This is a genomic window from Actinoplanes sp. NPDC051851, assembly GCF_040681165.1.
In the GTDB taxonomy this organism is placed as follows: Bacteria; Actinomycetota; Actinomycetes; order Mycobacteriales; family Micromonosporaceae; genus Actinoplanes.
This window is the reverse complement of sequence record NZ_JBFAYF010000035.1, coordinates 56,583-109,590: the sequence shown is the minus strand read 5'-3', so window position 1 is coordinate 109,590 and position 53,008 is coordinate 56,583. Positions and strand designations below refer to the sequence as shown.

Annotated in this window: 50 protein-coding genes (1 of these 50 running past the window's edge); 22 read left to right on the top strand and 28 right to left on the bottom strand. The window is 70.0% G+C overall.

Annotated elements, in window-relative coordinates:
• Positions 1-45: 45 nt before the first annotated feature.
• Together AB0M08_RS29370 and AB0M08_RS29365 are read right to left on the bottom strand one after the other, a co-directional pair.
• Positions 46-171 carry a hypothetical protein gene (locus AB0M08_RS29370; protein ID WP_364499979.1) on the bottom strand — a complete coding sequence of 42 codons (126 nt, stop codon included), beginning with the start codon at positions 169-171 and terminating at the stop codon, positions 46-48.
• Positions 172-222: 51 nt separating this feature from the next.
• Positions 223-405: a hypothetical protein gene (locus tag AB0M08_RS29365; RefSeq protein ID WP_364499976.1), complete on the bottom strand. Its 183-nt coding sequence runs from the start codon at positions 403-405 to the stop codon at positions 223-225.
• A 218-nt stretch (positions 406-623) separates the two neighbouring features.
• Here AB0M08_RS29365 and AB0M08_RS29360 point away from each other — a divergent pair, with 218 nt between their 5' ends.
• From AB0M08_RS29360 to AB0M08_RS29350, 3 genes are all read left to right on the top strand, one after another.
• Positions 624-1,844: a hypothetical protein gene (locus AB0M08_RS29360; protein WP_364499973.1), complete on the top strand. Its 1,221-nt coding sequence runs from the start codon at positions 624-626 to the stop codon at positions 1,842-1,844.
• A gap of 301 nt (positions 1,845-2,145) precedes the next feature.
• Positions 2,146-2,283, top strand: a complete 138-nt coding sequence (locus tag AB0M08_RS29355) for a hypothetical protein (protein ID WP_364499970.1) — start codon at positions 2,146-2,148, stop codon at positions 2,281-2,283.
• A 16-nt stretch (positions 2,284-2,299) separates the two neighbouring features.
• Positions 2,300-2,560 (top strand): hypothetical protein, encoded by a 261-nt coding sequence (locus AB0M08_RS29350; RefSeq protein ID WP_364499967.1) that lies wholly within the window; start codon positions 2,300-2,302, stop codon positions 2,558-2,560.
• A gap of 277 nt (positions 2,561-2,837) precedes the next feature.
• Here AB0M08_RS29350 and AB0M08_RS29345 read toward each other — a convergent pair whose 3' ends face one another.
• A complete protein-coding gene (locus tag AB0M08_RS29345) occupies positions 2,838-3,818 on the bottom strand; it encodes an aldo/keto reductase (RefSeq protein ID WP_364499964.1) in 981 nt (326 codons plus the stop codon).
• Positions 3,819-3,881: 63 nt separating this feature from the next.
• Here AB0M08_RS29345 and AB0M08_RS29340 point away from each other — a divergent pair, with 63 nt between their 5' ends.
• Positions 3,882-4,850: a winged helix-turn-helix domain-containing protein gene (locus AB0M08_RS29340; RefSeq protein ID WP_364499961.1), complete on the top strand. Its 969-nt coding sequence runs from the start codon at positions 3,882-3,884 to the stop codon at positions 4,848-4,850.
• Positions 4,851-4,979: 129 nt separating this feature from the next.
• On the opposite strand, the gene AB0M08_RS29335 is transcribed toward AB0M08_RS29340, so the two are convergent.
• Positions 4,980-6,515, bottom strand: coding sequence for a pectate lyase (locus AB0M08_RS29335; protein WP_364499958.1), 1,536 nt, complete (start codon positions 6,513-6,515; stop codon positions 4,980-4,982).
• Between the two features lie 352 nt (positions 6,516-6,867).
• Here AB0M08_RS29335 and AB0M08_RS29330 point away from each other — a divergent pair, with 352 nt between their 5' ends.
• Entirely contained in the window at positions 6,868-8,322 is a 1,455-nt protein-coding gene (locus AB0M08_RS29330) for a protein adenylyltransferase SelO family protein (protein ID WP_364499956.1), read from the top strand.
• Here AB0M08_RS29330 and AB0M08_RS29325 read toward each other — a convergent pair.
• Entirely contained in the window at positions 8,269-10,518 is a 2,250-nt protein-coding gene (locus AB0M08_RS29325) for a bifunctional diguanylate cyclase/phosphodiesterase (RefSeq protein WP_364499953.1), read from the bottom strand. The genes AB0M08_RS29330 and AB0M08_RS29325 overlap by 54 nt on opposite strands.
• A 138-nt stretch (positions 10,519-10,656) precedes the next feature.
• Here AB0M08_RS29325 and AB0M08_RS29320 point away from each other — a divergent pair, with 138 nt between their 5' ends.
• A complete protein-coding gene (locus AB0M08_RS29320; RefSeq protein WP_364499950.1) occupies positions 10,657-11,361 on the top strand; it encodes a hypothetical protein in 705 nt (234 codons plus the stop codon).
• A gap of 27 nt (positions 11,362-11,388) precedes the next feature.
• Positions 11,389-11,595 carry a hypothetical protein gene (locus tag AB0M08_RS29315; RefSeq protein WP_364499947.1) on the top strand — a complete coding sequence of 69 codons (207 nt, stop codon included), beginning with the start codon at positions 11,389-11,391 and terminating at the stop codon, positions 11,593-11,595.
• On the opposite strand, the gene AB0M08_RS29310 is transcribed toward AB0M08_RS29315, so the two are convergent.
• Complete coding sequence (locus AB0M08_RS29310) at positions 11,561-12,307, bottom strand: alpha/beta hydrolase (RefSeq protein WP_364499945.1); 747 nt, start codon at positions 12,305-12,307, stop codon at positions 11,561-11,563. The two genes, AB0M08_RS29315 and AB0M08_RS29310, sit on opposite strands and share 35 nt — an antisense overlap.
• A 460-nt stretch (positions 12,308-12,767) precedes the next feature.
• Entirely contained in the window at positions 12,768-12,962 is a 195-nt protein-coding gene (locus AB0M08_RS29305; protein ID WP_364499942.1) for a ferredoxin, read from the bottom strand.
• 137 nt (positions 12,963-13,099) lie between these two features.
• Between AB0M08_RS29305 and AB0M08_RS29300 the strand changes: the two genes are divergently transcribed.
• Together AB0M08_RS29300 and AB0M08_RS29295 are read left to right on the top strand one after the other, a co-directional pair.
• Complete coding sequence (locus tag AB0M08_RS29300; protein WP_364499939.1) at positions 13,100-14,299, top strand: cytochrome P450; 1,200 nt, start codon at positions 13,100-13,102, stop codon at positions 14,297-14,299.
• Positions 14,300-14,554: 255 nt separating this feature from the next.
• Positions 14,555-15,190, top strand: a complete 636-nt coding sequence (locus AB0M08_RS29295; protein ID WP_364499937.1) for a helix-turn-helix domain-containing protein — start codon at positions 14,555-14,557, stop codon at positions 15,188-15,190.
• Positions 15,191-15,563: 373 nt separating this feature from the next.
• On the opposite strand, the gene AB0M08_RS29290 is transcribed toward AB0M08_RS29295, so the two are convergent.
• Both AB0M08_RS29290 and AB0M08_RS29285 read right to left on the bottom strand, forming a co-directional pair.
• Complete coding sequence (locus tag AB0M08_RS29290) at positions 15,564-16,505, bottom strand: hypothetical protein (RefSeq protein ID WP_364499934.1); 942 nt, start codon at positions 16,503-16,505, stop codon at positions 15,564-15,566.
• 328 nt (positions 16,506-16,833) lie between these two features.
• Positions 16,834-17,886 carry an aldose epimerase family protein gene (locus AB0M08_RS29285; RefSeq protein WP_364499931.1) on the bottom strand — a complete coding sequence of 351 codons (1,053 nt, stop codon included), beginning with the start codon at positions 17,884-17,886 and terminating at the stop codon, positions 16,834-16,836.
• Between AB0M08_RS29285 and AB0M08_RS29280 the strand changes: the two genes are divergently transcribed.
• Positions 17,885-18,049, top strand: coding sequence for a hypothetical protein (locus AB0M08_RS29280; protein WP_364499928.1), 165 nt, complete (start codon positions 17,885-17,887; stop codon positions 18,047-18,049). The genes AB0M08_RS29285 and AB0M08_RS29280 overlap by 2 nt on opposite strands.
• Positions 18,050-18,078: 29 nt before the next feature.
• Here AB0M08_RS29280 and AB0M08_RS29275 read toward each other — a convergent pair whose 3' ends face one another.
• The gene (locus AB0M08_RS29275; RefSeq protein WP_364499926.1) at positions 18,079-22,113 is read right to left on the bottom strand and encodes a hypothetical protein; all 4,035 of its coding nucleotides are present in this window, start codon (positions 22,111-22,113) and stop codon (positions 18,079-18,081) included.
• Positions 22,114-23,065: 952 nt separating this feature from the next.
• Here AB0M08_RS29275 and AB0M08_RS29270 point away from each other — a divergent pair.
• On the top strand, positions 23,066-23,575 hold the full coding sequence (locus tag AB0M08_RS29270) for an Lrp/AsnC family transcriptional regulator (protein WP_364499923.1): 510 nt from the start codon (positions 23,066-23,068) through the stop codon (positions 23,573-23,575).
• On the opposite strand, the gene AB0M08_RS29265 is transcribed toward AB0M08_RS29270, so the two are convergent.
• Genes AB0M08_RS29265 through AB0M08_RS29230 form a run of 8 tightly spaced genes read right to left on the bottom strand, consistent with a single transcriptional unit; the run spans position 23,558 to position 30,281 of the window.
• Positions 23,558-24,043, bottom strand: a complete 486-nt coding sequence (locus AB0M08_RS29265; RefSeq protein WP_364499920.1) for an Lrp/AsnC family transcriptional regulator — start codon at positions 24,041-24,043, stop codon at positions 23,558-23,560. The two genes, AB0M08_RS29270 and AB0M08_RS29265, sit on opposite strands and share 18 nt — an antisense overlap.
• Before the next feature lie 55 nt (positions 24,044-24,098).
• A complete protein-coding gene (locus AB0M08_RS29260) occupies positions 24,099-24,833 on the bottom strand; it encodes a 3-keto-5-aminohexanoate cleavage protein (protein WP_364499917.1) in 735 nt (244 codons plus the stop codon).
• Positions 24,830-25,507, bottom strand: coding sequence for an RraA family protein (locus AB0M08_RS29255; RefSeq protein WP_364499914.1), 678 nt, complete (start codon positions 25,505-25,507; stop codon positions 24,830-24,832). Before AB0M08_RS29255 ends, AB0M08_RS29260 begins: the two co-directional genes overlap by 4 nt.
• The gene (locus AB0M08_RS29250) at positions 25,504-26,349 is read right to left on the bottom strand and encodes a carbon-nitrogen hydrolase family protein (RefSeq protein ID WP_364499911.1); all 846 of its coding nucleotides are present in this window, start codon (positions 26,347-26,349) and stop codon (positions 25,504-25,506) included. Before AB0M08_RS29250 ends, AB0M08_RS29255 begins: the two co-directional genes overlap by 4 nt.
• Positions 26,346-27,452, bottom strand: coding sequence for an ABC transporter ATP-binding protein (locus tag AB0M08_RS29245; RefSeq protein WP_364499908.1), 1,107 nt, complete (start codon positions 27,450-27,452; stop codon positions 26,346-26,348). Before AB0M08_RS29245 ends, AB0M08_RS29250 begins: the two co-directional genes overlap by 4 nt.
• Before the next feature lie 33 nt (positions 27,453-27,485).
• The gene (locus AB0M08_RS29240) at positions 27,486-28,580 is read right to left on the bottom strand and encodes a spermidine/putrescine ABC transporter substrate-binding protein (protein ID WP_364499905.1); all 1,095 of its coding nucleotides are present in this window, start codon (positions 28,578-28,580) and stop codon (positions 27,486-27,488) included.
• 25 nt (positions 28,581-28,605) lie between these two features.
• Complete coding sequence (locus AB0M08_RS29235) at positions 28,606-29,376, bottom strand: ABC transporter permease (RefSeq protein ID WP_364499902.1); 771 nt, start codon at positions 29,374-29,376, stop codon at positions 28,606-28,608.
• A complete protein-coding gene (locus tag AB0M08_RS29230; RefSeq protein ID WP_364499899.1) occupies positions 29,376-30,281 on the bottom strand; it encodes an ABC transporter permease in 906 nt (301 codons plus the stop codon). Before AB0M08_RS29230 ends, AB0M08_RS29235 begins: the two co-directional genes overlap by 1 nt.
• Positions 30,282-30,692: 411 nt before the next feature.
• Between AB0M08_RS29230 and AB0M08_RS29225 the strand changes: the two genes are divergently transcribed.
• The 3 genes from AB0M08_RS29225 to AB0M08_RS29215 all read left to right on the top strand — a co-directional run bounded on the left by AB0M08_RS29225 (position 30,693) and on the right by AB0M08_RS29215 (position 34,635).
• Positions 30,693-32,255, top strand: a complete 1,563-nt coding sequence (locus AB0M08_RS29225) for a methyl-accepting chemotaxis protein (protein ID WP_364499897.1) — start codon at positions 30,693-30,695, stop codon at positions 32,253-32,255.
• A gap of 114 nt (positions 32,256-32,369) precedes the next feature.
• Positions 32,370-33,347: a zinc-binding dehydrogenase gene (locus AB0M08_RS29220; RefSeq protein WP_364499894.1), complete on the top strand. Its 978-nt coding sequence runs from the start codon at positions 32,370-32,372 to the stop codon at positions 33,345-33,347.
• 115 nt (positions 33,348-33,462) lie between these two features.
• Positions 33,463-34,635, top strand: coding sequence for an NAD(P)/FAD-dependent oxidoreductase (locus tag AB0M08_RS29215; protein WP_364499892.1), 1,173 nt, complete (start codon positions 33,463-33,465; stop codon positions 34,633-34,635).
• Here AB0M08_RS29215 and AB0M08_RS29210 read toward each other — a convergent pair whose 3' ends face one another.
• From AB0M08_RS29210 to AB0M08_RS29195, 4 genes are all read right to left on the bottom strand, one after another.
• The gene (locus tag AB0M08_RS29210) at positions 34,636-35,322 is read right to left on the bottom strand and encodes a (2Fe-2S)-binding protein (protein WP_364499889.1); all 687 of its coding nucleotides are present in this window, start codon (positions 35,320-35,322) and stop codon (positions 34,636-34,638) included.
• A 7-nt stretch (positions 35,323-35,329) separates the two neighbouring features.
• Complete coding sequence (locus AB0M08_RS29205; RefSeq protein WP_364499886.1) at positions 35,330-36,028, bottom strand: creatininase family protein; 699 nt, start codon at positions 36,026-36,028, stop codon at positions 35,330-35,332.
• Positions 36,025-36,354, bottom strand: a complete 330-nt coding sequence (locus tag AB0M08_RS29200) for a PadR family transcriptional regulator (RefSeq protein ID WP_364499884.1) — start codon at positions 36,352-36,354, stop codon at positions 36,025-36,027. Before AB0M08_RS29200 ends, AB0M08_RS29205 begins: the two co-directional genes overlap by 4 nt.
• 61 nt (positions 36,355-36,415) lie before the next feature.
• A complete protein-coding gene (locus tag AB0M08_RS29195; protein WP_364499881.1) occupies positions 36,416-37,201 on the bottom strand; it encodes a metallophosphoesterase family protein in 786 nt (261 codons plus the stop codon).
• A gap of 130 nt (positions 37,202-37,331) precedes the next feature.
• On the opposite strand from AB0M08_RS29195, the gene AB0M08_RS29190 reads away from it, so the two are divergent.
• Together AB0M08_RS29190 and AB0M08_RS29185 are read left to right on the top strand one after the other, a co-directional pair.
• Positions 37,332-38,903, top strand: coding sequence for a serine/threonine-protein kinase (locus AB0M08_RS29190; RefSeq protein WP_364499879.1), 1,572 nt, complete (start codon positions 37,332-37,334; stop codon positions 38,901-38,903).
• 134 nt (positions 38,904-39,037) lie between these two features.
• Positions 39,038-39,706: a hypothetical protein gene (locus AB0M08_RS29185; RefSeq protein ID WP_364499876.1), complete on the top strand. Its 669-nt coding sequence runs from the start codon at positions 39,038-39,040 to the stop codon at positions 39,704-39,706.
• Between the two features lie 136 nt (positions 39,707-39,842).
• Here AB0M08_RS29185 and AB0M08_RS29180 read toward each other — a convergent pair whose 3' ends face one another.
• Positions 39,843-40,766 carry a superoxide dismutase gene (locus tag AB0M08_RS29180; RefSeq protein WP_364499873.1) on the bottom strand — a complete coding sequence of 308 codons (924 nt, stop codon included), beginning with the start codon at positions 40,764-40,766 and terminating at the stop codon, positions 39,843-39,845.
• Between the two features lie 169 nt (positions 40,767-40,935).
• Between AB0M08_RS29180 and AB0M08_RS29175 the strand changes: the two genes are divergently transcribed.
• Positions 40,936-41,286, top strand: a complete 351-nt coding sequence (locus AB0M08_RS29175; protein WP_364499870.1) for a DUF1304 domain-containing protein — start codon at positions 40,936-40,938, stop codon at positions 41,284-41,286.
• Between the two features lie 24 nt (positions 41,287-41,310).
• Here AB0M08_RS29175 and AB0M08_RS29170 read toward each other — a convergent pair whose 3' ends face one another.
• Positions 41,311-42,105: an SDR family oxidoreductase gene (locus AB0M08_RS29170; protein WP_364499868.1), complete on the bottom strand. Its 795-nt coding sequence runs from the start codon at positions 42,103-42,105 to the stop codon at positions 41,311-41,313.
• Between the two features lie 117 nt (positions 42,106-42,222).
• Between AB0M08_RS29170 and AB0M08_RS29165 the strand changes: the two genes are divergently transcribed.
• Genes AB0M08_RS29165 through AB0M08_RS29155 form a run of 3 tightly spaced genes read left to right on the top strand, consistent with a single transcriptional unit; the run spans position 42,223 to position 45,145 of the window.
• Positions 42,223-44,061: a GGDEF domain-containing protein gene (locus tag AB0M08_RS29165; RefSeq protein ID WP_364499865.1), complete on the top strand. Its 1,839-nt coding sequence runs from the start codon at positions 42,223-42,225 to the stop codon at positions 44,059-44,061.
• A 7-nt stretch (positions 44,062-44,068) separates the two neighbouring features.
• Positions 44,069-44,509: an RDD family protein gene (locus tag AB0M08_RS29160; RefSeq protein ID WP_364499863.1), complete on the top strand. Its 441-nt coding sequence runs from the start codon at positions 44,069-44,071 to the stop codon at positions 44,507-44,509.
• A gap of 36 nt (positions 44,510-44,545) precedes the next feature.
• The gene (locus tag AB0M08_RS29155) at positions 44,546-45,145 is read left to right on the top strand and encodes a hypothetical protein (protein WP_364499861.1); all 600 of its coding nucleotides are present in this window, start codon (positions 44,546-44,548) and stop codon (positions 45,143-45,145) included.
• Between the two features lie 37 nt (positions 45,146-45,182).
• Here the strand turns inward: AB0M08_RS29155 and AB0M08_RS29150 are convergent, their stop codons facing one another.
• Together AB0M08_RS29150 and AB0M08_RS29145 are read right to left on the bottom strand one after the other, a co-directional pair.
• Entirely contained in the window at positions 45,183-45,326 is a 144-nt protein-coding gene (locus AB0M08_RS29150) for a hypothetical protein (protein ID WP_364499859.1), read from the bottom strand.
• Positions 45,327-45,681: 355 nt separating this feature from the next.
• Positions 45,682-47,928, bottom strand: coding sequence for an EAL domain-containing protein (locus AB0M08_RS29145; protein ID WP_364499856.1), 2,247 nt, complete (start codon positions 47,926-47,928; stop codon positions 45,682-45,684).
• A 102-nt stretch (positions 47,929-48,030) separates the two neighbouring features.
• Here AB0M08_RS29145 and AB0M08_RS29140 point away from each other — a divergent pair, with 102 nt between their 5' ends.
• Both AB0M08_RS29140 and AB0M08_RS29135 read left to right on the top strand, forming a co-directional pair.
• Positions 48,031-49,932, top strand: coding sequence for a KUP/HAK/KT family potassium transporter (locus tag AB0M08_RS29140; RefSeq protein WP_364499853.1), 1,902 nt, complete (start codon positions 48,031-48,033; stop codon positions 49,930-49,932).
• 50 nt (positions 49,933-49,982) lie between these two features.
• A complete protein-coding gene (locus AB0M08_RS29135) occupies positions 49,983-50,750 on the top strand; it encodes a hypothetical protein (RefSeq protein ID WP_364499850.1) in 768 nt (255 codons plus the stop codon).
• Between the two features lie 74 nt (positions 50,751-50,824).
• Here AB0M08_RS29135 and AB0M08_RS29130 read toward each other — a convergent pair whose 3' ends face one another.
• Both AB0M08_RS29130 and AB0M08_RS29125 read right to left on the bottom strand, forming a co-directional pair.
• Positions 50,825-52,186, bottom strand: coding sequence for an MBL fold metallo-hydrolase (locus AB0M08_RS29130; RefSeq protein ID WP_364499848.1), 1,362 nt, complete (start codon positions 52,184-52,186; stop codon positions 50,825-50,827).
• Positions 52,187-52,216: 30 nt separating this feature from the next.
• Positions 52,217-53,008, bottom strand: the 3' portion of a protein-coding gene (locus AB0M08_RS29125; protein ID WP_364499845.1) for an oxygenase MpaB family protein. Its footprint extends 363 nt past the window's final position; 792 of the gene's 1,155 nt are visible here — the last part of the coding sequence; the start codon falls outside the window, past its right edge; the stop codon is at positions 52,217-52,219.

Here is a 53,008-nt window from a genome sequence, read left to right as displayed (position 1 = left end):
AGCGACACGCGGCCACACCACATCCATCCGCGAGGGACAAAACGGTCACGCCGAAACGGACGGCGAGAGATCAAAACCCCCTGACGGATCGAGGTTGACGCCCTTCTCCACGGCGATGATCTGGTTAAGCTTCGGCACGGTGACCCCTTTCAGCGTCGGGAACCGTAGCACCCACGCTCCACACCGGCCGACCGATTTACCTCCCCATGGACGGGCGTGCGGTCAGGGAATCAGAATGGTCCGGCCGGCCAGACGTCCGGCGGCGGCCTCCTCGTGCACGGTCGCCAGTTCCGCGACCGGCCGCCGCCCGGCGACATCGATCCGCAGTCGCCCGTCGTTCGCCCGGGCCACCAGCCCGACGGTCTCCCCCGGCGTGGTCGACACCAGGTCGGAGCACCACGTCATACCCAGCCCCGGCCGCCATCTCGACCCGAACTCACAAACGCACGGATCTGCTTGATGACAGCACATCTGATTGAGGCGTTGGATCTAACAGATGCCCCGGTATGTTATAGCCGTAGGTCACGGAAGGCGAGCGGGCAGGGGATGGGAAGTTGAGCGATTCGAACGGACTTGCATTACTCAAAGAGCGTGCCGTGGCAGCTAATCTAGAATGTGAGGACGTGGAGGGTAGCAGGATTTCGCTTATCGGAATAAACATTCCAGTCCTTGGAGGCGGGTTCCGCAAAATCTACTCGGATGAACGGGCAGCCACACACTTCATAGAGGCGGATTTCCAGTCCTGGACATTCATTGGTGAATATTTAGCAGTTATGAATGCTGCTCAAGGGTTCGTAGAGATTCTTCTTTCACCAGGTCAGACGCGACAGTTCCCCGTTCGAATTCTAATGCGCATGGCCGGCAAGGAGTTATCGCATGAACAGCGTGGCCTTCCCCGACTGCCGGAAGACTTTAGCGTTCCGTTCGAATCGAAGTCTGAAGCAATGCCTAAATTCCGTTTAGGCCTCCCATCCTCGGCAATGGGCCTCGTGCGCACGAACCGGCGGGCGGACTTCTACCACGACTACATCCCCTCAGGGCTGAGTCTTTTCTTCGAGAAGCGCTTGATCGAGGGCATGGATGCCCGTTCAGCCGCCGCTCGATTTAAAGAGGTAACCGATTCGGTGCTTTTCGAAATGGATCTGAGGTTCAATCTGGCATTCGATATTTTAAGATTCCGCGACAATCAAGTGGCTGGTCCCGTGCGGCGCGTGGATTACTCAGCTAAGCCGAACGTGCCGGCCCTCAAGTACTCCCCGGAAGCAGCCGCTCTTTATCGTTACGCGAGGTCGTCGGGCACGATGCCTCTGCTCTCTTACCTCGCATTTTACCAGGTTCTGGAACATTTCTTCCCAGCCTACTACGAGCGAGCGATTATTACACGGCTTCAGCAGGCTACAATGGATCCCTTATTTGATCCGCACAATAAGTCTCATCTTTCGAAGTTGGTGCAGATTTCGGCCGGACGAGGAGCCGGTTCGGAAAGGGATCAGCTGAAGGCTACGCTTCGGTATTGCATTCCCGCTGATGAGGTGGAGGAATTCCTGCGTGAAAGCTCTGAGCGTGCCGCCTTCCTTGCAGACAAGAGTGCCCTTGCGGAGGTTCGGGCAATATCTCCGAGGGATGCGAATTATGCATTAACCGACCAGATCGCGGAAAGGGTGTATCAGATCCGCTGTCGAATTGTCCATAGCAAGGACGGTGGAACTGCCGCTAACGGTGCGCCAATGCTGCTCCCGTTTAGCACTGAGGCGAATAAGCTAGGCTACGATACTCAACTTATTAAATTCCTCGCACAAAAAGCCTTGATCGCAAGCGCCGATCGGGCGCCATGGACTACATAAAATCAGTAGATTGCGCATTCAGCGCGGGCGCGGATATTTGCGTGGGCGGTTAACATTTTTCTACCGGCGAGACACCTTCGACCGGAACCGGCGCCGCTTGAACGGGATGTGCACGCTGCTACGGGCTTCTTGGGCCTCGATCCGTCAGAGGGTTTGATCCTTACCTGACCGTTTCGGCTCACGGCCGTTTCATGATCGAAAGTGGCGGTGAGTGATGATGTCTGCGGTGGCGTGTCGGATATGGACGAAGCTCCGTTGAGTCCAGGTCTTCTCACGGATCTGGTTCAAACGGAGCTTCGTCGTGCCGCAGTCTGCCATCCTCATCGCCGATACGTCGCCCGTACCGCTGTCCGGGGACGTGTCGTTCACGCCTTCGTGTCACGGTCTGCTCGACGTGCTGCTCGCCGTCGGCGACGGCCGGTCCGATCAGGGGCCGTGATCATCCGGTCGCGGTCGTGCTCGCGCTGGTCGCGGCGGCCACGGTCGCCGGCCTGAAGGGTTACACCGCGATCAGCGGCTGGATCGACGACGTACCCGCCGAGATCCTCGACAGCCTGTACCAGCGAGTCGATGCCCGGCCGGCCGGACGACCGTCACGCTCGACGATCTGGCGGGTCTGCACCTTGCTCTGCTGTGGATATGGCGTAGACACCCATATCCTTGCAGGTCAGGTGCACCTTTCGTTTATCGTCCTCGATCAGTCAAATCCCGTCTGACTTGGGGAGGTCAATGGCGCGACAACGACTCGTCCGAGCATGAGGCTGCGGTAGCCGCGCTTCTAGCGGAATATGCCCATCTCGATCAGGAATCTTGAGCGCAAACAAACTTTCGGCAGAGGCTGGCATTCGCCTCGGATCGACCTCTCATGCCGCGAGTCGCGCGCTACCCAGCGTGACGGCGAGCCGGAGCCATCTGGCAGCGGATCTGCCATCAGAGTGCAATCGATCTCGTAGTCGATTACGTCTTCCACTGCTTTATATGTTCGGTCGACTTCTACCAGGCCCAGGCTTCCGGTGCGGGGCCGCCGTTGCCGATCGGCGGGAAGATCTCTTCGAGAGCCGCACGGGTGTCCTCGGTGAGCGGGTTGTGGAGGGCGGCGATCGGTAGGTCCAGTTGCTCCGGAGTGCGCGGTCCGAGGACCGGAGCGGTCACCTCGGGGCGGGACAGCAGCCAGGCGATGGCGACGGTGGTGGGTTCCTGTCCGAGATCGGCGCAGAGTCGCTCGTAGCGTTCGATGGCGGGCCGATGCGGCTCCACCCGTTCCGGCGCGTGGAGTACCGCGCGTCCCGGGATGCCGGCGCGTTGTTTGCGCAGGGCGCCGGAGAGCGCGCCGAAGTGCAGCGGCGAGTAGGGCAGGATGCCGATTCCCAGTTCGGCCGCTGCGGGCAGTACCTCCAGTTCGACATGCCGGGTGAGCAGGTTGTACTTGCACTGCTCGGAGACCAGGCCGAGGAAGTGACGACGATCCGCGGTGGCCTGGGCGCGGCTGAGGTGCCAACCGGCGAAGTTGGACGATCCGACGTAGCGGACCTTGCCCTGGGTCACCAGGGTCTCCATCGCCTGCCAGATCTCCTCCCAGGGGGTTCGGCGCTCGATGTGGTGCATCTGAAACAGGTCGATCCAGTCGCTACGAAGGCGGCGTAGCGATGCCTCGCAGGACGCGATGATGTGGCGGGCGGACAGGCCGCCGTCGTTGGGCCGCTCGGACATCGGGGCGTACACCTTGGTGGCCAGGACCACGTCGTCGCGGTGGCCGGACTTGTCGAACCAGGTGCCGATGAAGCGCTCGCTGAGTCCGTCGCCGGTCTCGCTGCCGTACATGTTCGCGGTGTCCACGAAGGTGAGGCCACCTTCGATCGCCCGATCGAGGATCGCATGACTCTGCTGCTCGTCGATCTGCCAGCCGAAGTTCATGGTGCCGACACAGAGTCTGCTCACGGTCAGGCCTGTCCGGCCCAGGCGGGTGTATTGCATGCCATGACGCTAGGAGGCATCCACTCCGTGGTGGGAATCGTTCGACTGTGCTCGAATGGCTCGGTGATCGAGTGGGAGTTCGGTGCCGCGGACCTCGCCGGGCTGCGGTTCGCGCACTCGCCGATGGCCGAGGTCGTGGCCAGCGTTTTCGCCCTGCGCGGCGGATCTGATACCTGGCTGCAGGCATCGTGGCGCGCCCGGACAGCACCGATGTTGCCGAACTGGCCGACGTTCGCGGCGGTGCTGACCGGCCCTCGCGGATACGCTCCGGACTTTCTCACCCCGCCGCCGCGTACCGGCCGGCCCACTCTGGCCCAGGAACTCGCCGCGGTAGCCGAGACACCGCTCGATCAGGTCGCGGAGCAGGTGCTTGCTCCTTGGACCGGGCACGACGCCCCGGCGGAGATCGACCGGTTCGCCAGCGACCCACGGTCCGCACTCGCCGCGCTGCTCGCGGAGATCCGCGCCTATTTCGCTGTCGCGATCCAGCCGCTCTGGCCGCGCCTACGCGGGACCGCCGATGCGGAGATCGCTACCCGTGCGCGAGCGGCGGCCGAGCACGGCGCCCGGATGTTCGTCGATGAGCTGCATCCGAAGCTGTGGTGGAACGGCACCGCGCTGCTGCTCCGCTACCCACACAAACAGGGGCAATGGAGCCTTGACGGGCACAACTTGACCCTGCTGCCGACCGGTTTCGCGGGCACCGAGATATACGCGATCCCGGACTCACTCACCGGCCGCACCCTCTGGTACGCACCGCGGGGTCACGGGAACATATGGACTCCCGGCCGGCTATCGGTCACCACCGCGCAATTGGCAGCGCTGCTCGGCCCGACCCGAGCCGCGGTTCTGGTCCTGCTGGCCGCCCCGCACAGCACCGGCGACGTCGCCGCCCGTCTCGGATTGGCTACCGGCACGGCATCACACCATTTGACGACCTTGCGTGACGCCGGGCTGGCAACCGCGGATCGCGCCGGCCGGCGACTGCTCTATCAGCGCACCCCGCTCGGCGACCGACTCACCGGCGGCTGATCGGCCGCCGGGCTGGAACCGAGTGCACTCATCCACCGCGGCATGCCGGGGTGACGTGCCGTTCGAGGAGATCGCGGAGGCCGGTCACCGGACGAAACCATCCGTTCGGTGACCGGCCGTGGGGGACGGTCAGGACGCGTACGTCTGGAACTCGGCCACCTTCGGCGTGCCGCTCGCGCCGGCGATCCGGAAGGTGACCTTCGTCAGCGACGTCGCGGTGAAGCTGATACTGCCCGCGCCGGTGCCCGAGGCCAGTACCGCGCCGGTGCCCGCGTTGAGCACCTGCCAGGAGCCGATCAGCCCGGTCGCGCCGGACGCCTCGACGATGGCGATCCGGGACACCGTCGTCGCGGCGTCCCACTTGATCGAGATGTCACCGGTGGTGCCGCTCGGCGACCAGTACGTGGTCAGGTCGCCGTCCTTGACGTTGCCGTAGCTGGTCCCGCTCGCCTTGCTCGACCCGTCCGCTCCGGCGCCGATGCTGAGGTTCGTGCCGCCGGTCGCCGTCGGGGACGGAGAAGCAGAGGCAGAGGTCGACACGGTGGGTGACGCCGACGCGGTGGGCGAGGTCGTGGTGACCGTGCAGCTGCCGTCGGACGTCTTCAGGCCGGTGTTCGCGCCCGCCGTCGCCGTCACGATCGACGGCACGCAGGCCGCGCTGTCCAGGGTGTACGCGTACGGGATGCTGACCGTCGTGTTCGAGACCGGGTCCGGGCCGGCCGGGTAGTTCTCGTCGCCGGTCGCCGACCACGTCACGTTGTCGTAGATGTTGCCGGAGACCTGCCAGTAGCCCAGCTCGTCGGTGTAGAACGTGCCCAGCACGTCCTTCGAGTCCTCGAAGTAGTTGTTGTCGACCTTGGCGTGCGCCCCGGCCCGCGAGTTGATCCCGGACTCGTTGAGGCTCACGTAGTAGTTGTCGTAGATGTGCGCGACGCCACCGCGCAGCAACGGCGTACGCGAGTCGATGTTCGAGTACAGGTTGTGGTGGAACGTGATGTACCCGTTCGACAGGTCGCTCTCGCTGGATCCGATCAGCCCGCCCCGGCCGGAGTTGCGCAGCGTGCTGTAGGAGAGCGTCACGTACTGCGTGTCGTCCTTCATGTCGAACAGTCCGTCGTAGCCGTCGTCCTCACCGCCCGAGGCGATCAGGTTCACGTGGTCCACCCAGACGTTGCGGACCGTGCTCTCCATCCCGATCGCGTCGCCGCCGTTCGAGGTCGGCGAGCCGGACTTCTTGACGTTCTGCACGGTCACGTTCTGGATGATGATGTTGCTGGAGTCCCGGATGTGGATGCCCAGCTGATCGAAGACGGCCCCGCTCCCGACCCCGATGATCGTGACGTTGCTGATCTCCTTCAGCTCGATCTTGTCGGCTGCGGTGTTGCAGCTGTCGCCGGAGACCTTGGTCGTGTTGCCGTGGTTGATGGTCCCCTCGACCTCGATGGTGATCGGGGTGTCGCTGGCGGCCCGGTTGCAGAGCGCCGTGTGGATCTCGGTGCCGGTGGTGGCCCGGACGGTCGTCCCGCCGTTGCCACCGGTCGTCCCGCCGTTGCTGCTCGCGAATCCGGTCGCCGTCCCGACCGCGGCCGCTTCGGCCCGGGTCAGCGGCAGCACGAGCGCGACGGCCGCAGCCGTCACCGCTATGCCGGCGATTGTCCTTTTCATCCTTGCCTCACTCCTCGAACACGTGGGGATGCGCGCCATGGGGGATGGCGTCGAGGTGCAGGAAAGCGCTTTCCCCGTCGACCATAGAGCTCTCTCGATTAACTCGCAAGAAACAAAAACCCCTCCTCCGGTACGCCCACCGCCCGCCCTGACCGATTCCGCCCCGCCCCTCGACGCGCCGCCCAGGGTCCGCCGAGCCCACCCGCCGCCCACCCTCGACGGGCCTTTCCCGCACCGACCCGCCGACCCGGATCCGGCAACCCCCGCGACCGAACCCGGCAACCCCGGCGGCCCCATCCGGCAACCCCGGTGGCCCCATCCGGCAACCACCACGGCCGGATATCGTCGAACGATGACCGGCGCTCCGCAGCTCGACCACCGCTTCGCCCGCGACCTCCCCGAGCTCGCCGTCGCCTGGCGCGCCGCACCCACCCCGGCGCCCCGCATCCTCGCCCTCGACGAGGCACTCGCCGCCGAGCTCGGCCTGGACCCCGCCTGGCTGCGCACCCCCGACGGCCTCGGCCTGCTCACCGGCACCATCCCACCGGAGGGATCACAACCGGTCGCCCAGGCCTACGCCGGCCACCAGTTCGGCGGCTACTCACCTCGGCTCGGCGACGGCCGCGCCCTGCTGATGGGCGAGTTCACCACCACCAACGACGGCGCGTTCACCACCACCGACGACGGCGGGTTCATCGACGACGGCGGGTTCGCCACCAGGGGCGGCGGGCGCGATCTCCACCTGAAGGGCTCCGGGCGCACCCCGTTCGCCCGCGGCGGGGACGGGCTCGCCGCCGTCGGCCCGATGCTGCGGGAGTACATCGTCAGCCGCGCCATGCACGCCCTCGGCATCCCGACGACCCGCGCACTCGCCGTGGTGGCGACCGGCGGCACCGTCTACCGCGAGACCCCGCTGCCCGGCGCCGTCCTGGCCCGGGTCGCCGCCAGTCACCTGCGCGTCGGCACCTTCCAGTACGCCCGGGCCACCGACGACCCGGACCTGCTCCGCCGCCTCGCCGACCACGCGATCGCCCGCCACTACCCGGAGGTCGCCGGTTCGGACCGCCCGTACCTGGACTTCTACCGGGCCGTCGTGGCACGCCAGGCCGACCTGATCGCCCGCTGGATGCTGACCGGCTTCGTGCACGGCGTGATGAACACCGACAACATGACGATCTCCGGCGAGACCATCGACTACGGCCCGTGCGCGTTCCTCGACGTCTTCGACCCGGCGACGGTGTTCAGCTCGATCGACGAGGGCGGCCGGTACGCGTACCGCAATCAGCCCGCCATCGCCCAGTGGAACCTGGCCCGCCTCGCCGAGGCCCTGCTCCCGCTCCTCGCGACGGAGCAGTCGAAAGCGGTCACCCTCGCCACCGACGCCCTGGCGGAGTTCGCCGGCATCTACGAGACCACCTGGCACACCGGCCTGCTGGCCAAGATCGGACTGACACCCGAGACGGAGGAGCCGAAGATCGCTTTCGAGCTCCTCGAACTCATGCATCAGGAAAAGTCAGACTTCACCTCCTTCTTCAGGAGATTGCCGGATCTATCCGACGAGCCTTTCACTCCCTGGCTCCAGCGCTGGCGAGCCCTAGGCCCCGACATATCACTCATGAACCGGACAAATCCGATTTACATCCCGAGAAACCACCTCGTCGAGGAGGCCCTCGCCGACCCCGGCACCCACCTCGACACGCTCGTCGAGACCATCAGCTCCCCGTTCCAGGAGAAGGACGGGAGAACCCGTTACTCAGAAGCCGCGCCGCCCGGCAGCGGGATCTACCGAACCTTCTGCGGCACCTGACATCACGTGCTTGACCAGATCCCCCGGCGGCAGCGGCTTCGCGTACAGGTACCCCTGCCCGGTCACACACCCCAGTCCCCGCAGCTCATCGGCCTGCTCCGGGGTCTCGATCCCCTCGGCGATGGTCCGCAGGTGCAGCGCGTTCGCCAGGTGGATGATCGCCGTGGTGACCGCCGCCCCCTCCGGGCTCCCGTCCAGCTCCGCCACGAAACTCCGGTCGATCTTCAGGATGTCGACCGGTAGCCGGGTCAGGTACTGCAGTGACGAGTACCCGGTCCCGAAGTCGTCCACCGCGATCCGGATTCCGTGCGTACGGAAGGAATGCAGTGCCTTGATCCCGCTGGTGTCATCCACCAGCGCCGACTCGGTGATCTCCAGGACCAGCCGCCGCGCCGGTATCCCGGTCCGCTCCAGCACCGCCAGCACATCGTGCACGATCGTCGGTTCACGCAGCTGCCGCGGCGACAGGTTCACGCTGATGTAGAGGTTCTCCGGCAGCACGCCCAGCTGCGCCAGCGCCCGTTCCAGCACCCACAGCCCGATCGGGATGATCGTCCCGCTGCGCTCCGCGACCGGGATGAACTCGTCGGGCCGGATCGGCCCGCGCACGCCGTGCTCCCACCGCAGCAGCGCCTCCGCGCCGAGCACCGCCCCGTCGGCCGTGTCCACGATCGGCTGGAAGACCAGGCGCATCTCGTTGCGCTCCAGCGCGTGCTCCAGGTCCTCGGCGAGGGCCGCGTCGACGGCCCGCCGGTCGACCATGCCGGGCTGGTAGAGCGTGAACCCATGGCTGCCGGCCCGTTTGCTCTGGTACATCGCCACGTCGGCCCGCCGCAGCAGCGCCTTGTCGTCGAGCCCGGTCTCGTACCGGGCACCGCCGACGCTGGCCCGGAGCGGGATCTGGTCGTCGTCGACGGTGACCGGGTGGGCGGCCATGTTGGCGAGCAGCCGTTTGCCGATCGACGCGGCCTGCTCGTCCTCGGTGATGTCGTTGATCAGGACGGCGAACTCGTCCCCGCCGATCCGGGCGATCGTGCTCTTGCCCCGGACGCCGCCGCGCAGCTGATGCGCCACGTGGATCAGGAACGCGTCGCCGGCGGCGTGCCCGTACGCGTCGTTGACCAGCTTGAACCCGTCCAGGTCGATGAGCAGCACCGCCGGGCTCTCGCCGCGTTTCAGCGCCCGGTCCAGCGCGTCGTCGAGCCCGGCCCGGTTCGCCAGCCCGGTCAGCGAGTCGGTGATCAGCAGCTCCCGGCTGTCCCGCAGCGACATCATCTGCCGGGCGGCGGCCGCACAGGTCATCCCGATCAGCCCGCAGACGAGTCCGCCCCAGGGCAGGAACTGGCCCTCCAGCAGGGTGACCGCGAGCATCAGCACGCCACCGGCGACCATCGCGCCCAGCGGCAGGTACGTCGACCAGGCCGGCGCCTTGTCGGTGCGCGCCTGGTGCGCGCGATCGTGTGTCCAGGAGAGCGCCAGCAGCGCCGCGGCGGTGAGCAGCAGGCACGCGCCGACCACGATCGTCCCGGCGATCATGTTGCCGCCGTGCAGCCCGGTCGCCGCCGTCCGGGTCATGTACAGGTCGCCGACCGCGTACGTGCCCAGGCCCAGGGTGAAGAGGGTGACCGGCACGGCGAACCGGGTGACCGCCCCGCGCAGCATCACCGCCGCGACCGCGGTGAGCAGGAGCAGGTCGCCGAGTGGCCAGCCGATGGTGCCGATCCAGAGCAGGCCGGGGTCACCCTCGGAGAGGACGGGCCCCAGCGCCACGTACCAGATGACCATGAAGCCGGCCGCGAGCATCGTGACCACCTCGGCGATCAGGGCCGATCTGGCACGTCCGCTGAACTGCACCAGCCCCACGGCGAGCCCGCCGACCGCCAGCAGCAGGTACATCACCAACCGGGTGAGCAGGAGCGCGGCCAGCCAGGCGGTACTGCCGGTCGCGGCCGCGACCCCGTACAGCATGAAGGAGACCGCGTCGACGACCCGGCCGAGGGCGATCAGCCGTCCCGCCGTCCGGGTCACGCCCGGCAGCCGGGACGCCCACCAGCCGCACCCCGCGCCGATCAGGTCCAGCACGATGACCGTGCACAGCGTGATCCCGGGGCGGGCCCCCGGGTTCACGAACCCCACGATCTGCCCGGCCATGCTCAGGACGGTCAGGACCACGAGGACCGCCGGACCGGTCGACATCCCGCTCTGCTTACTCTGCGGCACGTCCTCTTTTTCGGCCATTTCACTCACTAGTTGAGACGGTCCGCCCGAATTCATCCCTTTTACTGAATGCCATGCATATTGATCTTCACACCCGTATGTTGATTGACTTGCAGCGTGGCACAGGAACAAAGCCCGCCCGGGGACGTCATCGCCGCCGCGGGTGCATGGCTGGGAACGGCGCTCAAATCCTCCGGCTTCCGCTGGGTACCGGGACAACTGCGGCTGGAGAGGCGGCCCGGCAAGCTGATCCACCAGGTTCACTTCCAGCCCAACCGCCACAACAAGCCCGGCGAGCTGGTCAAGGTCGGCACCATCCTCAACGTCCGCGACGAGGAGCTGCGCCGGTGGCGGCGGATCAACGCCGACCGCATCCTCGGCCAGGGCGACCTCTTCTGCGCCCACCTGCTCGGCTACGCCTCGGGACGGCACCGCGGCCACGTGTACGGCGAGGCGGCCGACGGCGACATCGACCTGACCGATCCGGCAACCCGGGCCGAGCGGCTGGAGTCCTTCGCCGCCGTCTTCCGCGGCGCGGTGGTGCCCTGGTTCGACGAGGCCAGCTCCCCCGACCTGATCGTCAACTCCCGGGCCGGCGACTACACCAACCGCCCCAGCGCCCTGGTCGAGTGGCTGGCGAGCCGGCACCGCCCGGACCTGATCGAGGCCTACGTCTACCGCTACCTGAGCCGAATACCCGACGCCCAGCCCCGCTACGAGGCGGGATGGGCGAAAGCAGCCGCCGGGGTCCCGTCCTTCGGCCTCCGCTCCGGCGACATGGCCGAGGAGCTCGGCTGGTCCGTCGGAAAGGTATCGATTTAACCGACAAATCAGGCCTAGGCTTGGAAGATGGCTACTCACGCGGATACCTGGAGCGGGACCATCGTGCAGAAGTCCCGCGCACTGCTCGACGGCTCGAACCTCTACCGCCGCCTCACGGTCGCCCTCGATGACGGATCCGAGCTCGACGTCAAGCTCGACCGCGATCTCTGGCAGCAGGTCGAGGTCGGCGATCGCCTGGTCAAGCCGCCCGGTGGGAGCCCACAGCACGCCTGACCCCGCCGCGCCGCCCGAGCTCCGCGTCGTCCAGTTCGACCCCGGAGCCGGTCCGCGCCGCGCGGACCACCGCCCCGATCAGGTAGGCACACAGCGCGGGCGCCTCCGCCGGCACCTGATGCCCGGCCTCCACCGCCTCGATCAGCGGCGCGCCCCACTCCTCGGCGAGCTGGCGCTGACTCACGTACCACAGGTCATGAACGGACGGATGCGGCACCGTCCGCTCCGCCGGCCACCACCCGTGCCGCCGCGTCACCACCACCGCCGGCACGTCCGGAGCGCTCGCCTCCATCAGCTCGACCTGCCCCCGCGCCACGTCGAAAGCGGTCGCCCCGGGCAGATCCCCGTCGATCGGCGCGTCGTTCCCGTCCGACTCGTAGTCCAGGTAGAACTGCGCCAGCGACCCGTCGATCTGCACCAGGCCGGCCACCCGCTCCGGATACCGATCGGCGAACATCCGCATGATGCTCCCCCCGATCGAATGCGCCGCCAGCACCACCGGCTCCCGCACCCCGCGCGCGTCGAGCACGGCCGCCAGCTCCGCCGCGAACGCACTGTAGGGCAGCGCCGGATTCGGCTCCGGCCGCGGCGGCTCCGCCCCGGTCCCCGGCCGGTCATAGGTGATCACATCCACCCCGTCCAGCAGCTTCACCACCGGCGCCCACACCGCGCCCCCACACCCCAACTGCGCTATCAACACCACCGATCCCATCCCCGGACGATATCGAGATCGGTCAACCCCAAAAATCAAAGTCCGCATGTCGCGGCGGGGTGGGGTGTACCGACCGTCGCTCCCGCCGAGGGCCCCTGCGGGTCCCGCTGGCCGCTGGCGCGTCCAGGACGCGAGACCCTCCGGTGCGACGTGCGTGAGCGGTTGCGCCCCTTCCCTCCCCGTACCCTCAGCCCGTCGTCTTCTGGGGACGCAGCGACGGCAACAGGCCGCGGCACTTCTCCTCGGCCGCCTTGAACGTCGCCGACAGCCGATCGATCCCCGCGTCGCTGAGGCTGACGCTCCCGTCCTGCTTCGGATCCGGGAAAACGTCCCGGCCACCGCCGTGAAGCGCCGCATCGTCTCGGACCGGCTCCCCCGCGCCCCGCTCCGCACGACCGGCCCGCACCCGGTCCCGCTGTCGCGATCAGTCCCGCTGTCGCGATCAGTCCCGCTGTCGCGATCAGTCCCGGACAGCGATGGCCGCCGCGGGACAGACCGCACCGGCGTCGCGGGCCGCGGTCTGGTGCTCCGGGGGCGGCGTCTCCTCCAGCAGCTCGACCACGCCGTCCTCGTCGCGCTGATCGAACACATCCGGGGCGGTGAGAACACACTGACCCGCCCCGATGCACTTCTCCTGGTCAACCGAGATCTTCACTGGGGACCTCCCGACACCCGGGACGCCTTCACGGGAACCCGGCGTCCGAAATGATCAACTTCGCAGCATTGATTCCTCGTCGTCCGCCTCGTACCGTATCAAGTAATCAGGCGATTGTCTTACTACGAGGTGATGTGATGACCGACCAGGAGACCGTTCTGACCTACCCGTTCCAGCCGCCGACGGCCGTGGACCCGCCGGCGGAGTGGGCCGAGCTGCGCGAGAAGTGCCCGGTCGCGCACGTCCGCACCGAACACGGCGGCGACGCGCTGCTGCTCACCCGCTACGACGACGTCCGTACGCTGCTCTCCGACCCCCGGTTCACCCGCGCCCTGGCCGACGACGGCGGGACCGGCGCCGGCGCCGCCAGCGCCATGGGCGGCGCGCCCTCGTTCATGGTCGACAATGCCGAGCACATGCGCTGGCGCCGCCTGCTGAGCAGGTCGTTCACCGCCAAGCGGATGTCCGCCCTGCAGCCCCGGATCACCGAGATCGCCGACCAGCTGATCGACGACATGATCGAGCACGGCGCTCCCGCCGACCTGCGAACCGCCCTCGGCTTCCCGCTCCCGGTCTACGTGATCTGTGACCTGCTCGGTGTGCCCGCCGCCGACCGCGAGAAGTTCGCCTACTGGTCCGACCACTTCCTGAGCCTGACCCGTTTCAGCCAGCAGGAGGTTCAGGAGTCCGCCGCCGAGATGTGGCAGTACATGGTCGGCCACGTACGCGCGAAACGCGACGCCCCCGGCGACGACCTGCTCTCCGAACTGGTGACGGTGGTCGACACGGAGGACGGCCGCCTCTCCGAGACCGAGCTGGTCTTCACCGGCCAGGCCCTCCTGGTCGCCGGCCACGAGACCACCGCCAACATGATCGGCAAGATGGCCGCCATGCTGCTCGCCGACCGTTCCCGCTGGGAGCAGCTGCTCGCCGACCCGTCCCTGGTCCGCACCGCCGTCGAGGAGGTCCTCCGCTTCGACGCGAACCTCGGCTTCGGCATGCACCGCCAGATCACCGAACGCATCGAGATCGCCGGCACGGCCATCTCCCCCGGCACCACGGTCCTCTCCGCCATGCCCTCCGCCAACCGCGACGAGCGCGTCTTCTCCTGCCCCGCCGAGATGGACCTGACCCGCTCCCCCAACCCGCACCTCACCTTCGGCGCCGGCCCCCACTCCTGCCTCGGCCAGTCCCTGGCCCGCATCGAACTGCAGACGGTCCTCACCGTCCTGCTCACCCGCCTCCCGACCCTGGCCCTCGCCGTCGACGTCCCGGCGCTGCGCCGCCGCGAAGGCCTCCTGGTGGGCGGCTTGGAGGAGGTCCCGGTCCGCTGGTAACCACACCCCAGCCCCGCCGCCGGGGCCCGAACTCCACACACGAGCGGCGCTCACGGGCCAATCGGAGCGCCCGAGACACCCCGCACCACCAGCCCACCACCACGAGACACCCCAGAGGACCAGCCCACCACCACGAGACACCCAGAGGACCAGCCGACGTCGGGACGCCCGGCGGCGTTCACGCGAGCGGGCCGAACGAGGACTTCCCGCCGGTGGTGACCACTGGGAGGTGGATGGTTGGTGACAATGGACGGCATGGGAGATCGCCGCCGGGAGCGGGCCGAGCTGACTCGGGCGCTGTTGCTCCGGACCGCGGAGCGCCTGTACGCCGAACGTGGGCTCGCCGACGTCTCCCTCCGGCAGATCGTGGAGGCCGCCGGCGTCGGCAACAACTCGGCCCTGACATACCACGTCGGCGACCGCACCGATCTGATCCGGGCGATCGCCGACTCCCACGCCGCCGACGTAGGACGCCGCTTGAAGGAGCTGGCCGAGACTGCTCGGGGCGCCACCGATCCGCGTACCCATGTGGCGACGTTGATCCTCCCGTACGTCCAGCATCTCGCCTCTCTGGGAAGCCCCTGCTGGGGCGCTCGTTTCAGCGCTCAGATCACCGCCGACCCGGTCTTCGGCGACATGGTGGACGATCATCCGGCGCTCTCCGCCGCCCTCGAGGAGGCCAGCGCGACCGTATGGGCCTACGCCCCCGATCTCCCGAACCGCGTCCGTGAGCTGCGCACCCGGATGGTCCGCCTCACCGTCATCCACACCTGCGCCGACGAGGAAGCCGCCGCCGCGCGCACCGGTCAGGCCCCGGACTGGTCCACGATCGGCGCCGCCCTGGTGGACGCGGTGACCGGTCTCGTCCTCGCTCCCCCGGCTTCGTCCTAGCCTCTGCCGAAGTCCGGCCGGGGCGCGAGGTACCGCCAGGCACGAGCTACCACCAAGCACGAGCTACCACCAAGCACGAGCTACCACCAAGCACGAGCTACCACCAAGCGCGAACTACCACCAAGCGCGAACTACCACCAAGCGCGAACTACCACCAAGCGCGAGGTACCGCCAAGCGCGAGACACAAGCCCGGCGCCCGGCGCAGCCGGGAGTGTGCTGCCCAAGCCGGACTTCGACGCGGCGGTCCTGGCGCCGTCCACACCGGAAATCGCAGGTTGACTCTGCCCCTGGGACAACGTCCAGACTCGTCGCATGGCCACCCGGGCGCCCGGGCCGCAGGGGGCCACCGGAGGCGCGCTGCCTTCGGGTGGGTCAGGACGATCGGAAGTCGGTGAGGTCGGTGCAGAACGCGATGGTGGCGTCGTCGGAGGGGTGCGCCCGATCGGCCTCGGCCCGGCGGACGCGACGAAGGAGTTCATCGGGACCACTGGAGGCGAGCAGAGCGAGAGCTCCGGCCCAGTCCGCGAGATGGAAAGTGTCGACCAGGCGGCTCGCCCCGTTGCTGAGCAGTGCGGCACTGTTCACGCCCGCGAGCGGGCGGGAACCGGTGACTGCCTCCTCCGCCGCATACGGGTCGTCCTTGGCCAGCCAGAATCCGCCCGGCTGGTTGCGATGGGAACGCAGTTCACGCAGGAGGTGGTGATATTCAGGGCTCTCGGCGGCGACGTCCTTCAGACGGGACTCGTAGGCACGGCTGATGACCGGCTCGCGCGGATCGGTGACGACCAGCTGAGGCACATGCGGATCGGTGACGAGCAGCTGCTGAGACACGTGCGGCGGCGCGGACGGTGCGCCGCTCACGACCAGCGTGGCGTCGCCGAGGACGAGGTAGTCGACGGTGGACGCGGTGACGCGGAGGAGTGCGACGGCGGCCGACGGGCTGATGGGATCGGCGACGTCGCAGGTCCCACGGTGCTCCGCGGTGACGCGGGCGATGGCCTCGGCGAGCACGGCTACGAGAGCACGATCGGGGCCGAGCGCCAGGAGTTCGAGGAGGGAGGAACCGAGGCGACTGGCGTACCAGGCGACGCCGTGATGACAGACCGACTCCATGCCGGGGATGTCGGCGCCGTCGATCAGCACAGCGGCGACGGGAAGGGAGGCTGCGGGAAGAGCTGCGGTAGGACTGGCGGCGGTGGAACTGGCGGCGGTGGAACGGACTGCGGCGGGAAGGGTTGCGGCGGGAAGGGCGGCGACGAAGTCCTCATTGGCCCGGCCGGGGTGCCCGGCGAGGCTTGCCATGGCAACGCGCATGGCGAGCATTGTCACCGGAGAACGGCGCCGGGTGTCCCGTTGATGGCGGGCGGACACGTGAGCCGCTGCCGCGCGTCGGGGAACTCGCGCTCCGCGATACTGCGGGCGCCGCGGTGGAGAACGGGTGATGCCACCTACGGGCTTCCGGGGATCGGCTGGACCGCCCGGGTGGCCCAGGCGGTCATCAGCGTTCTGGCGCTGGTGGCGCTGGTGATGGTGTGGCGTTCACGGCCGTCGGTGACTCGCGGGCGCGGGCCCGGCGACACGAAAGGGCCGCCGGGGAGTCGCGGGCGTGGGCCCGGCGGCGCGGAGAGGCCGTCGGGCGAGGTCAGGCCGTGGTGAAGGTGTGTGTCGTGGTGGAGGTGTAGAACTCGCCCGGGCGGAGGACCGTGGACGGGAAGGACGGGTGGTTGGGGCTGTCGGGGAAGTGCTGGGTCTCCAGGGCGAACGCGTCGCCCTGGCGGTACTGGGAGCCGGTGGAGCCGCGGAGGCCGCCGTTCAGGAAGTTGCCGGAGTAGAACTGGAGGCCGGGCTCGGTGGTCTCGATGGTCATCACGCGGCCGGAGTGCGGGTCCTGGACGATGGCCGCGGGACCGGAATCGGTCAGGACGAAGTTGTGGTCGTAACCGCGGCCGGCGGTCAGTTGCGGGTGGTCGGCGCGCAGGCGGGAGCCGATGGGTCGGGGCGTGCGGAAGTCGAACGGGGTGTCGTCGACCGGGGCCAACTCGCCGGTGGGGATCAGGGTGGCGTCGATCGGGGTGTAATGGTCCGCGTTGATCTGGAGGAGGTGGTTCTCGATGGTGCCGGAGTTCTCGCCGGCGAGGTTCCAGTAGGTGTGGTTGGTCAGGGCCACGACCGTGGGGCGGTCGGTGGTGGCCTCGTAGTCGAAACGGAGGCGGTTGTCGTCGTCGAGCGTGAAGGTCACGGCGGCCTGGAGAGTGCCGGGGAAACCCTGCTCGCCGTCGGGTGAGGTGTAGTACATCCGGACGCCGCCGGAGACGCCGACGGCCTGCCAGATGCGCTGGTCGAAGCCCTGTGCGCCGCCGTGCAGGGTGGTCTGGCCCTCGTTCTGGGCGAGCTTGTACGTCTCGCCGTCCAGAGTGAAGGCTCCGGCGGCGATGCGGTTGGCGTAGCGGCCGATCGTGGAGCCGAAGAACGGGTTGCCGGCGAGGTAGGCGGGAGACGTGTAGCCGTCCAGGTCCGCGAAGCCGAGGGCCACCTCGGCCAGGGTGCCGTCGCGGTCCGGGACCAGGACGGACTGGACGGTGGCGCCCCAGGAGAGGATGGAGACCGACAGGCCGTTCCGGTTGGTCAGCGTCCACTTCTCGATGGGGGTGCCGTCGGGCGCGGTACCGAACGGGCTGCTGTCGATGCTCGTCATGACCCGCATCGTTCCAGACCGCCGGGCGGCGAGGCGAGGGTGGATCTCGTTCCTCCAGCGGGGCGGCGCCCGGGTGATCGAGAACGGTCGCTACCACCTGGATCTGCGGCACCCGGCCCTGATCCTCGCCGCATCATCTCCGGCATCACCGGCGGCGCCGTGAAGTGACCTCCCCGGCCGGGCATCGGTCCCTCAACGGGGGACCTCCCACACCCGCGCCGTCCCGTCATAGCCCAGCGAGACGAGATACCTACCCTCGTCCACGAACGTCAACTCGGCGACCGGTCCGACATGTCCGGTAAGCAGCTTCCGGTAGATTCCGGTCTGCCCGTCACGTATGCCGATCCCCTCCGGATTGACCGCTATGGCCAGCGATCGGCCATCCGCGGACGATGCCCATGGTCCTCCGTATCCGAGATTCGGGGATATCTGAAACAGGAGATGACTGGAACGGACGTCGTAATACTGGAATCGGCCGTTGTCCATGACCATCACCCTGTCGCCGGCCACCCAGCTCTGATAGTTCGAGGACCACGAATCTCCCAGAGATCCCAGGTCCCGGCCCGTCGCTGGATCCCACAGGTGCTGCAGGCCGTCCTCTCCGGAACCGATCAGGTGGTTCTCGTCGGGAGAGAAGGTCGGGTCGCTGGCGATGTCGATCGGTGTGGGACTCGCCCGGACCGGCCCTCCGGCGGACAGATTCCACACGGTCGTGAGCGGGGACGATCCGTCAGACGGCGGATCCGGCGTCGTGAGAAGCCACCGGCCGTTCGACGAGACCTGCGCCGAGCCGATCGGCATGTCCACCAGCTTCTCCGCGGTCGCCACATCCCACACGTGTACGCGCCGGCCGGTGCCGTCAGCACCGGTCAGCGACATGGCCACCAGACGGTCACCGAAAACCTCGAGGCTTCCGCCGTAGTAGCCGCCCCGTGTGGCTTGAGAGTCGCCGCCGAGCAGGTTCGGTGGCGCATCGATCGTGTTGAGCAGCCGACCGGACGCCGTGTCCCAGATACGGATCGTAACGTCGTCCTGCGAGATTCCGTTCGCCCCGCCGCTGGAAGCGATCACCCGGGTGCCGTCCTGGTCGAAGGTCCAGTTCTGGCCCTCCACCGGAGCCAGCCGTCCCACGCTCCGCCCGGTCGCCGGATTCCAGAGCCGCAGACCGTTCCCCTCGGTGACCGCGGCGAGCGTCCGGTCCGGACTCAGCGAGATCCTGGATATCGCGGCCGCCACCGGGGTATCCGCCGGGATCGCCGTGCCGGTCCTGGTGTCCCAGGCCCTCACGGGACCGCCCCGTTCGCTGACGAGGAGTACCGCGCCACCCGCCGCGGAGAGGAACGCGGCATCCGAGAACCGTCGCAGGAGGCGGTGGTTCCCGAGATCCCACAGCTCCATGGAGATCGTCGTGTCCCGGTCGTCGGGGTACGACACCGGCACCAGGAGCATCCGGTCCTCGCCGAGATACTCCACGCCACCGGGAAACCCGTTGACGATCCGTTCCCGGCTCTGCAGGTCCCACACCCACATCATCACCTGGAACAGCCCGTCGGCTTGCCGGCGGATCCCGGCACGGGCGTAGAAGCGGCTGTTCCCGTCGAAGCCCGGCGTGAGATCACCACCATCGGCGAGGAAGCTCGTGTAACTGGTGATGTCGTCCAGTTCCCCGGGCACCTCCTCGTCGAGGACGACGGACCCGTCGCCCCGATCCCAGACACGGACCCGTGAGCCGCCCGTTCCCACGATCCATCGCTCGTCCGGCGAGACCTCGATGTCGGACAGCCGGCTGCTCCCGGCGCCCCGCAGGACCAGCACCGCGCCGTCCGACGGCAGAGCGAGCAACGGCAGAGCGGACGCCGCGAGCACCGCCAGGACGCCGACGACCCACGACGCACGGGGATGACCGCTCAGCAGGCCGGCCACCCTGGACCGGCCGGCCTGCGGCGTGGCGCCCGATGCCGTGGGATTGGCGAGTTGGTCGTGCAGTCTGATGTGCCGGAACTGGTATCCACCCGACACCTGCCGGAGCACCTCTCGTTGCCGGGCGTCGGCGAGGAACTCGGCCAGGTGCCACGGCAGGTTTCCCTGTACCCGGGCGACCAACCGCACGATCTGGTACCGGAACCAGGCTCGGGACAGCAGCATGAGGACGCCCACGCTGAAACCCACCAGCAGGGCGACCCAGAGGACGGTGACGACGTCGCCGTACCCCCACCAGTCCTCGACGAACTCGGCCCGGGACACCAGCAGATCGGTCAGCGCGAAACCGCCGGGCCAGCCCGACCAACGGGTGAACACCCCCAGGACCACATCGCCGGCAGCGGTACCGAGAACGATGGCCGGGACCGTGCACACCGCCACCGTGAGGCCCGCGAGCAGCGATCCCACCACGGCGGACCTGCGGTCGTGCGCGATGGACTCGGTCGGGCTGGCCTGCGCGGCACGGGTCGGCGGCGCGTTCACCCAGTCATGAGCCGCGAGCGCGAGCCCGAGGACGACCCCGCAGGCCAGCGCGCCGAAGGTGCCCTCCAGGAAGCTCGCGGTCCGCTCCAGCGTCCACGAGTCGACCAGTCCGATGATGAGGGCGACGACCATCAGCCCGGCGGCGATGGGTACCACGGCCATGCGCAGGCCCAGGAGGAACCCGTGGCGCAGGCGGCTCAGTGATCCCGCCCGGGTGAAGGACAACCGGCCGGGTGGCCGGCCCGCGGAGATGAACCACAGGACCATCACCGCGAGGGCCACGATGCCACCGGTCACCGCCCCGGTACTGAGCCCGGTCACCAGGCTGTCGAAGCCGGACGAGGTCACCGAGACGAGAACCATGATCAGCGCACCCGCGCCGATGCCGAGCGCCGGCCCGGCCCACGGGGAGAGCAGCTGCTGGCCGAGTTGCCACCAGACCAGGTCACGCTGCTGCGTACGGTGCAGGTAGCGGGCGAGGAAGGTGAGCCACCGCTGGGCGTCGGCGCTCTGCCACGACCTGCCGGGAGACGGCGGTCCGGCCACGGCGTCGACGGGCGGAACCTCACCGACCTGCGGCGTCGGCGTGTACGCGGCCTCCACCACCCGGCTGACCAGCCGGTCCTCGACCTCGTGCCGGGAGAGCGGGCTGTCCGCCGTACCGAGAAGCTCACCCGGATCGCCACCGAGACGCTGGTAGACCAGACGGGCCAGGGACACCATGAGCGGGGTGGAGAGCGCCGACGAGGTCGGCCCTTCGGGCTGGGCGTCCATCGCCGTGAGGACCCGTTCCCACGAGGTGCCCTCCGGCCAGGGCAGGGCGGTGAGATATCTGCGGACGTCGGAGGGCGGCACCGGATGCACCTCGACGACGGGCACGCCGACCAGCCTCGGCGCGCCGCCGGCGATCAGCTCCTCGAATTCGACGGCACGGCAGGTCACGACGATCTGGCAACCGTCGCGGACAACGCGATTCAGGTACGCGGTGGCCTGCCGGCGCCCGGACTCGGCGATCTCGTCGAGCCCGTCGATCACCGGAAGGATCACCGGCGGTCGGCCCAGCTTCAGGTGTTCGTCGTGCCGCTTCATCAGCAGCAGCGGAATGCTCTCGTCGCCGTTGTAGTACGCCTCGGCGAGAGTCCGGGTGAGCCAGGGCGTGAACTCCTCGGAGATCGGATCCCACGACGAGGCGGGCACGAGAACCGGAACCGGATCGCCGGCCGACCTGATCCGGATCACCGCAAGCGTCAGCAGCAGTGCGAGCACGCTCTTCCCCGCGCCCGGCTGCCCGAGCACGACGACACTGCTGTCGCCGAGCTGGCGGAATCGGGCGGCGAGATCGCCGACGACGGCGTCGAAGTCCCCTTCGAGACGCCCGCGCAGACTCGAGCGTTGCACCAGACCACCGGTACCGGTCGACGGCGGCCTCGCCACCGCGGCCACCGGGCGGGTGGTCTCCGACCAGCTCAGCGCCAGCACCTGGGGGTCGCGGAGACGGCGGGCGGCGGCCTCGTCGTACCACTGACGGCCGACCGCGGAGGCCAGCTCCTCCATCTGCTGCTCGGAGGAGAGCACGTTGTCCGCGGGCTTACCGAAATCCGCGAACACCTGATAGATGAGCGTGACGACGGCCAGGATCAGAGCGACGTTCTCTCCCCAGTCGACGCTCCCGCGCATCCACTCGATCACGAACCAGGTCCCGGCCAGCACGGTGCAGACCGCGAGCGGAACCCTCACCCAGAGGCGCAGAGAACGCCGATTCATGGTCGTCACGATATGACCGCACTCCGCTGTGGAGACCGACACTCGGCCGACCGCAGCCGAGAAGCGACCGATCGGCCGAGATCGACACGCCGATCGAGTTACACGGGTCTATCGATGCGGACCCCGGGCCACGCCGACGCCGACCGTGTACCCACCACCTCAAGGCGACGGAACTTGCGCCGCCGTCATCCCACCAGACACGTCCACGGCCCGATTCTGATCCCCGCCGCGCGCCCGCGCCGACGACCAGAAGGGACCTCCGCACGCCGGCCGCCCGGTTTCCGCTCCCCGTCCGCGCCGCGGGTGGCGTCGGACCGGCACGTGCACACGAACGACGCCAGCCGGGCTGCGGGTGCACACGAACAGCGCAGGCCGGGCGACATGTGCACACGAACAGCGCAGGCCGGGCGGCGGGTGCACACGATCAAGCGGGTGCAGGGGCGGCGGGCGCACACCATCGATGATCGTGTGCGCGCGCAGCCCTCAGAGGGGCGCCGGAAGAACACGGGCACCGATGGCGGATCCCCGCCGTCCCAGCAAAGCATGATCGTGAACCCGGACCGCTTCCCCCGGTCGGGGTGGGCCCTGTTTGGCCGGGCTTGATCGACTTTTCATGATCAACCGCGGGGATGATCTTCGTGGCTGGTGTTCAGGGGTCTCTCGGGGCGCCTGAGACACCCCGGAGCGCCAGCCGACCGGCCGAGACACCCCGGAGCGCCAGCCGGACCGGCCAGGGCGCCCTGGATCGCCGGGTCGCCGCCCGCGGGGTGCCGCCCGGCGGTCCGCGAACGAACCCTGGCGGGTGGCGGCGGCGATCCGGGGGCGGGGAGTGTTCGGGCGGGCGCCCTGTCACGGGATCCGGCGTCCCGACCAGGTGGTTCAGGATGTGACCTGCGGGGTCAGCTCTGAGCGCCGGCCGTTGCGGAGGTGCCGGGATCGTAAGATCGTGATCATGGAACTTGAGGCCGTCGACGTGATCGACCGGAAGATCATCGATCAGCTGCGGATCGACGGGCGGCGGTCGTTCGGGGAGATCGGGCGGTATGTCGGGCTCTCCGAGGGGAGCGTGCGGTCGCGCTACAAGCGGCTGCTGAGCCTCGGCATCGTGCAGGTGGTCGGCATGCCGAACGCCACGCGGATGGGCTTCCTGGAGGCGCACCTGTCGATCCGGGTGCGCGGGGCGACGCTCGCCAGCGTGGCCACCGCCCTGGCCGAGATGCCCGAGGTGAAGCTGGTGGGTGCGTGCATCGGCAGCTTCGACCTGATCGCCGACGTCCAGTTCAGGACGCATGCCGAACTTTCGGCGTTCCTGTCCGAAAAGGTACGCCGGATCCCCGGTATCGAGACGATCGAGACGGCGACCACGCTCGACGTCGTGAAGGACACCTACCTGTGGGCCGGGTTCCGCGACCCGGTCAGCCGCCCGACGCGGCCGTACCCGCCGTCAGGGTCCACCGCCTGATCCGGCCGACCTGTCGCCCACCGGGTTGCGCAGGCCGGACCACGAGTAGTCCTTGTAGAGCCGGGTCAGCACGTACTGGTCGATGGTGGCCACCCCGGGCGTCCGGCGCAGCTCGTCGAGCAGGTCGGTGAGCTGGCTCAGGTCACGGGCGGTCGCCTCGAGGTAGATGTCGTGTGAGCCGGAGACCAGCTCGACGCGGCCGACCGAGGGCAGGTCGAGCAGGCTCCCCGCCACGGCACGCGGGGTGAGCGCGCGTACGGTCAGCAGCAGCCGTACCGACTGGTGGCCCAGGGTGAGGGGGTTGCACAGGGCGACGATGCGCATGGTGCCGTCGGCGGTGAGCCGGTGCACCCGGGCACGCACCGTCGCCTCGGAGACCCCGATCATGGTGGCCATCTCGGTGAAGGTGCGCCGCCCGTCCTCGCCGAGCAACTCGACGAGGCGCCGGTCGATCTCGTCGACTGCCATGTCCCCATCCTCCACCGGCTCCCGGTCCGCGTGATCACGAACCGGTGGCGGGGGGTCAGATCCCCGATTCGATGCGGCGGGCCAGCGCCACCATCGCCGTGTTGTCCGGTGCCGGCGTGCCGTCCTCCAGCAGCAGCATGTCCTCGTAGCCCACCCGGGTCTCGCAGCCGTCCTCGAACGCCGCCCGCACCACCGGCCAGGCCGTGACCTCGTACCCGTGGTAGAGGATCGGCGCGGTGACGCCCGCCGCGCGCACCTGGGCGGCGATCAGCCGGCACATGGCGACCGCCTCGTCCGGGTCCTCGACCTCGGGCTCGATGAGGATCCGTACGTTGTGGTGCAGGGTCGGCGAGGCGAGCAGGGCCGGCACGTCCGCGGGGGACCACACCGCCGACTCCAGGATCATGCCCTTGGCCAGCACCAGCTCGGCGGCCTCGGCGGCGCCCTCCTCGCAGAAGGCGACGCTGGCGAAGTCCGGCAGCGCCCCGGCCGGCCACGCCTCGACCAGCTTCATCCGCTCGATGTGACCGGAGCAGGTCCACAGGCCGGTGGTGGTGCCCAGCACGACGGACGGGTCCGCGGCCTTCACCGCGCGCACCATGGCCTCGATGTCGTCGGGGTGGATCGTCTGACCGCCGTCGGCGGTACGGGCGTGGGCGTGCACGACGTCGGCACCGGCCCGGACCGCCGCGATCGCGGCCCCGGCGATCTCGGCGGGCGTGATCGGCACGGCCGGGTTCTCCGCGTAGCCGCGGCCGCCGTTGACGGCCGCCTTGAGCAGAACGGTCATCGCCGTGCCTCCAGGATCCGGTTGACCGCCTCGGTGGCGCCGGTCAGGTCGCCCAGCCGCTCGCCGCCGCGGACCTGGCGTACCAGATCCGGTTCTTCGGCGTCGTCCTCCAGCGCGACGTCGACGATGCTCTCGAGTACGGCCGGGGCGGCGACGAAGACGCCGTTGCGATCGGCCAGCACCACGTCGCCCGGGTTCACCACGACACCGCCGACGCTCACCGGCACGTGCACTCCCCCGGCGTCCAGGTGCAGCAGCTTGGTGGTGAGCACGCTGCGGCCACGGGCGTACACCGGCAGCCCGAGCGGCTCGACCTCGTCGATGTCGGTCATCACCCCGTCGATGATCACGCCGGCCGCGCCCCGGGCGTGCAGGACCTCGGCGAGCACCTCGCCCACCGGCGCGTGCCGGGTGTCGCCGCCCATGTCGACGACGAAGACGTCGCCGGGCTCGCAGTACCCGGCGGCATGGTGCAGCAGGGTGGAGTCCTGGCCGGTGAGCCGGACCGTGATCGCCCTGCCGACGACCCGGTTCGTGCCGCACTGGCGCTGGATGCCGGGCTCCACGAAGCCCTCCTCCAGGTAGTGGCCGATGGTCGGGAAGGACACCTTCGTCAGCTTCGCGACCAGCTCGTCCGAGAGGCTCGCGGGCGGGGTGCCGATGGTCAGGGTCATGCGGGTTCCTTCGTAGAAGAGGCGGGGATCTCGACGCTCACCCGGAGCCGCCGGTTGGCCAGGGCGGGCAGCGCCTCGCGCACCTCGGCGGTGCGGTCCAGCGAGATCTGGACCAGGGCGAGCCCGGTCCGCACCGGGCCGAGCCCGGCCCGCACCACGCCGAGCGGGTCGACCGCCAGGCTGTGGCCGATGCACTCGGGCGAGCTGGTGCCGGAGGCCAGGACCCAGCAGGTGTTCTCGATCGCCCGGGCGCGTACCAGGGTGGTCCAGTGGTCCTCCTTGGCCGGGCCGGCGACCCAGGCGGCGGAGACGCTGAGCACGTCGGCGCCCCGGTCGACCAGGTCGCGGGCGAGCTCCGGGAAGCGGAGGTCGTAGCAGTTGATCAGGCCGATCGCGACGCCCTCGACCATCACCACGGGCGGCAGGTCCGCCCCCGGCACGACGTAGTCCGACTCTCGGTAGCTGAACGCGTCGTACAGGTGGACCTTGCGGTAGGTGGTGACCACCTCGCCGCGCGGGTTCAGCACGACGAGCGTGTTGTACGGCCGCTCCTGCCCGCTGGGCTCGTAGCCGCCCGCGATCAGCCAGGTCCGGTGCTCGACGGCGAGCTCGGAGAGCCGGGTGACGAAGAGCGGCCACTCCCGGGCCACCACGTCGGCGACCGGCTCGCCCTTCACCTCGCCCGCGGTCAGCATGGCCTCCTCGGGCAGCACCACGAGCCGGGCCCCGGCCGTGCCGGCCTCGGCGACCAGGCCGGCGATCACCGCGCGGTTGGCCGCCGCGTCGGTGGTCGGTGCCATCTGGGCGACGGCGGTGAGCAGGGACGGGTTGCCGGGCGTCATGCGGGGGATCCGATCAGCGGGGAGGCGGTTTCGTCGGCGGGCAGTACGCGCCCGGCGGCGGCGGGCCAGGCGGCCCAGACCCGGCCGCCCTCGGGCAGCCCGGCCAGCGCGGTGGACGTCTCGCCGCTGGGTACCCGCACGGTCAGCTCGGTCTCGCCGGCCTTCACGTGGTAGGTCCACTCGTCGCCGAGGAAGACCCGCTCGGCGATGACGCCGGCGAAGCCGCCCTCGATGGGCTGGTCGCTGAGCGTCATGCGTTCCGGGCGGACGGCCACCACGACCCGCGCGCCGTCGGCGGTGCCGTCCGGCAGGGTGGCCGGCACGGCGCCGAGGCCGGGCACCACCACCCGGCCGGACTCGACCACCGCGTCGATCAGGTTGCAGCTGCCGATGAAACCGGCGACGAAGCGGGAGGTCGGCGCGTCGTAGATCTCGATGGGCGAGGCGACCTGCAGTACGCGGCCCCGGCTCATGACCGCGATCCGGTCACTCATGGTCAGGGCCTCCTCCTGGTCGTGGGTCACGTAGATGAACGTGATGCCCACCTCCCGCTGGAGGCGCTTGAGCTCGAACTGCATCTCCTTGCGCAGCTTCTGGTCGAGGGCGCCGAGCGGCTCGTCGAGCAGCACCACGGCGGGCCGGCCCACCACGGCGCGGGCCAGCGCGACCCGCTGGCGCTGGCCGCCGGAGAGCTCGGCCGGCTTGCGCGCCGCGAACTCCTCCATCCGGACCAGGGCCAGCGCCTCCCGCACCCGGGTGTCGAGTTCGGCCTTCGCGGTCTTGCGGACCCGCAGTTCGAAGGCGACGTTCTCGTACACGGAGAGGTGCGGGAAGAGCGCGTAGCTCTGGAAGAGCATGTTCAGATCCCGCTCCCGGGTGGACACCCGGTCGACCGTCTTGCCGTCCAGCTCCACGGAGCCGCCGGTCGGGGTCTCGAAGCCGGTGATCATCCGCATCAGCGTGGTCTTCCCGCAGCCCGAGGGGCCGAGGATGCTGAAGAACTCGTTGCGGCCGATCTCCAGGTCGAGGGGCTCGACCACCAGGTTGCTGCCGAAGGACTTGGTGATCCCGCGGAGCCGGACGGCGGGCGTCTGGGTCGTCATGTGCTTCCCGTTCTGCGAAGGCGAAGGGGTGACTCAGGAGGCGGAGATCTTGGTCCAGCCGTCCTGGTAGTAGGTCAGTGCCGTACCGGGGTCGACGATGAACTCGGCCTTGGCCAGGTCGGCGTCGGACGGGTAGACCGCCGGGCTCTCGGCCAGCGAGGTGTTCTTGATGTCGCTCAGCGCGGCGGCGTTCGCGGTGGCCAGCGAGCCGTCGTCGGTGAGCAGCGCGGCGACCTCGGGCTTGAGCGTGTAGTTCAGCCACTGGTAGGCCGCGGTCTGGTTCTTCGTGCCGTTCACGATCGAGAACGAGTCGGTCCAGAGCGTGCCGCCCTCGGACGGCATGATGAAGTGCACGTCCGCGTTGTTCGCGACGGCCTTCGCGGCCGTGGTGCCGCTGTACGACTCGGCGATGCAGGCGTCGCCGGAACCGACCAGGTCGGCGTAGTTGTCGCTGTTGTACCCGGCCAGCAGCGGCTTCTGCGCGAGCAGCTTGGTGGTGGCCTTCTCGATGTCCGCCTGCGCCGTGGTGGTGGCGGAGAGGCCCTGCACCTGCAGCCCCGCGATGTACGCGGAGAGCATGTTGTTCAGCATGTACATCTTGCCCTTGTACTTGCTGTCCCACATGTCGGCCCAGCCGGTGATCGCCCCGCCGGTGCACTTCTCGTTGTAGAGGATGCCGGTGGTGCCCCAGGCCCAGGGGAGGCTGTGCGCGTTGTCCGCGTCGAAGCTCGGGTTCACGAACTTCGTGTTCAGGTTGTCGAAGCCGGTGAGCTTGGTCTTGTCGATGGTGTCGAGCAGGTTGCGCTGCACCATCAGCTGCACCGCGTACTGGCTGGGCTCGACGATGTCGTACCCCGAGGTGCCGGTGGCCAGCTTCGAGATCATCGTCTCGTTGCTGTCGAAGGTGTCGACCGTGACCTTGATCCCGGTCTCCTTCTCGAAGCCGCTGATCACCGAATCCGGGATCTCGCCGGCCCAGGCGTAGACGGCCAGGGTCTTGTTGCCGCCCTCGTCGCTGGAGGTGGAGCCCGAGGAGGAGGACGTGGAGGAGGAGGACGAGCCGCAGGCGCCCATGGCCAGCAGGGACGTCGCGGTCAGACCGACGGCGAGCAGTGCCTTTATCTTCACGGTGGAGCCTTTCACTCAGGGGGGTTCAGGCCAGGATCCGGCGCATCTGCCGGACACCGACCAGGACGATCACGGCGAGGGTGAAGAGCACGAGCAGGGTGCCGAGCGCGTTGAGCTCCGGCGTGAGGCCGGTACGCAGCGACGAGTAGATCCGCAGCGGGAGCGTGGTCGTGCCGACCCCGGAGGTGAAGGTCGAGATCACGATGTTGGAGAACGAGGTGGTGAAGCTGAGCAGGAAGGCGGCGAGCACGCTGGGGCGCAGCAGCGGGAAGAGGACCCGGCGGAAGATCACCCAGCCGTTCGCCCCGAGGTCGGTCGCGGCCTCGGAGAGGCTCGGGTCGAGCGAGGTCATCGCGCCCATCTGCACCAGCGTGGCCAGCGGCAGGGTGATCACGACGTGGCCGAGCACCAGGGTGAGCAGGCCGTTCGGGATGCCGGCCCGGCTGAAGATCTCCAGCAGCGAGACGCCCAGGACGATCTCCGGCACGATCAGCGGGATCATGATCGCGCCGAGGAAGAACGCCCGGCCCTTCACCCGGTAGCGGGCCAGGGCGAACGCGGTCAGGAATCCGATCGCGGTCGCGACCAGCGAGGCCAGGACGCCGACCACCGCACTGGTACGCAGCGTCTCCAGCAGCCGGTCGTCGTGGAACAGCTCGGCGTACCAGTGGGTGGTGACCCCGGTGTAGCGGTAGCTGACCTCGGAGGCGTTGAAGCTGTAGACCACGACCGCGACGATCGGGATGTAGAGGAAGACGAAGGCGATGCGGCAGAACCAGGCGACGAAGCGGTCCATCAGACGGCCCTCCGGTTCGAGCGGGTCGCGATGAGCCGGAGCACGCCGGTGATCAGGGCGACGGAGACGAGCATGAGCACCAGCACGACCATCGACATGGCCGCGCCCATCGGCTCGTTCCGGAACTCGGTGAAGAGCGTGACGATGAGGTTGCCCACCAGCGGGTCCTTTCCGCCGCCGAGCAGGACCGGGATGACGAAGACGCCGAGCGTGGGGACGAAGGTCAGCATCACCGAGGAGCCGATGCCGGTGGCCGAGAGCGGGATGAAGATCCGCCGGTGCGTCTGCCACCAGCCGGCCCCGAGGTCGGCGGCGGCCTCCCGCAGCGACGGGTCGATCGCCCGCATCGAGGCGTAGATCGGGAAGACCGCCACCGGCAGGAACGCGTAGAGCAGTGACATGATCACCGCGGTCTGCGAGGGGACCAGCGACGAGGCGCCGAACCCCAGGGCCCGGGCGATCTTCACGTACGGTCCACCGGAACCGAGCAGCGTGATCCAGGCGAACGTGCGGACCAGGAAGTCGGTGAGGAACGGGATGATCACGAGCATCAGCAGCACCGGTTGGCGCCGGGCCGGCCGGGTCGCGATGTAGTAGGCGAGCAGATAGCCGACGACCAGGCAGACCGCCGCGTTCAGGGCGGCGAGCCCGAGGCTGTAGCCCATCGTCTTGGCGTAGACCGGGTCGAACAGTTTGGCGTAGTTGGCCCAGGTGAAGCCGCCCATGTCGCCGCCGAGCAGCGGGTCGCTGAGCGCGAAGCTCTCCCGGGCGATGAACGCCATCGGCACGATCACGAGGAGCACGATCACGGCGACGGCGGGGAGCAGCAGGAGATACCCGAGCAGGGCACCCCGGGCGGGTACCCGTACCCCTGAGCCGGATGCCGGCGCGGTGGTCACGCTCATCGAGGGATCTGTCCTTTCCCGTGATTCCTTCAGCCCGTGGTTACGAGATGCCTAATCGTGCGTGAATCCCGGGATCCGCGACATGCCTCGGGGCGACGGAACGCGTCGTATACGGGTTTCTCATTAGCGCGATTCGCAGTGTGTGGCCCGTCACTAACGTTCCTATACGGCTTCTGAGCTGCATCGATACTGTTCCCGAGATTCGAGGGGGAGGTTTCGGCAGCCGTTGGGCGCCGCACGGCGAACAGAATTTCGTCCCCTGCCGTCCTTTTTCAGCTCCGAGCAGAGCAACCCGGAAAAGCATGCTTAAGCCCTGGGCATCCCTGGTCGATCAGATCGCAGAGGAGACTCCTCGGGCTTTCAGATCGGATACGTGTGATGACGCCATCGTCCGGATCGCGGTCGCTGAGCATGCGAGGCAGCTTGCTGGCGACCGCCGCTGTGGGGCTGGTCGCGGCCATCGTGCTCGGTGCGGTGAGCATGATGCGCATGAGCACGATCGCGGATCGCGCCGACGCGATATATCAGAAGGCGCTGCTGCCGCTGAGCACGATCCAGGAGATCGAACAGACCATCTGGCACTCGCGGTGGGCCGGGCTCTCCCAGTCGACCTCCACCGACACCGCCAAGGCGGCCGAGTACGGCGAGATCGCGAGCGAACAGATCGACCTGGTCGCCACCCGGATCAGCGAGTACCAGGCGATGCCGGTCACCACGGCCGAGCAGACGTCGATGGCGGAGTTCGCGACGACCTGGCAGAGCTACCTGACCGCGCGGGACGAAGCGACTGCGCTGAAGAAGGCTGGCAAGCTCACCGAGTGGCAGAACTACCGGACCAACACCCTCAACCCGCTCATCGCCACCGCGATCGACCAGCTCTCCGCGCTCAAGACCCAGTCGCAGAGCCGGGCGGCGACGGCCGCGGCGGCCGCGACGTCCGCTGCCCGGCAGGCACGCATCCTGACCGGCGCGATCCTCGGCGTCGGCGTGCTGCTCGCCACCGGGTTCTCCATCGTGATCGCCCGGCGCCTGACGAAGCGCCTGCACACCCTGGACGAGGTGATCACCGCGATGGCCGCGGGCGACCTGCGCGAACGGACCGCGGACCGGGCCGGCGACGAGATCGGCCGGATGTCCCGGTCGGTGCAGGAGTCCGCCGAGCACATGCGGACCACGGTACGAGCGCTCGCCGACGCCAGTTCCCGGCTCGCGAGCCGCTCCGCGGAGTTGCAGCAGGCCAGCCAGGCCCTCTCCGGGCACACCGAGGTGTCGTCGACCCGGATCGAGGCGATCGACATGGCCGCCGGGGAGGTCACCTCGGGCGTCACGGCGGTCGCCGGTGGCGCCGAGGAGATGGGCGCGGCGATCCGGGAGATCGCGATCAGCGCCACCGAGGCCGCCCAGGTCGCGTCGGAGGCCGTCGAGGTGGCCACCAAGGCCGAGGAGATCATGGTCAAGCTCGGCAACTCGTCCGCCGAGATCGGGGACGTGGTCAAGGTGATCACCACGATCGCCGAGCAGACCAACCTGCTCGCGCTCAACGCGACCATCGAGGCCGCCCGCGCCGGTGAGACCGGCAAGGGTTTCGCGGTCGTCGCCGGTGAGGTCAAGGACCTGGCCCAGGAGACCGCCAAGGCGACCGAGGAGATCAGCCGGCGGATCGAGGCCATTCAGGCCGACACCCGTACGGCGGTCAGCTCCATCTCCGGCATCGGGCAGGTGATCGGCCGGATCAACGACTACCAGAACACCATCGCGTCGGCCGTCGAGGAGCAGAGCGCCACCACGAGCGGTATGACCGCCGACCTGAACCGCGCGGCGGGCGGCACCGCCGAGATCAGCGGCCAGCTCAGCGAGGTCGTCCAGGTCACCTCGGCGACCCGGACGGCGGCGCAGGCCACCCAGGTCACCGCGACCGACCTGTCGCAGATCTCCGACGAACTGCGTACCGCGGTCGCCACCTTCCAGCTCTGAGCGACCCCGCACCGGGGTACGAGAGCCCTGATTACGCCCGATCCTGGAGAGGGGCCGGGACGCAGGGTCTAGCGTTGGTTGTTCACCTAACCGGAACTGAGGGCTGTCGAGACTATGCGTGCCGTGATTCACCACGAGTTCGGGGAACCAACTGATGTACTCGTCGTCGAGGAGGTACCCACCCCGGAACCCGGGGCGGGAGAGGTGCGGGTGCGAACCCTGCTGGCAGCGATCCACAACCACGATCTGTGGACGGTGCGGGGCACATACGGGTACAAGCCCGAGCTTCCCGCCCGCGCCGGAACCGAGGCCGTCGGGATCGTGGACGCGGTCGGAGCGGGCGCGGGCGGGCTCACGGTCGGGCAGCGCGTCGTCGCGGCCAGCGTGTTCGGGGTGTGGGCCGAGTACTTCACCGCGCCGGCCGCCCAGCTCATCCCGATCCCGGAGGGCATCCCCGACGAGGCTGCGGCGCAACTGGTCGCCATGCCGTTCTCCGCGATCAGCCTGCTGGACTCGCTCGGGCTGAAGTCCGGTGACTGGATCGCCGAGAACGCCGCCAACGGAGCCGTCGGGCGGATGCTCGCGCAGCTCGCGAAGGCGCGCGGGATCAACGTGGTCGGGCTGGTCCGCCGGGCCGACGGCATCAAGGAGCTCGCGGCCCACGGCGTCGGCGACATCGTGGCCACGGACGACGACGACTGGCGTTCCCGGGTCGAGGAGATCACCGGTGGCGCGCCGATCGCGGTCGGCGTGGAGTCGGTCGGTGGGGCGGCGGCCGGGGATCTGCTCTCGCTGCTCGCGCAGGACGCGACCATGGTGGTGTTCGGCGCGATGGCCTCGCCGATGATGCAGCTCAGCTCGGGCGCCGTGATCTTCAAGAACATCACCGTGAAGGGGTTCTGGGGCAGCCAGGTCAGCAAGAACATGGCCGCGGAGGACCGCAAGCGGCTGATGGTCGAGCTGATCTCCCGGGTCACCGACGGGACGCTGACGCTGCCGGTCGACGCGATCCACCCGCTCGACGAGGTCCGTGCGGCCAGCGCCGCGAACTTCACACCCGGCCGCAACGGCAAGATCCTGCTGAAACCCTGATCGCTGTCATCGGGCTGGAACGACGTACCAGCCGGATGACAGGGATGTGTCAGCGGACTCGGCGAGTCTCTGTGCGGCCCGGGTGAACGGCCCGGGCCGGACAGGGGGAACCACCATGCGTACGCCAGTCACGATCATCGGTGCCGGACTCGCCGGTCTCACCCTCGCCCGGGTGCTGCACGTGCACGGGATCCCGGCGACCGTGTACGAGGCGGAGTCCTCGCCGGGCGCCCGGTCGCAGGGCGGGATGCTCGACATCCACGACTACAACGGACAGCTCGCCGTCGAGGCCGCCGGGCTGATGCCCGAGTTCCGGGAGCTGGTCCTTCCGGGGCGGCAGGCGCTCCGGGTCCTGCGGCGCGACGGCGGCGTGCTGCTCGAGAAGGCGGACGACGGCACCGGCGGGCGGCCCGAGGTGCAGCGCGGCGAGCTGCGGCAGATGCTGCTCGACGCGCTGCCCGAGGGCACGGTCCGCTGGGGACACCGGGTCAGCGGCGTCGAGGCGCTCGGCGACGGGCGGTACCGGGTGAACTTCACCGGCGAGCCCAGCAAGCCCGGCAAGCCCGGCCAGCCCAGCAGGCCCGGCAAGCCCGGCGTGGTCACCGAGCTGCTGGTCGGCGCGGACGGCGCCTGGTCGCGGGTCCGGCCGCTGCTCTCCGCCGCGTCACCGGAGTACGCCGGCGAGTCGTACGTGGAGACCTACCTCCACGACGCCGACGTGCGCCACCCCGCCGCGGCGAAGGCGGTCGGCGGCGGTTCGCTGATGGTCCCCGAGGCGGGCGGGACGATCGGCGCGCACCGCGAGCGCGGCGCGACCCTGCACACCTACGTGATCCTGCCCCGCCCGCAGGAGTGGTTCGCGGCGGTCGACTTCACCGATCCGGCCGCGGCCGCGGTACGGATCGCGCTGGAGTTCGAGGGCTGGGCGCCGGAGCTGACCGAGCTGATCACCGGCGCGGACACTCCCCCGGTGCTGCGGCCGATCTTCGCGCTGCCGGACGGCCACCGCTGGGACCGGGCGCCCGGCGTGACGCTGGTCGGCGACGCCGCGCACCTGCGGGTCCCGGACGGCGAGGGCGCCAACAACGCGATGCTGGACGGTGCCGAGCTCGCTCAGGCGCTGGCCGCTCACCCCGGCGACGTCGAGGCGGCGCTGACCGCTTTCGAGGAGGGCATGTTCGCCCGGATGGCCGAGCCGTCCGATCACGCCGAGTTGCTCCGGTCCTTCTACGGCGACGAGAACCCGCCCGAGCGCATCGCGGAGTTCTTCGGGACGGCCGGCGACTAGTCACCGGGAGCGCTGGTTCAGCACACAGTCGCCGCAGGTGCCGCCGCCCGGGATCCGATAGTAGAGGCAGCAGTTGCGGCGCCGCAGAACCCACTGCTCCCGGCCCGGATCCGGCCGGGTCAGATCGGCCATCCCGCGCAGCGGACCCGCGTGCAGCGCCGCGTCGACGATCCCGGCGGCGCGCGCGGCATGCTCCGGAGCCGCCCGCGCGATCATGCCGGACGCCCCGCCCAGCGCCGACGCCACATTCCCCCAGAGCACCTGCGGGGAGAGCCGGTACCTCTCCTGGAACACGGTCAGAATCGGTCCGACCAGGTCCACGATCGGGAGCTCCGCACAGAGATCAAGACCGCTTTCGGCGTACGCCATGGGCAGCGGCCCGCCGGGCACCGGCCGCCACCACAGGCGCTCGACGGTGACCGGCGGCAGCGCACCGCCGGTCACCAGGGCACCGAGCAGCGGGGAGAGCAGCCGCGACGCCAGCCCGAGGAAGGTGATCGACGCGACCGGCCGTTCACCGATCTCGTCCCTGGTCAGGCCGGACATCCCGGCCAGGACCGACCGGGAGTGCTCGACCCGCTCGGCCACCACCACCGGATCGAGCAGGTCGGTGAGGGGACGCCAGGACGGGTCGCCGTCGTACGGTTCCCAGACGAAGTAGGGACCGAAGCGCTCCAGGGCATCCACCCCCGCATCATCCCAGTGCGTCGAGGTGCTCGCGGAAACCCGCCACCAGGCTGTCGAGCAGCAGCCGCCCCTTCTCCGCGGTGCCGGCCGTGGGCAGCCCGATCACCCCGGACCCGGTGTACGCGCCCAGCCCGTGCACCAGCAGCAGCCGCCGGTCGCCGCCGAGGTGATCGGCGGCCCCCGGCCGTACCGCAGCGGGGTTGACGTGCAGGAGGAGCGAGACTTCCAGCTCCCCCGCGTGCATGTCGTCGTGACCGGTGCTGCCCATCCCGGCGGCCTGCCGCGCGGCGGTCCAGTCCTCCCGCGCCGGGAAGAGCGTCATCACCGGACCGCCGACGTTGGCCTCCTGCACGATGTTGGCGAGCACGTAGTTCCCGCCGTGCCCGTTGACCAGCGCGAGGCGGTCCACCCCGGATCGGCGCAGCGAGGCGAGCACGTCGGTGACCACCGCGGTCAGCGTGGTGTGGCTGATGCTGACCGTTCCCGGCCAGCCGGCGTGCTCGTGCGAGCAGGAGATCGTCACCGGCGGGAGCAGGAGCAGGTCGTACGCGGCGGCCACCCGCCCGGCGATCGCGCAGGCCACCAGGGTGTCGGTGGCCAGCGGCAGGTGATCGCCGTGCTGCTCGAAGCTCCCGATCGGCAGCACGGCCACCCGGGCACCGCGACGCCGCTCGTCCCCGCTGGTCGTGGCGGGCAGGACGCTCACGCCGCACCGCCCGCCAGGCCGGGCCGCATGCTCAGCTGCCGGTCGGCCGTGGCCGCCCGCCGTCGCAGTCGCTCGGCCTCCCCGGCGAGCGCGGCGGCTCCCGCGTCGCTGAGCCGGTAGTAGCGGCGCAGCCGCCCGTCGACCGGTTCCTCCCGGTCGACGGCGATCAGTCCCTGCTGGTCGAGCCGGTCGAGCGCGCCGTAGAGCGTGCCGGACCGCAGCTTCACCTGCCCCTCGGAGAGCCCGTCGACGGCCTGGATGATGCCGTACCCATGGAGTGGCCGCGCGGCGAGCGCGGCCAGGATCAGAAACGTCGGCTCCTGCATGAACCGAGACAGTACGGCGCCCTACATATGTCATCAACCGTCATATGCATCGGATCGATGCTCACGCGCGGTGGTACTTCCGGGCACGGGGGTCGTCCATGTCGCCGCGATAGACGCCGTGGCGCAGTTCGGAGATGTAGCCGGGGAGCTCCGGCATGGCCATCGCGGTGGCGACGGCGATCTCCGCCTCCACGTCGTACGGGACGCGGATGAACTGGACCGCGAACGAGGCCGGGTCCGGGGAGCCGAGGACGCCCTCGAGAATCACGTAGACCGGGGTGGCGTCGTCCATCGCGTTGCCGACGCTGCCGGTGTTGAAGAGCACCCGGCCGCCGTTGCCGACCTCGTAGAACGGGTCGTGCGTGTCCCCGTAGCCGACGATCGTGGGCGCCGGCCCGTCCCCGGTCGCCGGGGTGTTGGCGAACATCCCGAGGAACTCGCGCTCGTCGTGGTCGAACCGGACCCGGGTGTGCACGCTGGTCGCCGAGGCGTGGAAGAGCCGCACGTGCCGGCCGCTGAGCAGGAAGTCGTGGCAGAACGGCAGCTCGCGCAGCCACTTCCCCTGGCCCTCGCCGAGCTGCGCCAGCCACCAGGCGAGCCCCTCCGAGTCGTACTCGCGGTCCGGGTTCGGCAGGAAGTCGTCCCAGTTGCCCTGGACGTTGACCTCGCAGCGCTCCCGGCACACGTCGATCACCTCGCGGCCGCGCGGCCCCTTGCCCACGTAGTCGCCGAGATTGAAGATCCGCCGGATGCCCCGGGCGGCGATGTCGGCGAGCACCGCCTCCAGCGCCGTCAGATTGCCGTGCACGTCGGAGATGACCGCGATGCGATCGAGGGTTCGGCTCACCGTCCGATTTTAGGTTCCTTTCCGGTACGGGCTCCGCAGGCGCGGTCCACGGGTGACCCGCCCCGCACGATGGAGTGACAGGCGTGAGTAGACTCCCGGGCGGCGTGGCGGACAGCGGAGGACAACACAGATGAGCATGCCGCTGCGGCCGGGCGATCCCCGCAGCCTGGGCCGGTTCGAGCTCCTCGGGCGCCTCGGCGAGGGCGGGATGGGCAGCGTCTTCCTCGGCCGCGGGCCGGACGGGCGGAACGTCGCGATCAAGACGGTCCGGCCGGAGTACGCGCACGAGCCGGAGTTCCGCGGCCGGTTCCGCAGCGAGGTGAACCGGGCCCGTCAGGTGCCGCCGTTCTCCACCGCCGAGGTGCTGGACGCCGACCCGGACCACGAGCCGCCGTACCTGGTCGTCGAGTATGTGGACGGCCCCAGCCTGGCCGCCGAGATCCGGGAGAACGGGCCGCTCGCCGGTGCCGCACTGCACGGTGTGGCGGTCGGCATCGCGACGGCGCTGACCGCGATCCACGGCACCGGGGTGATCCACCGCGACCTCAAACCGGGCAACGTGCTCTTCGCCCGGGGCGGCATCAAGGTGATCGATTTCGGTATCGCGCGGGCGTTCGAGGCGACCAGCCAGCACACCCGCACCGATCAGATGGTCGGCACGGTCGCCTACATGGCCCCGGAGCGGTTCGACCCGTCGTACGGCGACCCGGTCAGCCCGGCGGCGGACATCTTCGCGTGGGGCGCGGTGGTGGCCTACGCGGCGACCGGGCGGACCCCGTTCGCCGGGGACAACGCGTCGGCGACGGCGATCCGGATCCTCACCCAGCCGCCGGATCTCACCGGCGTGCCGGAGTCGCTGCGGCCGGCCGTCGAGCGCGCCCTCGCCAAGGCGCCGGCCGAGCGCCCCACCGCCCGGGAGATCCTGGACTCGCTGCTGGCCGGGGGCCTCCCCGCCGCGACGCCGACCGCCTCGGTCCCCGGCCTCGCAGCCCCGGCTCTCGCCGTACGATCCGGAAGAAGCGGGAAGCGAGCCGCCCTGGCCGCCGCCCTCGTGGTGTTGCTCGGCGTCGCCGGAATCGGCGGCCTGCACCTGTACCACCAGCTCAGCACGCCCGCGGCGGCCCCCTTCGACGAGGGCGCGGTGCCCACCGCCTCCGCCTCGGTCGCGCCCACCGTGGCGGTCTCGTCGGCCGCACCCGCCGGCTCCGCCGCACCCGGCTCGACGCTGTCGCCGAGCGAGCGGAACGCGGCGATCCTGCGCGGGAGCCGTAAGACGCTGATCCACGTGGCCGAGATCGATCGGGACCTGGCGCTGGACGTCGAGGACTCCGAGGTCCGGGCCGGCGACGGCACCGGGCTCAAGTCCGAGTTCGCGCTGGACCCGCTCGGGGTCGACTACCTGATCCGCTCGCTGCGCGACCCGGACGAGGAGGACGGGGACTGCCTCGGCGTGAAGATCGTCCTGGACGAGACCGCGCGCCTGGTCCCGACCGAGTGCGCGGCGACCGAGGCGACGCTCTTCTCGCTGCTCCCGGTCGGCGCGAAGGACGACAAGAACCGGCCGACCTACTATCTCTACAACGAGAAGTGGGGCTACGTGCAGTGGAGCGACGAGCTGAAGGTCATCTTCGTCGAGGTGATCGGCGACGCCCCACCGGCCTCCACGTTCAGCTTCGTCGACCGGGGCGACTACCCCGGCTGACAATGGTCACGATCGGGTGACAGCCGACCCGGCTCCCACAGCCCGGTCGTGACTGGTCACTGTGGATTTCCGGGCCCGTCGCACGAGGAAAACCGGGCGGAGCACGGCGGCCACCCTGCCCTAGGGTGCCGGGCATGCACACCGGGGGAATCACACGCCGTCATCTGGTCGCCGGGGCACTCGCCCTGGCCCTGGCCGCCTGCACACCCGCCGCGGGCCAGGAGCCGTCGGCGGCACCGTCACCCCCGCCGCGTTACTTCGGCCTGGACCACTACGGCAACCTCACCCTGATGATGTCCGAGCAGGAGGCCCTGGCCACCGGCGACCTGCAGCCCACCCCGGTCGCCACGCTCCTGGGACGCAACGTCTACTCGTTCACCGGCGGCCCGACCCCGGACGCCAGCCGGATGGCCGCCGACACGAAGATCGAGAAGGACGTGGCGGAAGCGGAGAGCGGTGCCTTCGGCGACTCGTCGCAGGGCACCGCGGACGCGGCCCGGGTGTACGCGGCGTCGGCCTCCCGGGTCGCCGCCCGGATGCTGGAATTCCAGTCCTCCGGCGGCGCCAGCTACCTGGACGGCGCGCTGGACACGATCGCGGCCCCGCCCGGCGCGGTGACCGAGGCGGGCATCCATCGCGGTTCGACGCTGACCGAGGTCCAGACGGCGTACGCGGCCAAGGGCCTGACGCAGACCTCCGCGACCCTCTACGAGGTCCCGGTGCCGGGCCGCGCCGGGTGGGTGCTGCTGCTGACGTTCGGGAAGGACACGGTCACGTACATGTCCCTCGGCAAGGCCGGCTGATCACCTCCGGCGGCCTTCACCGGCCGATCACGGCGAGGCACTGCCCCCGCACCCGCACCCGCACCCGCACCCGCACCCGGTCAATCGTGCGCACCCACCGCCCGCGCCGCACCGTTCGTGCGCACCCACCGCCCGGTCAGGGCTTCGGGAGGGCGATCACGTTGTATGGGACGTCGTCGGCGATCGTCGTGGTCAGCTTGCCGTTGACGATGTAGAGGTGGTCGCGGAACGAGGCCAGCGTGGTCGGGACCGTGAAGGCGTCCGTGGTCACCGTCGTGACCAGGGTGCCCGCGGTGCCGGCGCGGTTCAGGGTGAAGACCTCGAGAGCATTGGTGCGATTCTGTACGACGTAGAGCGTGCGCCCCTCCAGCAGCAGGCCGTCGCCGTTGATCACCGTGGCGTCGCCCAGGTCGACCGGGGTCGCCGCGCCGGTCGCCGGGTCCACCCGGAAGAGCCCGCCGGTGTTGGTCTGCACGACCAGCAGGGCGCGGCCGTCCGGGGTCGCGGTGATGCCGTTCAGGTTGACCACGCCGGCGGTGATGGTCAAACCGGTCAGCGGGAGCGCCTCGACGGTGGTGGCGAGTGTCCCGTCGGCCGCGATCGGAAGCTTGTAGAGAGCCGCGTTGCGCGAATCGGTGAACCACGCCGCGCCCGGTACCAGGACCACGTCGTTGATCATCGAGACGCCGGCCTCGGTGAGCCGGTACCCGGCCAGCAGCGCGCCGGTGCGGACGTCGACGACCTGGATGTCGCCGCCGGTGCCGCCGGCCACGAACGCCCGGCCCCGGCAGTCGATCTTCAGGCCGTCGGACGGGGTCCCGGGACCGGTGTAGATCACCTCGCCGGCGCCGGTGGCCAGGTCGGCCCGGTACAGGTCGCCGTTGCGCCGGGAGGCCAGGTACGCATACCCGCCGTCGATCGCGATCCCCTCCGGCGCGAACCCGTCCGGCAGGTCGATCACGTCGGGGTACGCCGCGGCCGCCCGGGCAGCGGTGCCGTCGGCCAGCGTCGCGGCGGCGGGGATCAGGGCGGACAGGGCGAGCACGGCACGACGGCGCATCGACAGCTCCTCGGTGGACTGATCTCAACCTCGTCGATGTTTTCCCGCACCCTCATCAATGTCAACAATTCTGCTGACAACAAGACTCCCGTGCGGCCGCCGCCCCTCGCCGAGGCGGGGCGGCGGACCTGGGTGCCGATCGGCCGGGGCGGGGCGTTAGCCTGCCGGGATGATGATCGTGGCGGATGTTCTCGTGGGGCTCGTGGCGCTGATCCACGTGTACATCCTGGTGCTGGAGATGGTTCTGTGGACCAAGCCGCAGGGGCGCAAGGCGTTCGGGCTGACGCCGGAGTTCGCCGAGCAGACCAAGGTGCTCGGGCTCAACCAGGGGCTCTACAACGGGTTCCTCGCGGCCGGACTGATCTGGGGGCTGGTCGACGGGGTCGCGCCGACGGTGTTCTTCCTGGTCTGTGTCGCGATCGCCGGTGTCGTCGGGGCGATCACCGCGAGCCGCCGGATCCTCTACGTGCAGACCGTCCCGGCCGTCCTGGCCCTGCTCGCGGTGATCATCGCGAACTGAGCGGATCATCGCGAACTGAGCGGATCAGCGGGACAGGTCGTGCCGGCGGTGCACGAGCTTCTCGAGCATGCCGGACGGGCCCAGCCGGCGCAGCGCGAACACGAACGGGGCGTTGCTGCCGACCGCGTAGCGCTGGCGGGGGCGGTCCGCCTCGATCGCCCGCACGATGGTCGCGGCGACCCGTTCGGCGGTGATGCCGGCCGCCTCGTTCCGGTCCAGGGCCGCGATCATCGTGTCGAAGTCGGCCCGGTGCGGCGAGTCCGCGGCCACGTACTTCGTACGTCGGGAACTGATTCCGGTGTTGATCGAACCGGGTTCGACGGTGGTGAACCAGACCCCGAACGGCGAGTTCTCGTGCCGGGCGCCGTTCGCGAAACCCTTGATCGCGGCCTTGGTGGCGACGTACGAGGAGCGGTAGGCGAGCGGGAACGACGCGAGCATCGAGCCGACCATCACCACCCGGCCGTACCCGCGGGAGCGCATGCCGGGCAGGGCCAGCTGGGCCAGGCGGACCGGGCCGAGCACGTTCACCTGGAAGAGGCGGCGCAACGCCTCCATCGGTAGCTCCTCCAGGGGACCCGACTGGCTCTCCCCCGCGTTGTTGACGAGCACGTCGACCTCGGCGATCCGGCCGGCCAGCGCCTCGATGGAGGCGTCCGACGTCAGGTCCAGAGGCAGGAACTCGACCCCGTCGGTGCTGGTCACGGACTCGGGATCACGACATGTTCCGAGTACGCGGTAACCACGGCCGGCGAGTGCGGCCGCCGTGGCCCTGCCGATGCCGGACGATGCTCCGGTGACCAACGCGGTGCGATTCACGCGAGCACGATACCCGCCCGACTCCCATCGACGTCCTACAATGACTGCTCGGCGGATCAGGAGTCTCGCAGCGGGTTGAGCCGCAGAATTCCCGGCGACCGGCCGATGGGGGACGAGATGCGGAGGCCAGGGCGCGCGTTCACCACCGGTGGGTGGGTGCTGTCCGCGTGCGCGCTGATCGGGATGGCCGTCTTCGACCATCAGGCGGCACGCCTGTACGCCGTACTGATGATGGCGGGTACCTGTGCCGGCGCGGCGCTGCACACGGCGTACGCGATGAGGAGCAACGGCCGGGAGCGGCGCCTCTGGGCCCTCACCGCGACCGCGCTGGCCTTCTGGGGCTATGCCGAGGTCTCGGTCGGCGTCAGCGCGGTGATCCACGGGGTGGCGCCGGGGCGGACGGTGATCGCCAACCTGGTCAATCTCGGCTCGCTGGTCCTCGCCGTCGTCGCGATGCTCGCCATCCCCACCGCGCCGCGGACCGCCGCCGGACGGCTCCGCATGATCCTCGACGGCGTGGTGGCGACGTCCGCGCTGCTCGGCGTGGTCTGGGCGCTCGCGCTGGCCCCGATGATCCGCCTGGAGGGTGCCCGCAACGCGATCTTCGACCTGGCCTACCCGGTGCTCGCCGTCGGGGTGCTCGCGGTCGCCGTGATCGTGTACACCGGGCAGGCCGGCGCGCTGCGCGGCGGGGCGATGCGAGCGATCACCGGCGGCGTGCTGCTGGTCTCGCTGACCCTGCTGGTCGAGGTGATCGGGCAGGTCGCGGGCGTGACGTGGCTGCGGCCGGTGGTGCTGGACGGGTACGTGAGCTCGGCGTGGCTGCTCGCGGTGGCGCCGCTGCACGAGCTGCCGCGCGAGACCGAGCGCGAATGGCGCCCGGCCGGGCTGGCCGCGGACCTGATCCCGTACGTCCCGGTGGTGGCGCTGCTCGCGGTCTGCGTGACGATGACCTCGCCGCTGGTCTGGTTCGGCTCGCTCACCGTGACGGCGCTGATGGCCCGGCAGTTCGTGGCGCTGCGGCGCAACGCGGCGCTGGCCCGGGACCTCGCCGACCAGGCGGTGCACGATCCGCTGACCGGGCTGCCGAACCGGGCGCTCTTCGCCGACACGCTGCGGACGGCGGGACCGCGCTCGATCCTGCTGATGATCGACCTGGACGGCTTCAAGGCGGTCAACGACACGCTCGGTCACGCCGCCGGCGACCACCTGCTGATCGTCATCGGCCAACGGCTCTCCGCGGTCGCCGGGCCGTCCGCCCTCGTCGCGCGGCTCGGCGGGGACGAGTTCGCGGTGCTGCTGCACGGCCGCTCGGTCGACGAGGCCTCGGTGCTGGCGTCGGCGGTGCTGGCGGCCTGCGCGGAGCCGGTCGAGATCGACGGGCGGACGGCCGTGGTCGGGGCGAGTGTCGGGCTGGCGCGCGGAGATTCTCTGGCCCACCACGCCGACCTAGCCCTCTATCAGGCAAAACAGCAGGGGAAGAGCTGCTATCGGTGGTTCGGGGAGGAGTTGGTGGCGGCGTCCCGGGCGCGGGCCGAGCTGGTGGCCGAGCTGTCGGCGGGGCGGTTCGAGCTGGAGTTCTCCCCGGCGGGCGAGGCGCGGCTCCGGTGGCGCGACCTGGGGCACGAGGAGATCCTGGAGGCCGCCGCCGAGGCCGGGCTGCTGACCGATATCGAGCAGGCGATGCTGACGGCCGCCCTGTCCCGGCACCCGGGTGACACGGTGATCGTCCCGCTCTCGACGGACTTCCTGACCGGGCACGGCGTCGTCCTCTCCCGCGCCCTGGCCGCCCATCCCGTCCCCGTGTTGATCAAGGTGAGCGAGGTCACCGCACCGGTTCTGCACACGTTGCGCCTGGCCGGGGCCCGGGTGCTGCTCGACGGGTACGGCGAGATCCCGCTCGGCACCCGAATCGCCGACCCGCAGCCCTCGGATTCTTGCGCGCCTACTTCATGATCACCGCATGGTCTTCGTCGCGCCCTCCCTCAACGTCCGCGTCACCGGCCGCCGCGTCGTCGCGACCGTCATCGACGGCATGGTCTTCGGCGCGCTCAACTCCGGTCTCGCCGCGCTCTTCGGCACCGAGAAGGCCGACTCCGGCTTCGACCTGACCCAGCTCTCGGTCAACAAGGGCACCATCTGGCTCCCGATCGCGGCGATCCTCTACTACGTGCTCCTCGAGGGCTTCTTCGGCCGTACGCTCGGCAAGCTCCTCACCGGCATCCGGGTCGTCGACGCGGAGACGGGCGGCCGCCCCGGCGTGCTGGCGGCGGTCTCCCGCACGCTGCTGCGCCTGATCGACGGCTTCGGCGGCTACCTGGTGGGCTTCCTGGTCGCCATCAACTCCGACCGCCGCCGCCGGCTGGGCGACATGGCCGCCAAGACCCTGGTCGTCCGCGCCTGACCTGCTGGGGTACGAGTCGTACCGCACTCACCGTCGGTGACCCGCAACCTCTTCCTCGCGGCCCTCGTGCCCCGGCTCTACGACGAGGAGCAGCTCAGCATGCTCCGGGAAGCCCGGATCGACGACGTCGCCAGGCTGCCGGAGCTGGAGCGCATCGTGGGAGCCTTGACCGCCGCGCAGCTCCGATCCGCCGTCACGGCCCTGCTGGAGGAGAAACCGCCCTTCGTCGACGACCGCACACGTGCGCAGCTCCGAAGGATCCTCGGGGCAGACCTCTCACCTTCGCAGGCGGTCGGCGACGTACTCAGCGCAGGCGGTCGGCTGAACCCCGGCGACCGGCTCACCTCCTACAACGGACGCTACACACTGGTGATGCAGGGCGACGGAAACCTCGTGGGCTACGACGGAACCGAGGCCTTCTGGGACACCGGCACGTGGACACACCCCGGCTGCTACCTCATCGCGGAACCGAGCGGCCGCTTCACCCTGATGACACCGGAGGGCACCGTCGCCTGGACCCGCGCGTCCGGAAGCGCCGACGGCTACCTGTGCGTCCAGGACGACCGGAACATCGTCATCTACTCCTCCAGCGGCGCGAACCCGACCGCCGCCTGGGCCAGCCACACGAACGTCTGAGGAGCGGTCCCCGCAATCTCGACGACGCCGAGGTCACTCAACGTCGTCCTGCGATGTCCGCCACCGACGCCGTCACCCGCGGAAGGTTGTCCGGCTGCAGGCGCTCCGGGTCCGCCTCGCCGATCCGCGAACGCACCTGGATGTACGCCGTCTCAGCGATGGTCGCCCAGGATGTCTTCACCCGGGGAAGCTGCCGTTCTGCTCGTGACCGTGATGACCATTCCGATCGCCGCGAGGGCCACGAGGGCGCGCACAGTGAGGCCCGCGAGGGCGGGCCGCGCACACGATCGGTCCGGGGAGGGCGACCCGCGTACACGATCCCGCGTGAAAGGGCGACTCGCGTACACGGCCGGCTCGCCGAGGGCGACAGGTGCACGCGATCAAGGTGGATCCGGGGCGGTCGCGGCACACCATCGCGGTTTGTCTGCTTGCGGCGCCCTCTGGAGGGCGGCAACGCGACACGATCGAGCAACGCCGGCCGCTCGCGACCAAAGATCAACTTCGTCCGGAGATGGACTTCGGGCCGAAACCACGGCTCACCCCGACGGAACCGCCGTCTGCGACCTCAGCCAGCGGGTCGTGGTCTCGGCGTCCTGGGGGCGGGCGATGCCGTAGCCCTGGGCCAGGTCGCAGCCGTACTCGTGCAGGCGTTCCAGGATGGCGTCGTCCTCCACGCCCTCGGCGATGATGCGCATGCCCAGGCTGTGGGCCAGCTGGACCGTGCTCGCGACGATCGCCGCGCTCCGGGTGTCCGTCACGCAGCGACTCACGAAAGCGCGGTCGAGCTTCAGGTCGTCGACCGGGAGGGACTGCAGGTAGGCCAGGCTCGAATAGCCGGTGCCGTAGTCGTCGACCGCCAGGCGCAAGCCCATCGTGCGGAGGCTGGTCAGCAGGGCGAGCGCGTGGTCGGCGTCGGTCATCAGCACGCTCTCGGTGACCTCCAGTTCCAGGGCGGCCGGGGGTAGCGCGTACCGGTGGAGCAGCGCCGCGACCTGGTCGGGGAAGGACGGGTCGCGCAGGTTGGAGACCGAGAGGTTGACCGCGACCGCGATCGGCAGGCCCTCGTCGTGCCAGGTGCGGATCTGGCGGCAGGCCAGGTCGAGCACCACGGCGGTGATCCGGCCCATCAGGTCGGCGCTCTCCGCGGTGTAGAGGAAGGCGTCGGGGTAGACCAGGCCGCGGTCCGGGTGCTGCCAGCGGACCAGGGCCTCGACGCCGTGGACGCGGCGGTCCCGGCCGACGGCGACCTTGGGCTGGTAGTGCAGGACCAGTTCGCCGCGGTCCAGGCCGGCGCGCAACTCCTCCAGCATGGTGAGGCGGCTGCGGGCCTGGTCGTCGAGGCCGGTGGCGAAGGTGAGGCCGTCGTGGCCGGTCTTGGCGGCGTACATGGCGACGTCGGCGCGGCGCAGCAGGGTGGGGCGGTCGGCGCCGTCGTCGGGGCAGACCGAGATGCCGATGCTGGCGTCGACGTGCAGGTCGACCTCGGGCAGGGCGAACGGCTCGCGCAGGGTGGTGAGCACGCCGCCGACCGCCTTGCCGGCCGCCTCGGCGTCGAGGCCGGGCAGGATCAGGCCGAACTCGTCGCCCCCGAGCCGGGCCAGCAGGAAGCGGTCCGGGAGCGCGGCGCGCAGCCGGGCGGCGACCAGGAGCAGCAGGCTGTCGCCGACGTCGTGGCCGAAGCTGTCGTTGACCTCCTTGAAACGGTCCAGGTCGACGAAGGCGACGGCGAGCCGGGGCGAGGCCGAGTCGATGAGCAGGCCGTCGAGGCGTTCGACGAAGGCACGGCGGTTGGCCAGGCCGGTCAGGTCGTCGGTGCGGGCCTGCCTCCGGGCGGCACCGAGCGCCTCGGCGCTGCGTACGGTGATCATCATCCGGACGATGGCGGCGGTGACCGCGGTCCCGGCCAGCACGCTGCTGACCTGCTGGACGCTGGTGTCGGTGATCGATTCCCAGACGAGCAGGCCGAGGCAGAGGAAGGAGAGCACCGACGGGACGACGGTGCTGAAGCCGCCGTTCTCGCGGGGCTGGATCACGGTGTTCCGGCCGGTCTGGTGCGCGGCGGCGGCGAGGACGGCGAGGCTGGTCACCCAGAGCGGGTCGAGCCACGGCGGGAGCGGGTCGACGCCCTGCCAGAGCAGCACCATGCCGAACGCGTCGCCGACGGTGAACAGGGCCATCCCGGCGATCAGGGTGAGCATGGCCCGGTCGAAGCGCCAGCCGCAGAGCGCCCACGCGCCGAGCAGGCAGCCGGTGATCACGATGTCCGAGACCGGGTACGCCGCGTTGATGATCACGTCGCCCGTGGTGGCGCCCGGGGTCGGCTCGACGGTGGCCAGCAGCGGCACCGAGACCAGGGCGGTGATCGCTCCGGACGCGATCACGCCGTCCAGCCAGACCGGCGCGGAGAGCACCGGCAGCCGGCGGCGCAGCAGCAGGACCAGGGCGGCGCCGAAGCACGGGTAGAACGCCAGGTAGCCCGGGTCGGCGAGGGTGACCAGGGGTTCCGGGTCGAGCGGGCGCACCACGACGTACCAGTAGACGTTGCCGGCCGCGTAGGAGCACATCCCGGCGGCGAGGCAGAGCCAGGCGGCCCGGTCGGGTCCGGGGGTCCGCAGCGCACGGACCAGGACCATCAGGCCGGGCAGCGTGTAGAGCGTATTGGTCAGCAGGATCGCCGGCATCGTCTCGTCGACCGGGTGCCCGGCGCCGACCAGGACGGCGACCGCGCACTGGGCGAGCAGCAGGACGGCCAGGACCACCCAGACCACCGGTACGCGCCGCATGTCAGCAGTATCGGGGCCCGAACCCCGATCTTGGGTGAGAGTCCGGTTACTACGCGTAAGATCGATAGCGCGATTTGTCCGTTTTGACAGGTGGGCGGTGCCGTGTCCGGAACGAAGAGCGCCAACGCCGGCATCGGGGTCGTCGTCGGTGCCCTCGGCGTGGTCTTCGGCGACATCGGCACCAGCCCGATCTACACGCTGCAGACGGTGTTCAACCCGGAGGACCCGCACCCGGTCCCGGTCAGCCCCGGGCACGTCTACGGCGTCGTCTCGGTGATCTTCTGGTCCGTGATGATCATCGTGACCATCACGTACGTCTCCCTGGCCATGCGCGTCGACAACGACGGCGAGGGCGGCATCATGGCCCTGATCGCGCTGCTGCGCCGATCCACGTCGGCGGGCCGGGCCGGCGGGGTGCTCGCCGTGGTCGGCATCTTCGGCGCCGCGCTCTTCTTCGGCGACAGCATGATCACCCCGGCCATCTCGGTGCTCTCCGCGGTCGAGGGCGTGGAGACCGTCGAGAAGTCGATGGGCGAGTTCGTGGTGCCGATCACGGCGGTCATCATCGTCGCGCTCTTCCTGGTCCAGCGGCACGGCACGGCCATCGTCGGCAAGGTCTTCGGCCCGGTCACCATCACCTGGTTCGTGGTGATCGGCTTCCTGGGCGTCACCGGGATCGCCCGGGAACCCGGCATCCTGCGGGCGCTCTCCCCCACGTACGCGGTCGGCTTCCTCGCCCACAACTTCGACGTCGCGTTCTTCGCGCTGGCCGCGATCGTCCTCTCGGTCACCGGCGCCGAGGCGATCTACGCCGACATGGGCCACTTCGGGCGTACGGCCATCACTCGCGGCTGGATCTTCCTGGTGCTGCCCGCCTGCACGCTGAACTACCTCGGTCAGGGCGCGCTGATCATCCAGGACCAGAGCAACATCCGGAGCCCGTTCTTCCTGCTCGCCCCGGAGTGGGCCCGGCTGCCGCTGGTACTGCTCGCCACCGCCGCCACGGTGATCGCCTCGCAGGCCGTGATCACCGGCGCGTACTCGGTCACCTCGCAGGCCGCCCAGCTCGGCTACCTGCCCCGGCTGCGGGTCCAGCACACCTCGGACTCCGAGATCGGGCAGATCTACGTACCCTTCATCAACTGGGTCCTGATGGTCTCGGTCCTCACCCTGGTCTTCGCCTTCCGCAGTTCGGCGGCCCTCGCGTACGCGTTCGGCATGGCGGTCACCGGCACCATCACCATCACCACGCTGCTCTTCTTCTACGTGGCCCGGACCCGCTGGCGGATACCGCGCTGGCTGCTCTACGCCGGGGCCGCCGTCCTGCTCCTGGTCGACCTGCTCTTCGTCGGCGCGAACCTGACCAAGCTGGTGCACGGCGCCTGGCTGCCGCTGCTGCTCGCGCTCGTCACGTTCACCGTGATGACCACCTGGCGCAAGGGCCGCGAGATCGTCACCCGGGAACGGCGGCTGCGCGAGGGCACCCTGTACGACTTCGTCGCCCAACTGCGGGAGAACCGGTGCGCCACCACGCAGGTCCCCGGCACCGCGGTCTTCCTGAACCGGGGCAAGGAGGCCGCGCCGCTGGCGATGCGGGCCAACGTCGAGCACAACCGGGTCCGCCACGAGCACATCCTGATCATCGCGGTGAAGACCGAACCGGTGCCGCGGGTGCCGGCCACCCAGCGGCTCGCCCTGGACGACCTCGGCTTCGACGACGACGGCATCGTGCACGTGACGATCCGGTTCGGTTACGCGGAGACACCCGAACTGCTCCCCGTGCTGCGTACGCTCGACGAGCAGACCACCGAGGGCCGGCTCGACCTGGACCGGGCCTCGTACTTCCTCTCCAAGGTCGAGGTGCGCCGGGGGGACGCGCCGACCATGGCGGCCTGGCGCAAGCGGCTCTTCATCGCGACGTCGTACCTGACCGCCGACGCCGCCGAGCACTTCCGGCTGCCGCGCGACCGAACAGTGATCATGGGCTCACATATCGAGGTGTGAGTTTCGGATAGGCTTCTCCTTCGGTATTCGACGGACGGACAGGGAGGACGATGGCTTCCGCACGGTGGGGCCTCTGGGTGCCCCCGTCCCGGCGTCACGTGCTCCCGCTCACCGGTGAGGCCGAGAACGTCGAGCTCAAGGTGGTCGTCCCCGACCACCACCGGCGCTCGCTGCGCCTCGGACGGCACCGGGCCCGGGTCCGGCGGGTCTACTTCCTGGACACCCCGGACCTCGCCCTCGACCGGCACGGCCTGATCGTCCGGGTCCGCGCCACCGACGGCCGGCCCGACGACACCGCGGTCAAGCTGCGCCCGATGACGGTCGACCCGGCCCCGAAGTGGCTGCGCCGCGCCCGCAACTTCGAGGTGGAGATCGACGCGCTGCCCGGACACCGGGTCTGCTCCGGGTCGATGAAGGTACGCCTCGGGCACGGTGACGTGGACCGTACCCTCAAGAACCGCGAACCTCTCGCCTCGCTGCTGACCTCGCGGCAGAGACGGCTGATCGAGACCTATGGCCCGCCCTCGATCGCCATCGGCGATCTGCGGGCGCTGGGCCCGGTCGAGGTACGGCGATACCGGTTCGTACCGTCCGCGCTCGGTGCGCCGCTGACCGTGGAGCGCTGGTCGTATCCGGACGGCTCCACCCTGCTGGAGCTCTCCACCCGCTGCCCGGTCGGGCACGCGGCCGACGTCGGCGAACGGCTCTCCGCACTGCTGCGCGACTACGGCATCGCACCGGCCCGCTCGCAGCGCACCAAGACCGATCTGACCCTGCGCTACTTCACCGGGGAGACCGGCCGGGCGACGGCCGCCTGAGACCGTGCGCGGTGCGGGCCAGCCGGATCGCTGCGGGTGGCGCCCGGAACAGCGACCCGGCTGGGGACAGGGGGTCAGGGCGAGGTGACGACCGCGAAGCCGTTGGCGGCGGCGTGGGGGAAGGCGTCGTCGATGTGCACCACGGAGCGGCCCGCACGCTGCAGATAGCTGGCGGCCGCCGCCGCTCGGTAGCCGGACGCGCAGTGCACCCAGATCGTGCCGGGCGGCAGCGTGCCGAGCGCCGACGGCAGGTCCGGCAACGGGACGTGGATCGCCTCGGCGACGTGGCCGACACGCCACTCGTTCGGGAGCCGGATGTCCAGGATCACGTCGGACTCCTCGATGACCGCGGCGAACCCGGCCCAGGTAGCCGTACGCAAGGAGGCGAAGGCGGAGGCGGACGGGCCGGAGAAGTCCGGGAGGGCGGCCGCCGCCGGGCGATCGATGCCGATCCGGGCGAGCTCCCGCTGGGCCTCGGCGACCTGCTCCGCGGACTCACCGAGGAGGGTGATCGGCGCGCCCCACGGTGCCATCCACCCGAGCCACGTCGCCAGCGCGCCGTCGAGGCCGAAGCTCAGCGTCCCCGCGAGGTGCCGTTCCGCGAACGCCTTCCGGGTACGCAGGTCGACCACCCACTCCCCCGCCCCGATCCGGGTGGCCAGCTCCGCGGCGTCCGCCGGGCGGACCGGGCTGAGGTCGATCAGGTCGGCGCCGGCGCTGTTCCGGGCGCCCATGTGCGCGTAGTACGCCGGATACCGGTCGAGCCCGGCGAGGGTCGACGCCACGAAGTCCGGGGCCTCCAGGCGCAGGGCCGGGTTCGCGGTGCGTTCCCGGCCGATCGTGGAGGAGGTCGCGTCGGTCTGGCCGGCCGAGCAGAAGCTGCCGAATCCGTGGGTCGGCCAGACGTGGGCGCCGTCGGGCAACAGGTCGGCGAGCCGCCGTACCGAATGATGCTGATGCTCGGCGAGTGACGCGGCGTGCGAGGAGCCGAGCAGGTCGGTGCGGCCGGTGGTCCCGAAGAGCAGCGAGCCGCCGGTGAAGACCCCGACCGGCTCGTCGCTGCCGAGCAGCAGGTAAGAGAGGTGGTGGAAGGTGTGCCCGGGGGTGGCCACCACGCGCAGGCTCATCAGCGGCGAGACGTCGACGAGCAGGCCGTCGGTGACCGGGACGCGCTCGAAGTCGACCGCGTCGGCGGCGTTGACCAGGTACGACGCGCCGGTCACCCGGGCGAGGGCCAACCCGCCGGAGACGTAGTCGTTGTGCAGGTGGGTCTCGACGACGTGGGTCACACGTACGCCGAGGCGCCCGGCGAGGGCCAGGACTCGGTCGATGTCGCGCTGCGGGTCGACCACGACCGCCACCCGGCCGTCGTGGGCCAGATAACTGCGGTCGCCCAGCGACGACGTCTGCAGGATCTCCACAAACAGTTCGCTCATCCCGTGTTTATACATGGGAGAGCTATGAAATCAGGGAAGGGCTGCACCCCATCGAGCGAATTGAGCGCGTGCCTGCCGCTCGCTCCGGGCCAGCAGCATCGACCGTCCGCCCGGCAGGCGCCCCAGACCCTGGCTCATCACCAGGTTGGCGGCGACGCGGGCAAGGCCGTACCAGGGCAGCCGCGCGGGCAGCCCGAGGTCGCGCATCGCGGCGGGACCGAGCAGCCAGGTGCTGACCGATAGTGCCCGCTCGCGCTCGTACCGGCGGCGGAAGCGGCCGGTGACCACCTCGTCGGTCATCGCGATCAGGGCGCGGGCCAGGGCGACGCTGTTGGCGTCCGGCGGCGGGTCGAGCGAGAGGAAGTGGTAGAGCTGCCGGCGGCCCTGCCGCTCGGTCCGCGGCAGCCACCGGTCGTCCACGCCGAGCAGCCAGCCGACGTAGCACCACAGGTGCATCACGGCCTCGGCGTCGGCGCGCGGGACGCGAACGCCCAGCAGGCGCAGGTGCAGCAGGAAGCTGGTGCTGAACACGCCGAGCGTGCTCGCCTGGTCGTACTGGTTGATCGGCAGGCCGCGCAGCGCGTGGTCCCAGGTCGGGTCGGCGGCCAGGCGGTCGTTGACCAGCGCGTGCATCACCCGGACGTGCAGGGTCTGCAGCACGCCGTCGCCGCCCGGCGCCAGTCCGCCGGGCGCGGTCACCGACCGCCACCAGAGCGAGGTCTCCTGGATCCGGCGCAGGGTCTCACCGCCGCTCAGACGACCGGTTCTGACCAGGGGTTCCAGGGCCGCGGCGGTGCGGTAGCCACCGAGCAGCGAACCGTA

Excerpts from the sequence above, each read along its gene's own strand:
- AB0M08_RS29330 (WP_364499956.1), top strand. The coding sequence starts at position 6,868 with ATGACCGGCGCTCCGCAGCTCGACCACCGCTTCGCCCGCGACCTCCCC.
- AB0M08_RS29365 (WP_364499976.1), bottom strand. The coding sequence starts at position 405 with ATGACGTGGTGCTCCGACCTGGTGTCGACCACGCCGGGGGAGACCGTC.
- AB0M08_RS29160 (WP_364499863.1), top strand. The coding sequence starts at position 44,069 with ATGGTCTTCGTCGCGCCCTCCCTCAACGTCCGCGTCACCGGCCGCCGC.
- AB0M08_RS29300 (WP_364499939.1), top strand. The coding sequence starts at position 13,100 with ATGACCGACCAGGAGACCGTTCTGACCTACCCGTTCCAGCCGCCGACG.
- AB0M08_RS29190 (WP_364499879.1), top strand. The coding sequence starts at position 37,332 with ATGAGCATGCCGCTGCGGCCGGGCGATCCCCGCAGCCTGGGCCGGTTC.
- AB0M08_RS29145 (WP_364499856.1), bottom strand. The coding sequence starts at position 47,928 with ATGCGGCGCGTACCGGTGGTCTGGGTGGTCCTGGCCGTCCTGCTGCTC.
- AB0M08_RS29315 (WP_364499947.1), top strand. The coding sequence starts at position 11,389 with ATGGCTACTCACGCGGATACCTGGAGCGGGACCATCGTGCAGAAGTCC.
- AB0M08_RS29175 (WP_364499870.1), top strand. The coding sequence starts at position 40,936 with ATGATGATCGTGGCGGATGTTCTCGTGGGGCTCGTGGCGCTGATCCAC.
- AB0M08_RS29235 (WP_364499902.1), bottom strand. The coding sequence starts at position 29,376 with ATGGACCGCTTCGTCGCCTGGTTCTGCCGCATCGCCTTCGTCTTCCTC.
- AB0M08_RS29130 (WP_364499848.1), bottom strand. The coding sequence starts at position 52,186 with ATGAGCGAACTGTTTGTGGAGATCCTGCAGACGTCGTCGCTGGGCGAC.
- AB0M08_RS29135 (WP_364499850.1), top strand. The coding sequence starts at position 49,983 with ATGGCTTCCGCACGGTGGGGCCTCTGGGTGCCCCCGTCCCGGCGTCAC.
- AB0M08_RS29335 (WP_364499958.1), bottom strand. The coding sequence starts at position 6,515 with ATGAAAAGGACAATCGCCGGCATAGCGGTGACGGCTGCGGCCGTCGCG.
- AB0M08_RS29215 (WP_364499892.1), top strand. The coding sequence starts at position 33,463 with ATGCGTACGCCAGTCACGATCATCGGTGCCGGACTCGCCGGTCTCACC.
- AB0M08_RS29260 (WP_364499917.1), bottom strand. The coding sequence starts at position 24,833 with ATGACCGTTCTGCTCAAGGCGGCCGTCAACGGCGGCCGCGGCTACGCG.
- AB0M08_RS29220 (WP_364499894.1), top strand. The coding sequence starts at position 32,370 with ATGCGTGCCGTGATTCACCACGAGTTCGGGGAACCAACTGATGTACTC.
- AB0M08_RS29325 (WP_364499953.1), bottom strand. The coding sequence starts at position 10,518 with ATGTCGACCGGTCCGGCGGTCCTCGTGGTCCTGACCGTCCTGAGCATG.
- AB0M08_RS29225 (WP_364499897.1), top strand. The coding sequence starts at position 30,693 with ATGCGAGGCAGCTTGCTGGCGACCGCCGCTGTGGGGCTGGTCGCGGCC.
- AB0M08_RS29245 (WP_364499908.1), bottom strand. The coding sequence starts at position 27,452 with ATGACGACCCAGACGCCCGCCGTCCGGCTCCGCGGGATCACCAAGTCC.
- AB0M08_RS29310 (WP_364499945.1), bottom strand. The coding sequence starts at position 12,307 with ATGGGATCGGTGGTGTTGATAGCGCAGTTGGGGTGTGGGGGCGCGGTG.
- AB0M08_RS29255 (WP_364499914.1), bottom strand. The coding sequence starts at position 25,507 with ATGACCCTGACCATCGGCACCCCGCCCGCGAGCCTCTCGGACGAGCTG.
- AB0M08_RS29180 (WP_364499873.1), bottom strand. The coding sequence starts at position 40,766 with ATGCGCCGTCGTGCCGTGCTCGCCCTGTCCGCCCTGATCCCCGCCGCC.
- AB0M08_RS29270 (WP_364499923.1), top strand. The coding sequence starts at position 23,066 with ATGGAACTTGAGGCCGTCGACGTGATCGACCGGAAGATCATCGATCAG.
- AB0M08_RS29285 (WP_364499931.1), bottom strand. The coding sequence starts at position 17,886 with ATGACGAGCATCGACAGCAGCCCGTTCGGTACCGCGCCCGACGGCACC.
- AB0M08_RS29280 (WP_364499928.1), top strand. The coding sequence starts at position 17,885 with ATGACCCGCATCGTTCCAGACCGCCGGGCGGCGAGGCGAGGGTGGATC.
- AB0M08_RS29250 (WP_364499911.1), bottom strand. The coding sequence starts at position 26,349 with ATGACGCCCGGCAACCCGTCCCTGCTCACCGCCGTCGCCCAGATGGCA.
- AB0M08_RS29275 (WP_364499926.1), bottom strand. The coding sequence starts at position 22,113 with ATGAATCGGCGTTCTCTGCGCCTCTGGGTGAGGGTTCCGCTCGCGGTC.
- AB0M08_RS29200 (WP_364499884.1), bottom strand. The coding sequence starts at position 36,354 with ATGCAGGAGCCGACGTTTCTGATCCTGGCCGCGCTCGCCGCGCGGCCA.
- AB0M08_RS29230 (WP_364499899.1), bottom strand. The coding sequence starts at position 30,281 with ATGAGCGTGACCACCGCGCCGGCATCCGGCTCAGGGGTACGGGTACCC.
- AB0M08_RS29345 (WP_364499964.1), bottom strand. The coding sequence starts at position 3,818 with ATGCAATACACCCGCCTGGGCCGGACAGGCCTGACCGTGAGCAGACTC.
- AB0M08_RS29165 (WP_364499865.1), top strand. The coding sequence starts at position 42,223 with ATGCGGAGGCCAGGGCGCGCGTTCACCACCGGTGGGTGGGTGCTGTCC.
- AB0M08_RS29185 (WP_364499876.1), top strand. The coding sequence starts at position 39,038 with ATGCACACCGGGGGAATCACACGCCGTCATCTGGTCGCCGGGGCACTC.
- AB0M08_RS29265 (WP_364499920.1), bottom strand. The coding sequence starts at position 24,043 with ATGGCAGTCGACGAGATCGACCGGCGCCTCGTCGAGTTGCTCGGCGAG.
- AB0M08_RS29290 (WP_364499934.1), bottom strand. The coding sequence starts at position 16,505 with ATGCGCGTTGCCATGGCAAGCCTCGCCGGGCACCCCGGCCGGGCCAAT.
- AB0M08_RS29295 (WP_364499937.1), top strand. The coding sequence starts at position 14,555 with ATGGGAGATCGCCGCCGGGAGCGGGCCGAGCTGACTCGGGCGCTGTTG.